Here is a 53430-nt window from a genome sequence, read left to right as displayed (position 1 = left end):
TGTCCCGCCAAGGGACGGCAAAAAGCGGCTTCGGCCGCTTTTTGTTTGCGCGAAATTCAGCCGATTTGGTTCAGCTCACAGCCTGCAGCGCGCTCCGCAATTCATCGGCATTGCCATCGGGCAGGGCGGCATCCAGCGCCGCATGCGTCGCCTCCCAGATCGGCAGGGATTTCGCCAGAACCGCGCGGCCATCCTCCGTCAGCGTCAAAAGCCGTCCGCGTTTGTCCTTCGGGTCAACGGCGCTGCCGATCCAGCCGCGTGCCTGCAGCACCTTCAGGGCCGCAGTCAGCGTCGTGCGGTCCATGGCAAGCAGGTCGCAGACGGATTTCATCGTCGCCGGCTGTGGTCGGTTGAGCGACATCATCAGTGAGAACTGTCCATTGTTCAATCCAACCGGCTTCAGCGCCGTATCGAAGGTTCGCGCCAGGGCTCGCGCTGCCCGTTGCACATGCAGGCAAAGACAGGTGTCGCGCACATGAAGCGTGGCGGAAAACGGAACCGAATCGACATTTGACAGCATGGGCATATTATGTTGATATCAACCTATTCTGTCAAGAAAGGGGAGGTTCTTATGGATGTCAGCGCATTCCCGACCAATGCCGTCCTGTCGAAAGACGAGTGGCTGAAGGCGCGGCTCGAGCTTCTGGCGCTCGAGAAGGAGGAAACGCGGCTGCGTGACAAGGTCCGCGCCGCCCGCCGCGCCTTGCCCTGGGTGAGGGTGGACAAGGACTACCTCTTCGACACACCGGAGGGCGGCAAGACCTTGTCCGATCTCTTTGCCGGACGCAGCCAGCTGCTGATCTATCACTTCATGTTCGGACCCGACTGGAGCGAAGGCTGTGTCGGCTGCTCCTTCATGGCAGACCATTTCGACGGAACGCTCGTCCATCTCAACCATCACGACGTCACGCTCGTCGCCGTCTCGCGCGGCACGTTGGGGCAAATCGAGGCGTACAAGGCCCGCATGAACTGGCAGTTTCCCTGGGTCTCGTCCTACGCCACGGATTTCAACCACGACTATCGCGTTTCCTTCACGCAAGAAGAGATGCAGGGCGAGACGATCAACTACAATTTCCGCGACATGCCCGCGAGCGAAGGCTTCGAGGAGCTTCCCGGCCTGTCCGCCTTCTACAAGAATGAGCCCGGCGAGATCTTCCATACCTATTCCACCTATGCCCGCGGCCCGGAAGAGGTGATCGGCACGCTGATGCTGCTCGACCGCGCGCCGCTCGGCCGCAACGAGGATAAGACGATGAGTTTCCTCAAGCGCCACGACGAATATGCGGCAAAGCCCGAGCAACAGGCGTCATCCTGCTGCCATTGAGGGCACGTCGCCGGGTCCGTTCAACACACACAAGAGGGAGATGGGCATGCTGCAGATCGTTTCGAAATCCCGTTCGGACACGCATGGAAAGTTCATCTGGTGCGAACTGATCACGTCAGACACGTCAGCGGCGGGCAAGTTCTACGCCTCGGTGGTCGGCTGGAATGTCCGCGAACTCGCCATGCCCGATATGCCGTCCTATTTCCTGTTCGAAATGGGCGAGGGCGACAATTGCCCCGGCATCGGCGGCATGATGCACTTCCCGCCGGAACTTGAAGGAAAGGTGCCACCCAACTGGACTGGCTATGTCGCCGTCGACGATGTCGATGAAACCGCAAGGGACTTCGTTTCGCTTGGCGGACGCATCCAGCGCGACCCGGAGGATATCCCGGGCGTCGGCCGGTTTGCTGTTGTGGCCGATCCGCATGGGGCGGTTCTCTGCATCATGACGCCGATCCCGCCGGCAAACCCGCCCCGCCAGCTCGGCCCCGCCGATCCCGGCAATCTCGGCTGGTGCGAGCTCATGGCGGGCAACGGCGAGGAGGCTTTCGAATTCTATGGAAGCGTGTTCGGTTGGGCGAAGGACCATGACATGGACATGGGCGAGAGGGGCGTCTACCGCATCTTTGCCTATGACGGCCATCCCGGCCAGGCGATCGGCGGCATGATGACGAAACCGGACACGGTGCCTGCGCCGTGTTGGTCCTATTACTTCAACGTGGAGGCGATTGACGCGGCCATCGAGCGCATCACGGCCGGCGGCGGCAGTGTCGTGTTCGGCCCCATGCAAGTGCCCGGCGGAAGCTGGATCGTCCAGGCCACGGATCCCCAGGGCGCCTTCTTCTGCCTCGTCGCTCCGAAGCGCTCTTGATCCCCCAAACCTTGATCCTGTCCTCGTCAGGCCTAATTGCATCTTCACGCATAAGGCCAGAGGACCACTCATGCATCCATTGCCCCGTCCGCTGAGCCTTGTTTTCTTTAGCATCAGCACATTCCTGGCCCTGTCCGGCATCGTCATGATCCTGACGGGTTTCAGAGGCGGCTGGCCGGTGCTCGCCCTGTTTGGGGCCGGCGCCTTCGTTTTTGCGCATATGCTCTGGCCGCAAACCTTCCACCGAAGGCGGGTGGATGCCGCAACGCTGATTTCGCGCTTTCCCGGTCCGGTCACCCTCTATTCCAGCCGCGTCCGCTATTTTTCGCTGGCCGTCGGCTGCGCAGCCTTCGCCGTCCTGCTTCTGTTTCTGCTTTTGGATGCCGACCCGGCCGATGCGCCAATGCCGGCGTTGCGACAGGTCATTCTCTGGCTGGGCGTCGGTTTCCTGTCGCTCTGCGCCTCCGTCATGATGGCGGGCGTCCTCGTCGGCCAGCGGCTGGAACTGGATGGCGAGGGCTTGACCATGGTCACGCTCGGGCGTCGCAAATTCTGGCGCTGGCAGGATGTCGAGGGCTTCAAGGCCGGCGCGATGACGCCGATCTCCGTTCACTTTCTGCCCAAGCTGGAGATGAAGATGGTCGTGTTCGACGATGTCACGCTTCCGGAAACCGCCCTGATCCGCATGAGCCGCGATGCGACCGGCCGCAATTCCGGCCTGCACGATGCCTATGGGCTGGATTACGCCCAGCTCGCCTGGCTCCTGGAAACCTGGCGCGAAACGGCGCTCACAGGCTCGCAAGTTGCTCCTGCCGCACCCGTCCGCGACGACGAATTCGTGGCCGTCTCGGCTGCTTACCCGAACGGCTGACGACCGTTCCCGGCCGTCACTCTGCCTGCGCGGTCGTCTTCAGGTAAGCGATCACGTCGTCGATCTCGGCCTGGGTCCACAGTCCGAAGAAGCGCATGCTGGTTCCCGGCACTTTCTTCTTGGGGCTCGAGAGAAAGGCCGACAGTGCCGCGTCGTCCCAGACGAGACCGGCTGCGCCTGCATCCTTCATCGCCTGCGAATACTTGTAGTCGGGAACTTGCGCTGCCGGTCGCCCGACGACGCCTTTGAGATGCGGGCCGAACCGGTTGGTCTCCCGCTCGGCCACATGACAGGCGACGCATTTCTGGTACACCCGCTTGCCGTTGCCGGCATCTGCCGCCTGCGCGGTCGAGGAAAAGGCGAGCGCAACAAGGGCGAGGGCGCAGAGCCCTGTCCTTGCCGCTTTGTGCATCCGCCCGGTCACCGCTTCAGACTGCCCAGAATGCCGCGCACGATCGCCCGGCCCACCTGGGTGGCGACGGTGCGCGTCACGCTTTTCATGGCCGCTTCGATGATCGTCTCGCGCTGGTAGCCCGAGCGGCCAACGGTTCTGCGGCCCTTCGGCTCGTCGTCGTCCTTGTTGCCGAAGCCGGGCAGGGTCCAGCCGGTGGTTTCGCCGGAGCCGGCGGGCGGCGCGGGGTCGAGTTCGTCCTGCGCCTTGCGGGCAGCGGCCGCATCGGCGGCCTGCTTTGCCCGGGCGCCCAGCATTTCGAAGGCGCTTTCGCGGTCGAGATCCTCGTCATAGACCCCGAGAACCGGGCTGCGATCCATCACCGACTGCCGCTCCGCGTCGGTCAGAGGACCGATCCGTCCCGACGGTGGGCGGACCAGCGTCCGTTCCACCATCGATGGTGCACCCTTGCCCTCGAGCGTCGAGACCAGCGCCTCGCCGGTACCGAGCTGGGTGATCGCTGTCGCGCAATCGAAGGCCGGGTTCGGCCGGAACGTGTCGGCCGCGGTCTTCACTGCCTTCTGCTCGCGCGGCGTATAGGCGCGCAGCGCATGCTGCACCCGGTTGCCGAGCTGGGCGAGAACGCTTTCCGGCACATCGAGCGGGTTCTGGGTCACGAAATAGACGCCGACGCCCTTGGAGCGGATCAGCCTCACCACCTGCTCCACGCGGTCGAGCAGAACCTTCGGCGCTTCGTCGAACAAAAGATGCGCCTCGTCGAAGAAGAACACCAGTTTCGGCTTGTCCGGATCGCCAACCTCGGGCAGTTCCTCGAACAGTTCAGACAGCAGCCACAAAAGGAAGGTCGCGTAGAGCCGCGGGTTCATCATCAGCTTGTCGGCGGCAAGGATCGAGATCTGGCCGTAACCGGAATTCGGGTTCACCCGCATGATATCGGTGATCTTCAGCGCCGGTTCGCCGAAAAAGTGCTCGGCACCCTGCTGTTCCAGCACAAGCAGCGCCCGCTGGATGGAGCCGACCGAAGCCTTGGAAATGAGGCCGAATTCCTTGGAAAGCTCCGAAGCATTCTCGGCCATGTAATTGAGGAGCGAGGTCAGGTCCTTGAGGTCGAGCAGCGGCAGCCCGGCCTTGTCGGCCAGCTTGAAGGCGATGTTGAGCACGCCTTCCTGCGGTTCGGATGCATCCATCAGACGGGCAAGCAGAAGCGGCCCCATCTCGGCGATCGTGGTGCGAACCCTATGCCCTTTGGTGCCGTAGAGATCCCAGAAGATCACCGGGAACTGCTCGAACTCGTAATCGGCAAAGCCGATCTGCTCGGCGCGTTTGGCGAGGAAATCCTTGGGCTCGCCCTTGGCGGCAACGCCGGAAAGATCGCCCTTGATGTCGGATGCAAAAACGGGAACGCCGGCCCGCGAAAAGCCCTCGGCCAGCACCTGCAGCGTCACGGTTTTGCCGGTGCCGGTCGCACCGGTCACCAGCCCGTGGCGGTTGCCGAATTTCATGTCCAGGAATTCGGCCTTGTTCAACGTGTCGTCAGGGTTGCGACTGCCGCCGATAAAGAGTTTCGCCTGATCGTCCGCATCAATATTCGCCATGCAACTATGCGCTCCCTAAACGCGTTCAATCCTCGGCTTTTATAGGATGCGCTGAAGAGCCGGGCAACGGCTGAAAATCGGCCAAGTGAAAACTGGCGCGAGAGGCGGCAGAAGAGGGGTGAATACGTGACGATGACGGACACAGCCGGACCGGCGGAAACGCGGAAACTCGATGCGCAAGGCGTGCGCGATGCGCAGAGGGGTCGCCATGCGGATGGCCCGATGGGCATTCCGGCCCGCGGCCTCAAAGACGTGTTCTGGCGCGTCTATGCCGGCGTAACCGAAGATCGCATCACGCTGATCGCCGCCGGCGTCACCTATTACCTGCTGCTGGCGCTGTTTCCCGCCGCAAGCGCGCTCGTGTCGATCTACGGTTTCGTCGCCGATCCCGTGACGATTGCCGATCGGATCGCGTTTCTGAGCACAATCATGCCCGCCGAAGGGCTGAACATCTTTCTCGATCAGGTCCGGGCGCTTTCAAGCGAACGCGGCGCTACACTGTCGATCGGCCTGATTGCCGGTCTGGCGCTGGCGCTCTGGAGCGCCAACAACGGCATGAAGGCGCTGTTCGAGGCCATGAATGTCGCTTACGGCGAGCAGGAAAAGCGCGGCATCGTCAAGCTCAACCTGATGTCGCTGCTCTTCACGCTCGGCGCGATGCTGATTGCCATCGTCATCCTGTTTGCCATGGGCGTGGTGCCGGCATTGCTCAAATATTTCTGGCTCGACCAGTGGTCGGAAATGATCATCCGCATCGCCCGCTGGCCGTTGATGATGGTCTTCGTCACGCTCGGCATCATGGCGCTCTACCGGTTCGGCCCCAGCCGCGAGCCGGCGAAGATCCAGTGGCTGACCTGGGGTGCTGCCTTTTCCACCATTTTCTGGCTTCTCGCCTCGCTCGGCGTGTCCTACTATCTGGCCAACGTCGCCGATTACAATGCCACCTATGGCACGCTCGGCGCGCTGATCGGCTTCATGGTCTGGACATGGGTATCCGTCATCATCGTGGTCGTCGGCGCCGAGATCAATGCCGAGCTCGAGCACCAGACCTCGGTCGATTCCACCACCGGCCATCCGAAGCCGATGGGGGCACGCGGCGCTGAAATGGCCGATACGGTGGGTGCTGCGGCCGAGGATTGATAAGCCGCCGGTTGCGCCAACCCGGGCTGCGTGGCACCAGTTGGAACACGCCTGTTGGCATCCGGCACGAGTCTATGTATGACCTTGACGTGAACGTCAAAACTGAGGAGATATTGATGAACGAGATGGTTACCCGCGTTGCCGACCGCGTCGGTCTTGCACCTGATGCGGCCGAAAAGGCGATCGGCATGATGCTGGGCTTCCTGCAGCGCGAGGCGGATGACGCTGCCGTGGCGCGGATGATCGAAGCCATTCCCGGCGCACCGGAACTGGTCGGCAAATTCAACGGCGAAGGTGCCGGTGGCGGCGGTCTGCTCGGCGGCCTGATGTCGAGCTTCGGCGGCGGCGGCATCATGACGCTCGGCCAGCAGCTGATGTCGCAGGGCCTCGGCATGGGCGAGATCACAGCACTCGCCAAGGAAACCATGGCTGTCGCACGCGAACACGCCGGCGACGAAACCGTCGATACGGTCATCGCATCGGTGCCGGGCCTCAGCCAGTTCGTGTGATCTGAACTTGTGAATCGAAAGCCGCTGGCCCACCGCCGGCGGCTTTTCTAAATCATCAGCTATGCTATAGGTCGGCGATGAGCGACAACATCATCAAGTTCCAGCGTCCGAAACCGGTCAAGCCGCCACGCAAGTCGCCGTTCAAGAACATGGCGCCCGGTGTGAAGCGCATGCTGTTTTGGGTCGCCATTATCGCGGGTCTGGTCCTGGCATTCCTCTATTTCCAGTTCGCCGGCAGCGCCCCTCCGGGCGTCTGAGCAAAACAACGCCGGCCGAACGTCAGCCCTTGGCGGCCAGCCAGATCACGTGCTTTGCGCCGCGCTTGCCATTGGCGCGCGTGTTCACCACGTCAGCCTGAAATCCCACTTCCTTCAGCCGCCGGGTGAAGCCCGCGTCGGGCCCTGACGACCAGACGGCGAGAACGCCGCCGGGCCGCAGCGCCGAACGTGCAGCGTAGAGACCACTCATCGTGTAGAGCCGGTCGTTCGAGGCCCGCGTCAACCCGTCCGGCCCATTGTCGACATCGAGCAGGATCGCATCGAAGGCAGTGGTGGAGGAGCGGATCAACTCGCTGACATCGCCCTCGAAAATCGTCACGCGCGGATCGTCGAGGCAGCCCTTGAAGACCGGCGCCATCGGCCCGCGCGCCCAGTCGACCACGGTCGGCACCAGCTCGGCCACGGTCACCTGCGCATCCTCGGGCAGTACTGCAAGCGCTGCCCGCAGCGTGAACCCCATGCCGAGCCCGCCGATCAGCATCGACGGCTTCGCCCTCTTGCCGATCTTCTCCTGCGCGAGTGTCGCCAGCGCTTCTTCCGAACCGCTGAGGCGGCTGTTCATCAGCTCGTTGGTGCCGAGCATGATGGAGAATTCCTGGCCGCGCTGCTTCAGACGCAGCTCACCTTCCTCGCCGGGCAGGGCGCCGGGAATGGTTGCGCGGTCGAGCTGGATCCAGGGCAGCATAAGGGGATACCTCTTGGTCGGAGCGGCTTTGCTACAGAAGCGCAAAGGACGGGTCAATCCTGCGCGCCGGGGAGTTGACTTTCCACCGTATTCGCTCCATTTCACGCGCAAAGCGCTACCCGTTCGGGTGCCGCTCTTTCAAAGGACAAACCGAGATGAACCCCGACAGTCGAAGTTCGACGTCAACAGATAGACCTGCCGCTTCGGGGCTCTGAACCGTTCATATCGGTGATGCGCTCCGGGGACCTCAATGGTCCGGAATAGGAGCCGTCATGCTGCGTATCCATGCCTATGATCACGACCGCCTTGTCGCGGCCGACGCCGTAATTGCCAGTGCAGCCGCCGATGCGACGTCTGTTGCTCCGCAGCCGCCTGTGATCTGGTACGACCTGATCAACCCGACGGCCAAGGAAGAGCGCGATGTCGGCTCCCGCCTCGGGGTTACCATTCCCACCCAGGACGAGATGGAGGATATCGAACTCTCCTCCCGGCTCTACCAGGAAGACGGCGCCGAGTTCATGACCATGACCGTGCTGACACGCCCGGATGCCGGCACGCCGCACAAGGTTCCCGTCACCTTCATCGTCAAGGGCCAGGTTCTCGTCACCGTGCGCTATTCCGAGCCGCGTCCCTTCGATGCGTTCATGGCGCGTGCCCGCAAGGGCAACGGGCTCGGCCTCCATTCGGCAACCGGCGAACTGATCATGACCGGTCTGGTGGAGGCGATCATCGACCGCATGGCGGATACCCTGGAGCGGCTCGGCAACGATATCGACCAGATCTCGCGCGATATCTTTGCGGCCAAGGCCTCCAAGGTCAACAAGAAGACGCGCGACCTGCAGGAACTGATCCGGGCGATCGGCCAGAAGGGCGAGTTCATCACCGTTGTGCGCGAAAGCCTCGTCAGCGTCTCGCGCGTCGTCGCCTATTATGCGGCTCTCGACGGTGTCGATCGCAAGCTGCCCAAGGAAATGCGCCAGCGCCTGAAACTGCTGCAGCGCGATGCCACCTCGCTTGGCGATCACTCGGCCTTCATGTCCGGCAAGATCAACTTCCTGCTCGACGCGACGCTGGGCCTGATCAATCTGGAGCAGAACCAGATCATCAAGATCTTCTCGGTTGCGTCCGTCGTGTTCCTGCCGCCGACGCTCGTCGCATCGGTCTACGGCATGAACTTCGCCAACCAGCCGGAACTGCAATGGCATTACGGCTATCAGCTGGCGCTCTGCCTGATGATCGTCTCGATGGCGCTGCCGTATCTCTACTTCCGGCGCAAGGGTTGGCTGTAATCGCAAACCAAGACGGGCGGAGCACGGTTGCTCCGCCCGTCCTTGCCTGATCTAGGCGGCAATAGGCTGTCTAGCGTTCCTGGATCTGCGGCACGAAATCCGGGAGAAGCTTGCAGGGCTCCTTGTAGGTCTCGGCTTTCTTTTCACACAGGGCTGCCACCGTCTGCGGCGTCGGCTTCTCGCCCTTGTCGATCCAGCTCAGCATGGCGGAAAACAGCGCTGCATATTGCGGCGTCGAGAGCTTGGAATGCTCCGCCTCGTCCGAAAAGTTCTGCACCAGCAGCTCGCCATTGCCAGCCTTGTCCACCGTCCGGCGATAGATCGCCTCGTGATCGACAAACACGGTCGGATCGTTCTTGGCGTGCAGGGTGATGGTCGGCGCGACGATCTGGCCGGTGAGATCGGCATCATAGGCCATCAGCCGAGCCGCTTGCGGGTCCGCCTTGAACCGCTCGACACCCTTGTTCAGCGCCGCGTCGTCGTCCGATCCCTTGTACTGAACGTTGGAATTGTCGAACGGATTCTTTCCGTCCATGCGCCGCCAGACGATGTCGGAAAACAATCCGGTCGCCCAGCTCAAATGCGCCACCAGCGTCTTTTCCGGCACCTTGGTGACGGCGAGGATATTGGCGAGGTTCTTCGCCTGCTCTGGCGACCGCTTGTCCTTCGCAAGCGAGATGCCGGTGCATTCGTCGACGCGCTGCTGCAGCTCGTCGCGCGACATCTTCACGCCCTTCGGCAGGCCCTGCCAGACCGGATACTGCACCTCGTCGGCGCGCGGATGGTTCTTGCAGTAATACTGGTAGACGGCCCGCAGATCGGCGCGGAAGTCATAGCCATGGCCGCCGCCGGCCAGCAAGCCGCTGGTCAGCACCAAGCCGTCGTAATTCTTCTGGCCGCGCCAGTCGAGTGCGTAGAGTTCAGCCGTCTTCGCCGCCACATTGCCGCCCCAGGACTGGCCGTGCAGCAGAACATGCTTCGGCTTGCCGAGCAGCCGGATGGCGATCCGGCGCACATTGTCCGTATCGGCCGCCGCCATCCGCACGCTATAACCCTCGCGGCGATAGTTGGAACCGGCCCAGGCATAGCCCTCCTGAACGGTGACCGCGAAACGCTCGAGATCCTCGACCGGATCGTCCGGCGTAGGCTTTGCGGTGCGCGGCCCGCCATGGGCATGGACAACGAGCGTGCCGTTCCAGTCCTTCGGTTTGGCGATCCAGTAATAGGCGCCGTGCAGATCCTGACCCGCAAAGCACTCGGTCCCTACAGGCATCGAACTCGGGCAGTCCTTCGGCGCCGGGTCCGCAGGCTTTTGCTGCGCGCTGGCGGGCAGGGCGGTAACAACCACCGCCGCCGCGGACATCAATATCGTTCTGAAATGCATGAAAACTCCTCCTCTTCCAGCCCGTGACAAGACCTATGGTTCTGGCTGGGAGAGGCAAGAGAAGACGTGGCCTCGGCTGCCGCGTGGGGGAGGCTCGCCGGGCAATTGGGCGGGATCCCACACAAACCACGGCGGGAGTGTGTGGGAAGCGACCCAAACGGACCATTGTCCGAGACCGAAGCCTCGGACCGGATCAGTCCCACTCGGGCGCGAGATGCACCGGCGATACGATGCGTCCGTCTGTCCGCGACAGCGCAAACACCGCTTCCATTTCCTGCGGCGAGAGCGAGAAGTCGAAGATGTCGTAATTCTCCGGCAGCCGGCTTTCCGTCGCGGTCTTCGACAGCGCGATCACGCCCTCCTGCTGCACGGCCCAGCGCAGCACGACCTGAGCGGCGGTCTTTTTGTACTTCGCGCCGATCTCCTTCAACACCTCGTCCTTCGGCACCGCGCCATCGGCCATCAGGTAATAGGCGGTCACCGACATGCCGGTCTTGCGCGCTTCCATCAGCACCTTGGTCTGGTCGAGATAGGGGTGATATTCCACCTGGTTGTTGACGATAGGCGCATCGGACAGCTTGATCGCTTCAGCCATCAGCGCGGTCGAAAAGTTGGAAACGCCGATATTCTTGACCTTGCCTGCGGTTCTCAGCTCGTTCAGCGCGCCGATCCGGTCGGCCAGCGGCATTTCGCTTTGCGGCCAGTGCAGCAGCAGAAGGTCGACATGGTCGGTCTGCAGCTTGGAAAGGCTTTCGTCCACCGAAGCGATAAAGGCATCGTGACCGACGCGGTCGACCCAGACTTTCGTGGTCAGAAAGATATCGTCGCGCGGAATGCCCGACTGGCGAATAACCTCGCCGACAGCCTGCTCGTTCTTGTAGATCTGCGCAGTGTCCACATGGCGGAAGCCGAGTTTGAGGGCTTGCGGCAGAATGCGATGAACATCCGCATCGGGCATGCGGAACGTGCCGAAACCGAGAGCTGGGATATGGGCGCCGTTGGCGTTGACGGTTTGCATCATGTGCTCCTTGGAAAAGGGGGCCCGACGGGGAGCCGGGCAAAGAAGAGGCACACTCTAGATGGGCCGTGAAATCCGGCGATCAAGCAGAGACCGGCCCATGATCACTCCACCGGATGCGACAAATCGGCTTGAAAGAAGGCCCTGGAGGCCGCGCAATCGGCCTCGTCAGGTCTCTTTGCGCGCCCGTTTCGCCCGTCTCGCGACTCGACCGAACCGCTGTTTCAGAAAGTTTGATGTCCGGTACCGCACGCCGCTTGGTCGCTCGGGATCGGCAATGTCCGATTCAGCCAGCAATTCCTCGTCGGCACTCAGCTCCCGCATCTTGACCGGCAGAAGACCTCGGCCGCTCTGTCGGTTCAACGCCTCGATGGCCGCGATGATCGACCCGTCATGCGCTGCAACCGCGTCACGCACTTCCTGCGGTTCGCGCCCAAGATGTTCGGCGATGAGATCGTCGCGGGTGCTGACGATCTTCTCGCTCAGCGTGTCCTCACCCGGCTGCGCCTCGAGGATGAGGTCGCATTCCGTATCGTAGCCCATCGAGCGGTTGTTGAGATTGGCCGAGCCGATCTTCACGATCCGGTCGTCGGCAAACATCATCTTGGCATGCACATAGATCGACGTGCGGGCTTCGTTGACAGGGTAGTAGATCCGGAAGCGATCATGAACATCGGCGTCCTTCACCATCTTCATCAGCCGGATGCGGGCGCTGTCCATCGCCTTGGCTTCCAGCCAGCCTTCGCAGCCCTCCGGATTGATCAGCACGATTTCCGGTCCGTCGGGCTCCTTCAGCCGTTCCGCCATGGCCTCTGCAATACGGCGCGAGGCGAAATACTGGCTCTCGACATAGAGCGTCTTTTTCACCGAACCGATGATCGCAAGCTTGGCCGTCTCGATCTCGACGATCTGGCTGCGCCCCTCGTATTCAGGCGCGGTGCGGGCGATGCCGATCGAGATGTCGCGAAACCCGACCTCCAGCTCGTCCGGCCAGGGATCGTTCTCCGTGGCGGCATTTTCGTCGGGCGGATCGAGCGTCTCGTCGGTTGCCAGTTTCCAGCGGCGCCGTGCGACTTCGCCGAGCGCCCGTGCGGCCTCGCCGGAAAGGCAGGTGGTGGCATCGTGCCAGGGACCTTGCGCAAATCCCATCGGCGACTTGCGCAACGGCTCGTCTTCCGAATGATCGCGACTGTCCCAGCGCCCGACGGTCATGTCGATCCCGCCGCAGAACGCCACTTCGTCGTCGATGACGAGAAGCTTCATGTGATGCGCCGACAGCGCCGGATGCGCGCCGTCGAGCTTCAGATGGATGCGCTTGTCGAACATCCATTTGAGAATATAAAACGGGGTTTCACCGCGAGTGATCGAATTGATCAGCCCGATATCCCATTTAAGGATGCGAATATCGAGCCCGTTGTTTCGCTCGGCGAGCGCGTTCAGAAACTTGCCAAGCTCGTCGGGCCATTCTTCGTTCGCGGCCTTGTCAGCCTTGCCATCCTTCTTGCCCGGCTCCAGCTGGATGCGCGTGTCGAAATCCCAGCCGATCAGGTAGATCGACTTTTTCGCCTTCGTCATCGTGCGCTTGGCGAAGCGAAAGAAATCGGCTGCATCGATGATGATGGAAAGTCTGTCCGCCTTGGCAATCCGCCAGCACGTGTCGCCTTCGTTGAGGATGCTTTGCATCGATCCAGTCGCCCCAGTCTTCGTCTTTTCGGTTATCGAGGATATAGGGCAGCGCCGCGCTGCTTCTACGGGAAATATACAAGGATCGGTCGAGTGATGCGCAGCAGCGTCATCCTGCATTTCTGCGATCGCGATGACTGCTGACCGCGATCGCAATCAGGATCAGCGGCCACAGGCACGACAGCAAAAGTCCCATGATCCTGTCGAAGCTCCAGGGAAGCCGTCGTGTCACACCCTCGGCCAACGTCATCCCGAAGAACGCGGTCGCTACCGTCAGGTACACTATGGTGGCTAGAGTCGTCATGGGTCTCGCTGGCACGGTACCGGTCATCGCGATGGGGGTCGCACGCGCCCCCGAAAGCGTTCAAACACGGATCGAGCCCGCCGTCCTCAACTTTTATGAGAGAGTGCCAGATTTCGCACTGCCGGCCCCGACGGGCGGCATCACGCTTTTAAGCGTGCATCGCTTCGATTTCGCGTGCCACCATCTCCTGCAGCCGCCAGAGATTGCGGTCGCGGATGCCGAATTCGGCCAGATGCACGACGGTATTATAGAGATACTCGGCACAGGAACCGCGATGGCCACAGGCGCGTGCCAGAACCGGCGCCACATCCTGCAGCGGCGGAAGCGGCCGGATGATCCGCGGGCTCTTGCCGCCGGCCCAGAAAGTCAGCGCCCGGATCGTCTCGCCGCCTTGCGTCCGCACGGGGAGAAAACGGAAGGTCGAAAGGCTGTCCTTGTGGCTCACCTCGCGGCGCAGCGCCTTGTCGATCTGCTCGCGCTTTTCCGAATCGGACACCCGGTAGATCACGCCGTCGCAACGCCCGCCCCGCGACAGCATCATCATCAGCCCCGGCTGGTCCGGCGAACCGCGGCCGCGTTCGATATGCAGCGAAAACGACCGATGCCAGCCATAGGCCGTCGCCCGCTGGCAGGCGATCGAATCGAAGCCCGGCTTCCAGATCAGCGAACCGTAGGCAAAGATCCACAAAGGCTCATCGCCGATATCCCCCACCAGCCGCTCGGTAATCTCGGCATAGTCGGCATCCGTCAGCGGTTCCCAGGTTGGCGGTGCGCCCGGATCCATCTCGTCACGAAAACACAGGTCGACGAGGTCCTGCGTCAACGCCATGGACGATGACTTGAGAGCCGTTGAGGTGAGGGCGCCGGATCTGGACATGGCCTCTGCGTTGTAAAAAAATGAGTGCGTAAACGGGAGGTGAGGCGCAAGACTGCAAGCCTGAAAGGCTGCTGTCAACGTTTTTGGGCCGCGTTTGTGAAGGATTTGCTGCGTTGCCGCAGAGTGGCCCCACTGTTCTGGTCGAAGGGATCACGCAACGTTTCAGACGGAAATGTTCGCGTTATTCTGCGTGAGAGGGAGTTTTCGATACATGCGCTGGTTGTTTCTCATTGTCCTTGGCCTGCTGGTGGCCGTCATTTTGTCAATCACTCTGATGCAGAACGACAGTCGTCAGCTGGGTAGCGATAACCTGTTGCAGGGAGCGCCGGGCAGTCCGCGCCAGCCATCGGACTCGCCGCTTCTTCCGGCACCCGCACCGCAGCGAGCGCCCTGACCATGAGACGGCGGCAATTCGGGGTGCCATCAATATTTGTGATGAATCATCTCGGATTGTCGCTTGACCTTGAGGGCTTCGGGGATTTCATTCACGCCAAATTTTAGCGACCCCCGCCAAGCTTTGAAGACCCGAAGGAGAATATCATGGCCGTCGACACATCCCCTCGCTCCACCACCTGGACTTACGTGGATGGTGAGTGGGTGGAAGGAAATCCGAAGCTGATCGGACCCACCTCGCACGCCATGTGGCTGGGCACGACCGTGTTCGACGGCGCCCGCTGGTTCGAAGGCATCTCGCCGGATCTCAACATGCACTGCCAGCGCGTCAACCGCTCGGCCATCAATATGGGCATGAAGCCGGTCATGGCAGCCGAGGAGATCGAGCGGCTGGCGCTCGAAGGCGTCAAGAAGTTCGACGGCAAGACCGCGATCTACATCAAGCCGATGTACTGGGCCGAACACGGCCTGCCCAACAGCGTCGTCGCAGCCGATCCGGAATCGACCCGCTTTGCGCTCTGCCTGTTCGAAGCTCCGATGCACACGGCAAAGGCCTCGTCGCTGACCGTATCGCCCTTCCGCCGCCCGAGCGCCGAAGTCGCCATGACCGCCGCCAAGACCGGTAGCCTTTATCCCAACAGCGGCCGCATGATTGTCGAGGCGCAGAGCCGCGGCTTCGACAATGCGCTCGCGCTCGACATGAACGGCAATGTCGCCGAAACCGCATCCTCGAACATCTTCATGGTCAAGGACGGCGTGGTCATGACGCCGATCGCCAACGGCACGTTCCTGGCCGGCATCACCCGGTCGCGCGTGCTGACCCTGTTGCGCGGCGCCGGCTTCGACGTGCGCGAAGTCACGCTGACGGCTGCCGATTTCGCCAATGCCGACGAAATCTTCACGTCCGGCAACTATTCCAAAATCGCCCCGGTCAACCGGTTCGAGGACCGCTCCCTGCAGGAAGGTCCTGTCGCCCGCAAGGCGCTCGAACTTTATATGGACTGGGCACGCTCGACCAAGGGCGAAGACGTCTGATTGACGAGGGACGGCACCCGATCCAGGCGCCGTCCCTCAACCATTCTTTGCAGCGTTAAAGCGCTTCGTATCCGAACACTTTCGCCAGAAATTCCACGGCGCGGCCGGCACCGGCGCCGGAAATCGTGTGTCCGAGCCCGGGCTCGATCGATGTCTCCACGTCGAAACCATGCTTCGCCAGCGTGGCAGCCGCCTGTTCGCTTTCCCAGGACGGAATGACGTCGTCGGCGGTGCCATGCACCAGAAACACCGGCATCTTCGTGGAGGGCGACAGCGGCTCGGGCGAAGACAGCCGACCCGAAAAGCCGACGACCGCACCCACGGCAAACCGTCCGTTTGCGATCGCGTCGAGCGCCATGATCGTTCCTTGCGAGAACCCCACCAGCGCGACCCGATCAAGCCTGCCGGCAAAGCCGTTGTCCGCGATGATACCGTTGATCAAGGCATCGAACCCCGGCCGTGCCGCCGCAATCCGCGCGCCGCGATTTTCCGGCGTGACGCCCGCGACACTGAACCACTGGTAGCCGGCACCAAAGCTCGAAGCCTCCGGCGCATCGGGCGAAACGAAGACGGCATCGCCAAGCGTCCCCGCCCATTCCTCCCCAAGCGGCGCCAGATTGTCGCCACTGGAGCCGACCCCGTGCAGGAGGATGACGAGAAGGTTCGGGCGGTTGGTTTCAGCCATGGAGACATACCTTTGCAGATGAGGATCAAACGTCGGAGAACACTCCGCTACGGCCCCCGGAGGAAACCGCGATACCCGTTATCTAGCGCGCCAGCCGCCAAAGGGACAGGTGCAGGGCAGCGGATGTGGGATGTTGCGATGGGCTGGAAGGTTAGAGGAGCATCAGCCCTCAGATGATCCGCACCGCAGCCGTACCGATGATGATCAGGGAGACGGCGACCATAAGCGGTTTGGTCGGCAGTCGCTTGACGATCAGCGCTCCGAACGGGGCCGCCAGCACGCCGCCGAGGATGAGGCCGAGCGCCGACGACAGTTCGGACCAGCCGAGCGTGGCGATGAAGGTCGCCGAGATCACCGTCGTTACCGCAAATTCGGTGAGGTTCGTGGAGCCGATCACCTTCTTTGGTTCATGGCCGCGGCCGAGAAGCGAACTGGTGACGATCGGCCCCCATCCGCCGCCGCCCATGGCATCGAGCACGCCGCCCGCGCCGCCCACATAGGGCACGATCCGGTCATGCATGTCGCGCCTGAAGGCCGGGCGGAAGGCCTTGTAGAGAATGTAACATCCGACCAGCATCAGATAGACCGAGACGAACGGCTCGATCGCCTTGCCATCGATACTGGACAGAAGATAGGCGCCGATCGCGCCGCCAGCCATGCCGGCCGGCGCCAGCCGTTTGACCAGCCGCCAGTCGACGTTGCGATGGTAGAGATGCGAGGCGCCGGATGCAGCCGTCGTGAAACACTCGGTCACATGCGTCATGGCGCTGGCGACTGCCGGCGGCACGCCGAAAGCAAGCAGACTAGTGGTGGTGAGAACGCCGAAAGCCATGCCGAGCGCGCCATCGATGATCTGCGCGAAAAAGCCGATTGCCACGAAGATCACGAAATCGGACGTCAGAAAGTCGAAGGTCAAGAAATCAAACACGGCAGCCCTCCCGGCAGTGTTTCATGCCCGGAAAAGTCTGCCGTGGTGGAAAAGTTCCCAAACGCTGCCGCCCGCGCGGTCGCGGATGTTACTTGCCAGGTTTTGCCCTCAGCATGTCGGCGGAGATCTCGCCACCCACTTCGGCCTTTTTGGTCTTCTTGTCGTAGGCGCAGATCGTGCTGATCCTGACCTTGGCTCCTTTGGCTTTGCCGGTGACGACCGCAAGCCCATAGGACTGGCTTCCGAACGGATCGACCACGGCCCTTCCGTTCTCGATCAGGTCTTTCGAAGCCGCCACGCAAGCCTTGCCGACGTCAGCCTGAAACGTCGTCCACGCATCGTCGGAAGCGGCCTGGGCCGTCACGGCGCTGGTTGCGCAAACGAGGAGGATCAGTGCCACAAAGTTTTTCATCGTCAATTTTCTCCGGTTTCTGCATTCGGTGCGAAAGCGATTGATTCCTCTCGCTAATGCTTGGAAAATTCAGCAATTTCTTGTCGATTGAGCGGTTGTTTTTGGAAGGTTCACCGTTGCCTCTTCCCCATCGCGCTCCTATGTTCCAGCACGACCTTCACCCACGGTGTTTGCCAAAAGGAGTATACCAATGGCTTTCGAACTTCCCGAACTTCCATACGATTACGAAGCCCTTGCACCCTTCATGTCGAAGGAAACACTGGAATACCACCACGACAAGCACCACAAGGCCTATGTTGACAACGGCAACAAGCTTGCTGCCGAAGCCGGCATGGCCGAGCTGTCGGTCGAGGACGTCGTCAAGAAGTCCTTCGGCACCAACCAGGGCCTCTTCAACAATGCTGCCCAGCATTACAACCACGTCCATTTCTGGAAGTGGATGAAGAAGGACGGCGGCGGAAACAAGCTGCCGGGCAAGCTCGAAACCGCGATCGCATCTGATCTTGGCGGCTACGACAAGTTCAAGGCTGATTTCATTGCAGCCGGCACCACGCAGTTCGGCTCCGGCTGGGCCTGGCTTTCGGTCAAGGATGGCAAGCTCGTCATCTCCAAGACCCCGAGCGGCGAAAACCCGCTGGTCCACGGCGCAGAGCCGATCCTCGGCGTCGACGTCTGGGAACATTCCTATTACATCGACTATCGCAACGCCCGCCCGAAGTATCTCGAGGCGTTCGTCGATAGCCTGATCAACTGGGATTACGTGCTGGAACGCTACGAAGCCGCGTCCAAGTAAGCGCAATCAATTGCTGATTTACCAGACACCCGGTGCCGCAAGGCGCCGGGTGTCTGCGTTTCTGATCACCCGATGTCTGATCCAGCCTGGCGATCGTCAGGCGACGCTGTCCGCCAACGCGCGATCGATCTGAAGCGCGTGAAAAACATGACTTTGCATTGGGTTTGACGGCTTCTAGAATCGAGCGCTAAATTACGAAATCGTGACTTCTTTCGGTCATGTAAGCTTGCCATCATCATTACGCGAATGCGTTGATGATGTGAGACGCAGACATCACATCGTTTTAGGGATCGGAGCCGGAAATGAAATTCAGAACTATCGCCATGACGACCGCGGCACTCTGTCTCGGCTTCACCGCTGTCCTTGCGCAGGATGCGGTGGTCGAGAAGCGCGAACAGATGATGAAGCAGGTGGCCGCCTCCACGGCAGCCATGCGCAACATCGCCAAAGGCGACAAACCCTACGACGCCGATGCCATCAAGACAGCGCTGACCACGATCAGCACCAATATGAAGGCCTTCCCGGACCAGTTCCCTGTCGGATCCGAAGCCAATTCGGAAGCATCGCCGGCGATCTGGAAGAACGAAGCCGATTTCCGCGCCAAGGCGAACAAGCTCGCCTCCGATGCCGACATGATCCTCGCTTCGATGCCGACGGATGCCGCAGGCGTCCAGAAGGCCGTTGGGACGCTCGGCGCCAATTGCGGCTCCTGCCACGAGACCTATCGCCTGAAGAAGTAGCGCATGCCTGCATGCTTGAACGGCTGTCGCAAAGGCGGCCGTTCCGTTCCGCATCAATGTCGGAGAAGGATCGGGCGATGGCCGCAAGATGGGCAAAAATCATGGGCATCGGCGTGGTCGTTGTCGCCGCCGGCGCCGTTGCCGCCTGGGCGCTGACAAAGCCCCAGCCGCATGACGCGAGCTACTGGGCGGGCGTCGGTCAGCCCGATCTTGCCAAGGGCGAGCAATTGTTCTGGGCGGGCGGCTGCGCTGGCTGTCACGCCGCAGAAGGTGCAGAAGGCGACGCCGCAAAGATCATGTCCGGCGGACTGGCGCTCAAAAGCCCGTTCGGCACCTTCCACGTCCCCAACATCTCGCCGGATCCCAAGGCCGGCATCGGTTCATGGACGCTCGCGCAATTCGGCGATGCGATGACGAGGGGCGTCGGCCCGGGTGGCGAGCATCTCTACCCGTCCTTTCCCTACGGCTCCTACGCGCGCCTGTCGGCAGCCGACGTCAATGACCTCTACGGCTACATGAAGACCCTGCCGCCCAGCAGCAATGTCGCGCCGCCGCACGAATTGGGCTTTCCGTTCAACCAGCGGCTCGCGGTCGGCGGCTGGAAACTCCTCTATTTCGACGACGGCCCACGCGTCGAACTCGCTTCCGCCGATGATAAGGTCAAACGCGGCCAGTTCCTCGTCGAAGGCCCCGGCCACTGCGGCGAGTGCCACACGCCCCGCAACGCGCTCGGCGGCTTCGAAAAAGGCCAGTGGCTGGCCGGCGGTCCCAACCCGGAGGGGCAGGGCAGCATTCCCAACATCACCCCCGGCTCCAAGGACATCGGCGCCTGGAGCGAGGAGGAAATAACCGAGTACCTCTCGACCGGCTTCACCCCCGATTTCGACAGCGTCGGCGGATCAATGGTGGAGGTGCAAAAGAACATCGCGCACCTGCCGAAAAGCGACCTGCAGGCCATCGCCGCCTATCTCAAGGCGGTGCCGGCAAGGTGAGGGCGGGTGCTTGCCGCACGACGTTGTTGTGCTATATTTATAGCACAAACGAGGTAAGCCATGACCGTTATTACCAAGATCAGGCGGCAGGGCGGGGCAGCCGTCGTGACAATTCCGCCTGCCATTCTCAAGACGATGGAACTGCAGGTCGGCGATCAGCTGTCGCTTGAAATGCACGACGGTGAACTCGTCGTAAAGCCGATCAGAAAGACCCCGCGGCGCTATAAGCTTAGCGAGTTGCTCGAAGGCGGCGAGGTCGTCTCCAGCCTGAATGCGGACATGGCCTGGGCGATGGAGGGAGACCCCGTCGGCCACGAGATTTCATGATGGTCCGCAGCAACGTCCCCAATCGCGGTGATGTTTTCTGGATCGATCCCAACCCTGTCGCGGGCCGGGAAATGAAGAACAGGCATCGGTTCGTCGTGATCACCCCGCGGGCGATCAACGCATTGGGCGTCAGCATGACGGTGCCGATCACCACCGGTGGCGCCTTGACCCGGGATGTCGGTCTGGCCGTTGCTGTCACCGGCCACGATACGACGGGGATCGCCGTCTGTAATCAGGTTCGCAGCTTCGATATACCGGCCAGAATACTGGCCAAGACCGCGAAATACATCGAGACATTGGACGAGGCGACGATGGATGACATCGTCGCTCGTGTGGTCAGCGCGATCGATCCCGCGTCGGAATAACGTGGTTGCGCTGCACTGACAGTATGGTCTGTCCCGCTCATCCGGTCAGTATGGCCGGGTCCCACCCTCACACCAACGTCTGCATATACCGCATGCCGGTCACCGGGCGTGGCTTGAAATCCATCTGTTCGTAGAACTTGTGGGCGGCGAAGTTGCCGGTGGCGGCGCTGACCGAGAGATAGCCGCAGCCTGCATTGCGGGCCATGTCGCGGGCGCGCGAGACGAGATGCTGGCCGATGCCGTGGCCACGGTGACCGTCGCGCACGAACAGGTGGTGCAGGTCCATGCCGCGGCTCCCCTCCTGGGCGCGGTAGAGCGGCACCAGAATGGCGTAGCCGATCAGGGCGTCGCCCGCATCCGCAACCAGTGCGGTGATCCAGGGCAGGTCGCCGAACAGGTCGCGCTCCAGCATTTCGGGGGTAATGTCGGCCAGATCGTTGTGATGCGCGGCAAGGGCTGCGATCATCTCTTTCAACTGCGGCAGATCATGGCGTTTGGCGCCGCGGATCGTCACCACGGCCGGGCGCGGCAGTGAGATCTCGCTGTCTTCGATCGAAATCGGGGGCATTCCGGCATTCCTTTTCGGTCTAGTCATGCCGTCAGGTGCCCTTAGAAACAACCAAGCCGCCTAACGGCGGCTTGTTGACATGATGAACTGTCGAGCCGCCCTTTACAGGTAGGCCCAAAAATACGTTGCGGCGGTGGTGGTGCACGTAATCATCATGACAACTTTTTGCGCCGGAATAAATTGCTTGTCAAGCGGGTCGACAGGTTCTTGTTCACTGCAGGTGATGGTGTATATTCCATCAACCCGGAAGGCGAACTCCATGGCCAAGGCGACGCTGATCAGCAGGACGCGGAGTTATCTGCGCGAGGACGTCTTCGCAGAGATCGTGATCTGGAGCGTCCCTTCACCTTTGCGGGGAAGTGTGCACCATTTCAAATATCGCATGGCTCTCGTGGCGTCCGGGGAATGCGTCCTGCGCTACGACAATGAAGCGGGGAAGGGTGACCATAGACACGTCCATTCGCAGGAGGAGGCGTATCTGTTCGAAAGCGTCGAAACCTTGCTTGTGGATTTTCGGTCGGATGTAGAAGGATGGCTCGATGACAACCCTTAAAGTGAAGATCCAGAATTTTGACAGTTCGCTCAGCGCGGTTCTCGATGCGGTCAAGGGGGCTGAATCAGATCCAGCTTTTCAGGCAGAGCATATCCTGTCGTTCCCCACCTGGGACACGCTTCACCGCGTGCTGGCGCCCAAAAGACTGGAGATCGTGCAGGTCCTGACGGCGCAGGCGCCGATGACGATCCGCGAGGTTGCCCGGCGGGTGGGTCGCGACTTCAAGGGCGTGCATGGAGATGTCATCACGCTTCTGAACGCAGGCGTCATCGAAAAGGCGCCCGGCGGCGTCGTGTTTCCTTACGACCGCATCCATCTGGAGTTCGATATCGCAGCCGCAGCCTGACTCGACTGACGCCTCTAACCCCTCAATGCTCCCCCTCGCAGAGCCCGTGATCCGAGAGTGAGCGGATCACGTAGCAGTCCTTGATCGCGTGGTTGCCGTCGCAGTGGGACACGATGCGCTCGAGTTCCTCCTCGAGCTTCTTCAGCTTGGCGATCTTTTCGCGCACGCCGGTAAGATGCTCCGCTGCGATCCGGTCGATATCGCCGCAGGGCTGTTGCGGATGCGAACCGAGCGCGATCAGCTCACGGATGGCGGAAATGTCGAGGCCGAGATCGCGGGCGTGGCGGATGAAGGCCAGCCGATCCAGATCGCTGCGCTCGTAGCGCCGCTGGTTCCCTTCAGATCGCGTGGCAGCCGCCAGCAATCCCATCTGCTCGTAATAGCGGATGGTTGGCACTTTGACGCCGGTTCTTTTGGAAAGATCGCCGATCGATAGCATGGCAGGCTCAAACCTCTAATGTCTGGAGGTTGAGATGGGACGCATTCACCACAGGTACAAGGATCAGCGTGTTGGCTTGAAGGGCGCCTTCAGGGAATGTTAACCCTGAACGGGGATTGTCACCGCGGTGACGGGCCATGATCGCCCAAACGGCGATCAGGAGAATTCCTGGTAGATGTCCTGAACCCAGGCCTGCTGCACGGGAGCGGTGGCGCCGCTAGTGGCAAAGGTCGAAGCGCTGTCGTCGCCGGCATCGAGGGCCCACAGGGCGCTCACCAGCGAGCTTGCAAACAGTGTGCTGCTGCCGGTCAGCGAACCGCTGGAACGGGTAGACGCAGGTGTGTCGCGCTGCTGGGTTTCGTCCTGCTTGCGATCGATGTCGACCGCCCGCTGGGGGTAGTTGTAGCCGCTGAGGCCACTATCGATCTTCATGGCACCGCCTCGATCTCGCTTGGGTTAAGTAAGAGTTAACGCCTGAAGCTTGCGCGAAGCTTGTGCCGGGAGATATCCGGCCGGTTTTGGGGCTTGACAGCGCGCATGGGACTTATTCGCGCCGCCGCGATTTCTGTCGAAAAATCAGCGATCTGACGGGAAAACCGAACGCCGCCAGGGCATATGCGCGTTTCCGCATAACCAAAACTGTTTTACACAAAAAAAGCCGCAGCACCCGATCGAGGCACTGCGGCGATTGTCATTCGAGGTGACCGATTCTGCGGCGATCCGCCCGGTCAGGCTTTCCCGGCCACCTTGATCGCGAATGCATATTCGAAGGCGATCTCTTCCAGACGCTGGAAACGACCCGACTTTCCGCCATGGCCGGCAGCCATGTTGGTCTTCAACAGGATCGGCGCCGAGCCGGTCGAGAATTCGCGCAGCTTCGCCACCCACTTGGTCGGTTCCCAGTAGGTCACCCGCGGATCGGTGAGGCCTGAAATGGCAAGGATCGGCGGATACGGTTTTGCACCCACGTTGTCATAAGGCGAGTAGGCGGCGATCCACTGGTACTCTTCCAGGCTCTCGATCGGGTTGCCCCATTCCGGCCATTCCGGCGGCGTCAGCGGCAGCGTATCGTCGAGCATCGTGTTGAGCACGTCGACGAACGGAACGGCCGCGATAATGCCCGCGAACTTTTCCGGCGCCATGTTGGCGATCGCGCCCATCAGCATACCGCCGGCCGAGCCGCCTTCGGCAATGATGTTCTCATAGGACGTAAAGCCCTCGGTAACCAGGTGGTCGGCAGCGGCGATGAAATCCTTGAACGTGTTTTCCTTGGCTTCCATCTTGCCCTCTTCGTACCAGGCAAAACCCTTGTCCTTGCCGCCGCGGATATGGGCGATGGCATAGATGAAGCCGCGATCTGCCAGTGACAGGTTGTTGGTGGAGAACGATGCGGGGATGGTCATCCCATAGGCGCCGTAGCCGTAGAGCAGGCAAGGCGCGGTGCCATCAAGCGGCGTGTCCTTGCGGTAAAGCAGCGACACCGGCACCAGCTCGCCGTCATGGGACGTGGCCATCACGCGGCGGGTCACGTAATCTGCGGCATTGTGGCCGGAGGGGATCTCCTGCGTCTTCAAAAGCGTGCGCGTCCGGCTCACCATATCGTAGTCGTAGAGCTGGGTCGGCGTCGTCATCGACGAATAGGAAAAGCGGATGACGGTGCTGTCATATTCGGCAGCGCCGGAAAGCCCCAGCGAATAGGCTTCCTCGGCAAAGGCGATCGAATGTTCCTCGCCGGTCCGCCGGTCGCGGATGATGATCTCAGGCAGACCCTGGTTGCGCTGCAGCCAGATCAGGTGCTGGTCATAGGCCATGTGCGAAATGATCAGCCGGCCCGGCTCGTGCGGTACGATCTCTTTCCAGTTTTCCTTGCCCGGTGCCGCAAACGGCGCCTCGACGATCTTGAAATCCTTGGCATCGCCGTCATTGGTGAGGATATAAAAGACATCGCCGCCTTCGGTCATCGAATACTCGATTCCCTCCTCGCGCGCCGCCACCAGCTTCGGCTCGGCGGTCAGGTCGGACGTCGGGATGAGGCGGTATTCCGAGGTTTCGTGGTCGTGGATGTCGATATAGATCACGTCGTCCAGCAGTGATCCGCCGACGCCCATGAAGAAGCCCGGATCCTTTTCCTCAAACACCAGCCGGTCATCCGACTGCGGCGTGCCGAGAATGTGGTGGAAGACCTTGGAGGGGCGGTGGTTCTCGTCCTGCAGCGTATAGAAGAAGCTCTTGCCATCAGGCGCCCAGACGCCGCCGCCGGCAGTGTTTTCCAGCACGTCCGACATGTCCTCGCCGGTCGAAAGATCGCGCACCCGCAAGGTGAAATATTCCGAACCCTTGTCGTCGTAACCCCAGATGCCCTTGGAATGATCCGTCGCATGGTCTATACCGGCCAGACGGAAATAGTCCTTACCCGTCGCTTCCTTGTCGCCGTCAAGCAGGATCGTCTGATCGCCGCCGTCGCGCGGGGTGCGGAAATACTTTGGCTGCTCGCCGCCGGTGACGAAGAGCGATCCGTAGGCAAACGGTCCGTCCTTCATCGGCACGGAGGAATCGTCTTCCTTGATGCGACCGCGCATTTCGGCAAACAGCGTCTTCTGCAATGCAGCCGTGTCGCCCATCGCCGCTTCCATATAGGCGTTCTCGCCCTCCAGATGGGTGCGGATCTCAGGATTGAGGATCGACGGATCCTTGAACATCTGCTGCCAGTTGTCGGCCCGGAACCAGGCATAGTCGTCGGTGCGGGTGATGCCATGACGGGTATCCGTCACCGGCTTCTTGGCCGCGACCGGAGGCGTGGGCAGATTTTCGAACGGCATTTTCGGGGAGGGGGCCAAGGAAGCACTCCGAAGTCATGAAAGGAGTGCCAGAGATAGGGGCGGCCGGACCATGAGGCAAGCGGGCAAGCCGCGTGAGCCTACTTCTTCTCAGGGTCGCGGGACTTGGCGAGAGGTGCGAGGTCAAGGTGCTGCTGCCAGAATATGAAGGCGACGACCGATGATAGCCTAATGCCACTCATCAGGAATACCATCGCCAGTTCGGCTGTCATCTGTTCAGTCCGCTTTGCATGATGCCGATTCCGGTCCCGACCACCTAAAGAATACGCGCCAAGATAATTCCCGCTCTGGTAGGTGGTCAACGACGAATCCGTCTTCTAGTTTCCGCCCCGTCCGAGTCACTTTGGATAGGATTCCATGACGATACTGCTGCCCGCCCGGGCATCCATGACAGGCGCTCTCCTGATTTGCGCCGCCTCCACCCTGCCTGCCCACGCGCTCGACGGCCGCATCGTTCGCCAGCTGAACGCCCTTGCACCGGAAGAAAGAGTCGAACAGCGCTGCGATCTCGAGGCGATGGATCGCCTGCGCAAGGAAGGCGATTTCCGCCCCGACAAGGTGATCGCCTACACGTTTTCAGACCCGGTCGGGAACGACAACGGCCTCAAGGCAACCGGCGCAGCGTTCCGCAGCGGCGGTGACTGGTTCAAGCTGAAATTCAAGTGCGAGACCAACGCTGAAGGGCTCAGCGTCACCGCATTCGACTACAAGGTCGGGTCCAAGATCCCGCGCGAGGAATGGGACAAGTACTACCTTTACGACTGACGGGTCGCTGACATCGCCGGGCTTTAGCCCGGCAGATGCGGAACGGTCTTCTTTTCTGGAAACAGTTCCGACAGTACGGTCATCATGATCAGCGACAGGGGCAGCGCCAGCATGGCGCCGACGGCACCCCACATCCATGTCCAGAACAGGATGGCGACGAACACGACAAAGGGATTGATCTCCCACTGCCGGCCCATGATCGCGGGGAAGATCAGGTTTTCCATCAGCAAGTGCACCGAGAAGAACACGATCGCGGGCAACAGTCCAAGGAGAAGGGTGTCATGCGTGATGATGCCACCTGCTGCAACCGCGAGGGTCATGATCGTGATCCCGAGAAACGGGATGAAGCTCGACAGGAATGCGAACAGACCCCAAAGAAGCGGCATGCTGAGGCCGCCGAAATAGGCGATTGCGATCATCACGATGCCGAGACCGAGATAGAGCACGCTCGCAGTCGCAAAATAATAGCCGAGAACCTGATCGATTGCGTTCAGCACACGGATCGCAATCAGCCTCTGGTGACGCCGCGGGAAGGCGAGGATGAGGGTACGGCGAAGTCTTAGCCTGCCGTAGAGAAACAGAAGCAGCGCCGCAAAGAAGATCATGCCCTGCACGACGGCCGGCGTCAGATTGGCGGTAACGACGCTGAGGATGTTACCGGAATTCTCCAACAGCGCCTGCATCGACATCGGACCGGTTTCAAAAGTGGCAGGCGAGATGTTCAGCCATTCCTGACGCTGCAGAAATGGCATCATCCGGTCGATCATGCGTTGCAGAAAGCTCGGACCTTCCTGGATCATCATGGCAAACGGTTCGGCCAGCGCGTTGACGACCAGAAAGACCGCGGCGAACACAGCGCTGGAGAGGATGATCGCAATGCCGAATTTGGGTACGCCCAGGCGGCCAAGCTTGTCCGCGACCAGACCGAGAATCAGTCCGACGACGACGGCAAGCGTGACAGGGATAAGCACCAGCGACATCATGTGGACGATGGCGAAGAACACGATCGCGAAAATGCCGATCACGGCCCAGGCCTTGGCGACTTCCAGCGCCTCGCGCCCCAGCACGAGGCTCTCATCGGCGTCTTCGCTCTCCAGGCCGGAAATGACGGCATCCTTGCGATGCGCAGACCGGTTGGCGGCAAAGTCGATCAGCCGTTTTTTAGGATTGGCTGCGCGCGTGCTCGTCATGGCCATGAATTGTCTGATGTCCTCGTTGTCGCGATCAACGCAAAAACAGTGTTCCGGTTCCGGAATACTGCTCAGGTTTACGATCGCAACGATCAGGAATTCAGCGCGCGTTACGCAGCAAGCGTCAGGCCGATGCCCCACGGGTCTCTGAGAGCCCAGCCCTCGGCGGTTTTGGTTGTCGCGATTTCATGCTTTTCCAGTGCGGAAAGCGCGTTCGCCAGGGCCGACTGATCGTTGAACTTCACGGTGTAATCGGAAAGCCCGGTCATGTTTTCAAGCCGGGTCGTGGCGCCGCGGCTGTTCCAAACGTTGGCAGCGATATGGTGATGATAGTCGCCAGTCGCGAAAAAGCTCGCACCGGGATACCGCGCCATGATCTTCAGGCCCAGCACGTCGCGGTAAAAGGCGTCCGCCTGCGGAATGTCGCCGACCTGAAGATGGATATGACCGAGCGCAGTACCCTCAGCCATTCCGGCAAATGCCGCCTGGGGCGCACTGTTATAAAGCTCCTGAAGGTTCAGCCGGTCGGTCGCCATCGCCACGGTGCCGTCCTGATGGTAGGTCCATTCTGTAGGCGTGCGGTCGCGGTAGATCTCGATGCCGTTGCCTTCGGGATCGGAAAGATAGAGCGCCTCGCTCACCAGATGATCCGATGCGCCTTCGAGCTGGATATTGTTATGCGCTGCATGGGCCAGCCATTGGGCAAGCTCAAGGCGGCCCGGCACCAGAAAGGCCGTGTGGAAGAGGCCGGCCGCATTGCGCGGCGCGCGGGCCACGTTGCCGCCCGTCGTCAGCGTCAGAAGCGGCACGCCGGCGACGCCCAGAACCTCACCGCTCGGCGTCTTTTCAAGCACCGAAAGCCCGATGATTGTCTGGTAGAAACCGGAGACGCGAGCAAGATCGTTGACCACCAGATGCGCCCGCCCGACATGCAGCGGGCGGCTGAGTGCAAACGGCTGCTGCTGTTCTGTCATGATCTGTCCTCCAGCTTTCAACGGGATCGAAATGACGACGCGCCATGCGCAATCTTTCCACATGTTATGCGCGCCCTCGATCGTTCACGCTAGTGAGTGGTTCGGCGATAGATTGTTCTCGATTTATTGACGCTCGGGCGGCGGCCTCTAGCCGTACAGGCTTGATTGCCGCCGTTCCCGCACCATCCGGAACCGGCTCGTGCGGCCACAGTTTTAGGCTCATGACCAAGAGTTGAAACCATCGGAAATTTATTGTGAATCGCGCAGTCTTGCCAAGCTTTCCGCTCGGCCCCATTCTTGGGACCGGTATGGAAGGTGGGTAATGAGCGATCTCTTCAAATTTGGCAGAAACTACGATTTTCACGAGATCGTCGCGGATGGGATTGTCCATGGCATCGGACTGGTCTTCGCCCTGATCGGTGCCACGGCCCTGATCTTTTACGCTACCATGTGGTCGAGCCATGGCGAGATCGTTGCCGCCTGGATTTACGGGATCGGGCTGATCCTTTGCCTGTCGATCTCGTTTACCTACAACATATGGCCGCACTCGCCAACCAAGTGGCTGCTGAGGCGGTTTGATCACTCGGCGATCTTCATCCTGATCGCCGCCACCTATACGCCATTCCTCCAGCGCGGCGCCTCCGACCCGTGGATCTTCGGGATGCTGATCGCGATCTGGGCCACAGCGATTTTCGGCATTCTGATCAAATGCTTTTTCCCCGGCCGGTTCGACCGGCTCACCATCCTTCTCTATCTGGCCATGGGCTGGAGCGGGTTGATGGTTGCCGAACCTGTCTCGGCCTATTTGCCGCCGATCTCCGCATTGCTGATCGTTATCGGCGGCCTGATCTATTCGCTCGGCGTCATCTTCCACGTGTGGGAAAGACTGCGCTTCCAGAATGCCATCTGGCACTCTTTCGTCGTCGCGGCGGCTGCCGTCCACTACAGTGCAGTCATGACCTGCTTCAGCCTGTCGGCCAGCGCCTGACCGATCGTGTCCGCAAGACGCCAGCCCGCTTTACACGCTGCGGCCGTCTGATAAAGTGGACGGGCAATCACTATAATGGACGATAGCCAGTGCCCCCTTTGATCCGCGATGCCACCGAAGCCGACCTGCCGGCGATCCTCGAGATCTATAACGACGCCGTCGCCAATACGACGGCGATCTGGAACGAGACGCTGGTCGATCTCGCCAACCGTCGCGACTGGTTTGCGGCACGCCAGGCGAGAGGATTTCCGGTTCTGGTCGCCGACGAGGACGGGGTCGTCAAAGGCTACGCTTCCTACGGCGACTGGCGCGCCTTCGAGGGCTTCCGTCATACGGTGGAGCATTCCGTCTATGTGCACCGCGAGGCCCGCGGCGAGGGTATCGGCCGTCTGCTGATGCGCGAGCTGATCACCCGCGCCGCGTCGAACGGCATTCATGTGATGATCGCCTGCGTCGAAGCGGGCAACGCCGCCTCCATCCGTCTGCATGAAAGGCTCGGTTTCCGCCTGACCGGCACGTTTTCCGAAGTCGGCATCAAATTCGGCCGCTGGCTCGATCTTGCCTGCATGGAGCTCAGGGTCGCGGGCTGACGTCCTTCGCTTTCTCGTGGCACTTCCGTCCGAGCGGCCTATATGCTGGCTGACATCGCATTCGCATCAATCGCATGACGACGAAGGATCTTTTCCATGGATATCAAGCGTGTTGGCTCGCAGGCCTCCAAGAAGCAGCCGGCAGAGTATTTCACCGGCACAGTCCGCCTCGATCCGCTGAATTCCGCACCGGCACCGGCCCGCGTTGTTGCAGCATCGGTCACGTTCGAACCCGGCGCCCGCACCAACTGGCACACCCATCCGCTCGGCCAGACGCTGGTTGTTACCTCGGGTTCCGGCCTCACCCAGACCTGGGGCGGTCCGGCCCGGGTAATCCGCGCCGGTGATGTCGTCTGGTTTTCGCCGGGCGAAAAGCACTGGCACGGCGCATCGTCGCAGACGGCCATGACCCATATTGCCATCGGGGAAGCGCTCGACGGCAAGACCGCCGACTGGATGGAGGCGGTCAGCGACGATCAATATGCGATTCCCCCGGAAACCGTCTGATCGTCATCTAACCGACGCGCAGGGTAGGCAATCCTGCGCCTCAAGCCTGAAATTTGCCAGGAGAGCCGCATGTCCGCTGCATCAGATGATACTATGACCCGTATCGCCAACGATCGTATCTCCGTTGAAATCTCCCCCCTCGGTGCGGAAATGCAGTCGCTGAAGACGGCGGATGGGCGCAACTTTCTCTGGAACGGCGACGCCGCCTTCTGGGCCGGCCGCTCGCCGATCCTCTTCCCGATCGTCGGCAAGGCGCCCTCCGATACCGTGATGATCGAAGGCAAACCCTATCCGATGGCGCAGCACGGTTTTGCCCGCCGCTCGACCTTCACGCTCGCCGCGTCCGAGGAGACCAGCTGCCGCTTCGAGCTTGCATCATCCGATACCACCCGCAGCGTCTACCCGTTCGATTTCCGCCTCGCCGTCACCCATTCGGTCGACGGTTCGAAACTCACGATTTCGGCGGAGGTGGAAAACCGCAGCGACCGGCCCATGCCCTTCGGCCTCGGTTTCCACACCGCCTTCCTCTGGCCGCTGCCGGGTGGAGAAGGCCAGGCCCATACGATCGTGCTCGACAACGGTGGCGAACCGGCGATGACGCGCCTGTCCGGCGGGCTGATCGACCCGAGCCCACTTGCCTCGCCGTTCACGTCCGGCAAGCTGACGCTGTCGCACGACATGTTCGATGAAGACGCGATGATCTTTGCAGAGGGCGCCGGAACGGGCCTGACCTATGCGGCGGAAGGCGGCCCGGAGCTGAAATTTTCGTTCGACAACCTGCCAAACCTCGCGCTCTGGCAAAAGCTCAACGGCCCTTTCCTCTGCATCGAGCCCTGGCACGGAACGGCTGCCCAGAACGGGACCAGTGCCGATCTCGAATCGCGTCCCTACACCGTCACGCTGCCCGCCGGGCAAACCGCGCAATTTGCGTTTACGGTCGAGTTGCCGGGGTAAGCCAAACGAAAACAGCGGCCCGGATGGGGCCGCTGTCAATTTCAAGTCGGTACTTTGGTGACATCCGTCCCGCTGACTAATCTGCCGGGCGGAAATTCATCGAGTGGCCGTTGATGCAGTAGCGCAGGCCGGTCGGTGGCGGGCCGTCTGGGAAGACGTGGCCGAGATGGCCGTTGCAGGTGGCGCAGCGGACTTCGGTGCGCACCATGCCGTGCGTGGTATCACGCAGTTCGGTCACCGCATCGGGGCTGACAGCCTCAAAGTAGCTCGGCCAGCCGCAGCCGCTGTCGAACTTGGTATCCGACACGAACAGATCCGTGCCGCAACCGGCGCAGCTGTAGATGCCTTTATCCCTGGCGTTCCAGTACGGCCCGGTAAAGGGACGCTCCGTGCCCGCCTGGCGCAAGATCTGATACTGCTCGGGCGTCAGCTCTTCGCGCCATTCTGCATCTGTCTTCTGGACTTTCTTGGTGATGACGTCGGACATCTGAACCATCCTTTCATTGTAAGCCATAGATAGGTGCGTTCAGCCTGTCGATAAAGGTCACGGTGCCGTGTTTCTTGCCCGTCAATGCTTGAGGGACAGACGGGTTTCCCTTAGAAACCGTGGGGCGCTGCCGCTCGGCAGGGATTTGCGAGGATACTCAACGGGAGGGGACCATGGCCGCCACCACGCCGGCATTGACCTTCGCGGCACTCATGCTGCCGTTTCTTGCAGCACTTCTTGCCCCCATGCTCTCGCGCCTGATGGGCCATCGCGCAGCGCTTGTTCTCGCACTTGCACCCGCCTTGGCCTGCCTGCATTTCCTGAGCTTCCTTCCGGAAATTGCCGCCGGAGAATCTGCCACGGGCGGCTATGTCTGGGTGCCGAGTTTCAACCTGTCCTTCTCCTGGTTTCTCGACGGCCTGTCGCTCACCTTCGCGCTGCTGATCACCGGCATCGGCACGCTGATCGTGCTGTATTCCGGCGCCTACATGAAGGGCCACCCACAGCAGGGCCGCTTCCTCGCCTTCATCCTGTTCTTCATGGGTGCCATGCTGGGATTGGTCGTCTCCGACAGTTTTCTCATGCTGTTCGTCTATTGGGAACTGACCTCGATCGCCTCCTTCCTGCTGATCGGCTTCGATCACGACCGGGCAGAGGCACGAAGGGCTGCGCTGCAGGCGCTGGTCGTCACCGGCGGCGGCGGGTTGGCGCTTCTGGCCGGCCTCGTTCTTCTCTGGAACGTCACCGGCATCACCCAGTTGTCGCTGCTTCTGCATTCGGGCCTGCCGCTCAGCGCCAGCCCCCAGTATTTCGCCATTCTTCTTCTGGTTCTCGCCGGCTGCTTTACCAAGTCGGCTCAGTTTCCGTTCCATTTCTGGCTGCCCAACGCCATGCAGGCGCCGACGCCCGTCTCGGCCTATCTGCATTCGGCAACCATGGTAAAGGCCGGCGTCTATCTCTTGATGCGGCTGCAGCCGGTTCTCGGCGATACGCCCGCCTGGGAAATCCTGCTTCCCTTCTTCGGCGGCATCACGCTGATCTCCGGCGCGCTTCTCGGGTTGAGGCAGACCGACCTCAAGATGATGCTCGCCTACACGACGATGGCCTCGCTCGGCCTCATGGTGATGCTGACCGGGTTCGGCTCCGACCATGCGATCGAGGCCGCGGTGCTTTATCTCATCGCCCATTCGCTGTTCAAAGGCGCGCTGTTCATGGTGGCCGGCGCCATCGACCACGAGACGGGCACGCGCGAGATCTCGAAACTCGGCGGCCTGCGCAAGGCGATGCCCGTCACCTTTGCAGCGGCAGCGCTTGCGGCCCTCTCCATGGCCGGCCTGCCGCTGTTCTTCGGATTTCTCGCCAAGGAAGAGATCTATCTGGCGCTCGTCGACGGCAATCCGCGAGCGATCTTCTTTCTCTGCCTCGCCGTCATCGGCAACGCGTTGATGGGAACGCTGGCGCTGGCGATCGGTTTCAAGCCTTTTCTCGGTCCAAACCGCCCGGATCTTGGGCCCGTCCATGAAGGGCCATGGGGCCTGTGGCTCGGCCCCGTCGTTCTCGCGCTGCTCGGACTTTTCGCGGGCGTTTTCTCGGGCACCGCGCACCAGTATTTTTCGACGCCCATGGCAAGCGCCGTGCTGCATGAAAACACGGTCATCGACATCTCCACCGTGCCGCATCTCGGTCTGCCGCTTCTCCTCTCGGTCCTCACCCTGATTCTTGCGGGTCTGGTCCTGTGGCAGTTGGAGACGGCACGCGGGTTGATGCGAAGACTGTTCGATGCGCTCGGTCCCGGGCCCGATCGCGGTTTCGACCATGCGGTTCAAGGCCTGATACGCCTGTCAGTCGTCTTGACCCGCATTCTCCAGCCCGGCCGGCTGGAAATCTATGTCACCGCCACCTTCATCCTTTTGGCGCTTACCCTGCTGGTGCCGCCCTTCCTGTTCAATGAATTCCCTGCCATGCCGGCGTTCCCGCAAACCGTTGCCCTGCACGAATGGGTGTTTCTCGGCATTGCCGTGATCGGTGTTGCGGCGGTCCTGCGCGCGGCCGACCGGCTGACGGCAATCGTCGCGCTCGGCATCCAGGGCTTTGCCATCGCCGTTCTCTTCCTCCTGTTTGGCGCGCCGGATCTGTCGTTCACCCAGTTCATGGTCGAGACGCTCTCGGTCGTCATCCTGGCGCTGGTCATGACGCGCCTCCGTCTGACGCCGTCCGATCACCGGCCGCTCCTCCAGCGCCTGTTCGACGGCACGATCGCGCTCGCCTGCGGCACCGGCTTTACGCTGCTGCTGCTGAAATCCGTGGAGACGCCGTTCGACAACGCGCTGACGGATTTCTTCAACGCCTATTCCAAGGTCATCGCCCACGGCGCCAACGTCGTGAATGTCATCATCGTCGACTTCCGCGGCGTCGACACGCTGGGCGAAATCGCCGTCGTCATGATCACCGGGCTCGCGGTTCTGGCGCTCGTCCGGGTCCGGGCGGTGACGAAGACGGAACTTGGGGCAGGGGGCGCGAAACGGACGGCGACCGCTATCCCCAATGGAAAGACAGCGGCCAAAGCCCCAACCACCAAAGCCCCGCAGGCCAAACCATCGACCGGGAGACCAGGCCGATGATCAAAGCCCGGACACTTCCCCCAACGTCCCTCATTCCTGTGCTTGTCACAGGAACCCAGCCCCGGCGCGTCTGCGCCGTGAATGACGCGTCTCGCGCGACCACCTCTCCCGCACCCAAGGACTTGGGTGCGCTGGATTTCTGTGACAAGCACAGAGATGAGGGGAGTGTGGAGCAACGTCGCGCTGGCAGGGCGGAGCGCAGTCGTGCTGGACGGCTGGGCCACGGGAATACGGCAAGGCTGAACCACAGGAACGAGCGGCGGGTGACAGAAAGCTTCGAACAGGTGGCCCTGCCATGAACACCATCATTCTTCGCACCGTCGCCCCGGTCGTCACTGCACTGACGCTGCTCTTTTCGGTCTTTGTTCTGTTGCGCGGCCATAACGAGCCGGGCGGCGGATTTATTGGCGGTCTGATCGCTGTGTCGGGTCTGGCGATCTACGGGATTGCATTCGGCACCGGTGCGGTGCGCCGGGCCTTGCGCTTTCATCCGATGGCAATCGCCGGGGCGGGCCTTCTGATCGCCATGCTGTCGGGCCTCGTGTCGATCTTTGCCGGCGTGCCGTTCATGACCGGGCTGTGGATCACGCCGAGCCTGTTCGGCACGGACATTCCGCTGTCGACGGTCATATCTTTCGATCTCGGCGTTTACCTCGTCGTGCTCGGCGCCATCACCTCGATCGTGCTGGCGCTGGAACAGGAACCCGGTCCTGAGTTTCCCGCTCCGGCATTGCGCGGCACGACGTCGCGGCGCGCCGAAACGGCTGCCTCCGCAAGAGAGGGCGCGCCAGATCCGGTAACGAAGAAGAAGCGCCGCAAATCGGGAGGAAAACGCTGATGGAAACGCCGCTCGCGATCCTGATCGGCCTCTTCTTTTCGGCCGCGATCTATCTCATGCTGTCGAAATTCACCGTCCGTATTCTCCTTGGCGTCGTGCTGCTCGGCAATGGCGTCAACCTGCTGCTGTTTACCGCAGGCGGCCTGACGCGTTCGGTCCCGGCGATCATTCCGGCGGGCGCAGACACGCTGTCCCATACCGCCGCCAACCCGCTGCCGCAGGCGCTGATCCTGACGGCTATCGTGATTTCGTTTTCGTTCTTCGCTTTTCTCCTCGTGCTCACCTACCGCGCTTTTCAGGATCTCGGCAGCGACAATTCCGACGAGATGCGACTGGCGGAACCCCGCGACGAACCATCGCCGCCGATGGGATATTGAGGACGTTTGATGGCATCCCCCGCAACATCCCCCGTTGATCTCGCAGCCGCCCTGGTCCTCACCCCGCCGCCGCTCGGCGACTGGCTGGTGATCCTGCCCGTCGTGCTGATGATCGGCGCCGGCGCAATTCTCCTGATGGTGCGCAAGTCCGTTCGCCTCCACGGCGGGATCGCCATTGCAGCGCTGCTTCTGCTCGTCCTCGTCAATGGAAGCCTGCTTTTGCGGGTGATCGAAAACGGCCCGGTGACGATGGTCATGGGCCGCTGGCTGCCACCGTTCGGCATCGCCTTCACGGCCGATCTGTTCGGTGCCACGATGGCACTGACGGCCTCGCTCGTGGCACTCGCCGCCGGCATCTTCGCGCTCAGGGATATCGATGGCTCCGGACGACGCTACGGTTTCTATCCCTTCCTGATGCTGCTGATGGCGGGCGTCTCGGGTGCCTTCCTCACCGGCGACATCTTCAACCTCTATGTCTGGTTCGAGGTCCTGCTGATTTCCTCGTTCGGCCTTCTGATCCTGGGATCACGACCCGAACAGATCGATGGCGCGCTCAAATACGCGGTCCTGAACCTGATCGCCACGACGCTGTTCCTGATCTCGGTCGGGTATCTCTATTCGCTGTTCGGCACGCTCAACATGGCCGATATTGCGCTGAAGGCCGGCGACCTCTCGGGCACGGCACCGCTCGTCACGCTGACGGCGCTGTTTACCTTTGCCTTTGCCATGAAGGCGGCGGCCTTTCCGCTCAACTTCTGGCTTCCCGCCTCCTATCACACGCCGCGCATCGTCGTGTCGGCGCTGTTCGGCGCGCTCCTCACCAAGGTTGGCATCTACGCGCTGATCCGCGTCACGGTCATGCTTCTGCCGGTGGAGCGAGAGGTGCTGAGCCCCGCCATCGCCACACTCGCCATTCTGACACTGATAACGGGTGCCCTGGGTGCGCTGGCGCAGAGCGATATCCGCAAACTTGCCGGCTACCTTGTCATCGCCGGCATCGGCAACATGCTGGCGGGCGTGGCGATCGGGTCTCCGGCCGCCATTTCCGGCGCCATCTTTTATGCGCTGCATTCGATGGTGGCGATGACGGCGCTCTATCTCGTGGTCGGCGAGGCGGCCCGCCGCGCAAGCCTGCTTTCCGGGGACGAAAACCAAGCAAACCGCTGGTCGCTGCATACGCTCGGCGGGCTCTACCGGTCGTCGCCGGGTTTCACGGCGGTGTCGCTTCTCGTGTTCCTCGCCGTCGCCGGCCTGCCGCCGCTGTCGGGTCTGTGGCCGAAGATCATGCTTCTGAAAGCCGCGATGGACATCAACGCATGGTGGCTTGCCGCCGCCATTCTCGTCTCTTCCTTTCTCGTCACCCTCACGCTTGGCCGGATCGTGCTTCTCGCCTACTGGCGGCAGGGGCTCGAACCGGAAGCCGGCCTTGAGCGACAGACCGCAGTTCGCGGCGACTGGCGTCTTTCGCTACCGCTTGGCGCGCTTGTTCTGCTGCTCGCCGGTTTCGGTCTGTTTCCGGAACATCTCCTGTCGCTGACGCAATCGGCCGCCGAGGGACTTGCCGGCCCGTCCGCCTATATCCGTTCGGTCTTTCCGGACGCCCTGCCGTCGGGAGGCATAAGATGACGTCATTCATCCGCGCTTGCGTCTTTGCCGTCATCTGGGTGGCGATCACGGGCAGCGCCACCATCCTCAACCTTGTGTTCGGCTTTGCCGTCGCAGCGCTCGCGCTCTGGGTCGTGCGTGGCGAGATCGACCGCGCCAGCCGTAAGATGCGGATAGGCCGGATGCTCTCGCTCCTCGTCCTGTTTATCAGGGAACTGGCGATGTCGGCCTGGAAGGTTGCGGTCCTTGTCACGAGACCGAGGCTCGACGTCAAACCCGGAATTTTCGCCTTTCCGTTGACGGTCAGCCGCGATTTCGAGATCACGCTGCTTGCCAACCTCATCACGCTCACGCCGGGCACGCTGTCGGTGGATGTCTCGGCCGACCGCAAGTTCCTCTTCGTGCACGCGCTTGACGCCTCCGATATCGACGCGACCAAGCGGGAAATCGCGGATGGCTTCGAGCGCAAGATCCTGGAGGCATTCGAATGACCGTGTCCGATCCGTCGCTGGCCGCGACGATCCTGTCTGTCTCCACCTGGATTGCCATGGCGGTCCTGTCGGTCGCGTTCCTGTTGACCATCCGGCGGGTGGTGGCGGGGCCGACGCTGCCGGACCGTGTGCTTGCCCTCGACATGCTGGTCGGCATCGTCATCGGCTTTATCGCGCTGATTGCCATCCGAACCGGCTTCAACCTCTATATCGATATTGCCATCGCGCTCGGCCTCGTCGGCTTCCTGTCGACCGTCGCCTTTGCCCGCTTCATCATGCCGCGCGTCACCGATGCCGCGAAAGATCCAGCGACATCCGGCAAGACACGCGTGCAAAGGAGGAAACGCTGATGGATCTCGTCGTCGCGCTTGTCGTCTCCGTCCTCGTCCTCGCCGGCGCCTGCTTTTCGCTGATTGCCGCAATCGGCATCAACCGGCTGCCGGATCTCTATACCCGCATGCACGCAGCCTCGAAGGCCGGCACGGTCGGTTCGGGTCTGCTGCTGCTCGCTGTCGGGGTCTATGCCGGGGATCTGCCGGTCCTTGCCCGCGCAATTGCAGGCTTTCTGTTCTTCGTCCTGACGGCCCCGGTTTCGGCGCATCTTCTGGCCGTCGCTGCCCGCCGCGCCGGCTATCCGATGAGCGAACATTCGCTCCACGATGAGATGAAAGCGCACGAAGAATCAATATAGAGGCCGCAATTCGAGCTATAAGCCCGTCATAAAGGCGTCTTTTTTCGATACACTATCAGTTATCAGGTCTTCCCCCGGCTTTACCATCAGAATTCGATCGGCATTACTAGATTTCGCAGTTGGATTTTGGGGGTCCGGATGCTAATTCAGGTGCAGTAGAACCCTGAAATTGTTCTCTTGCGGATTATTTCTCGTGTAAAACGCACAATACGTCTCAGAATTGTGTGCCTATGCGGGAATTGTCCGAAGTAAACAATGTCCGGTGGTATTTATGATCGGCTTTGCGCGCGAAACTTAGGGGTAGGTTTCAGTCTTCGGACAGTGCGCGGGCAGTGGAATGCCATCGTGGTTCTGCAGGATGCGGGTGTTGGTCGGCTCTCGCAACCGTCCGCGAATTACGAACAGGAGACGAAAATGACAGAAATCGCATTGGGCAAAGGCCCGGACCTGCTGGTGGAACTGACAGCAGATATCGTGGCTGCCTATGTGAGCAACCACGTCGTTCCGGTCGGCGACCTTTCAGGACTGATTGCCGACGTTCATACGGCACTGAGTGGCACGACATCGCCGACGCCCGTCGTGGCCGTGGTTGAAAAGCCGAAGCCGCCGGTCCCGATCAAGAAGTCCATCGAGGACGATTACCTGATCTGCCTGGAAGACGGCATGAAGTTCAAGTCGCTGAAGCGACACCTCATGACCCATTACAACATGACGCCGGAAGAATACCGCGAAAAGTGGGGCCTGCCGTCCGACTATCCGATGGTCGCTCCCGCCTATGCGGAAGCCCGCTCGCGTCTTGCAAAGGAAATGGGCCTCGGCCAGCGCCGCAAGCGCGCCAAGGCTTGATCAGCCTTTAACAGACGGCAGCAGTAATACTGCCAATCAAGAGAACCGGGCGCCTGCCCGGTTTTTTGTTGTCTAGAGATAGGAAAAAAATCATAATTAGATTCCTGATGCTTAGCTCGGATGGCGGCTGCTAGGGTGCATTTCGTATTTCCATCCGTCTCTTCCTCCGTTACCGTATGTGAATTAATTCCTAGAAGTGGAGGAGCTGTCATGCCTGCCGAACCGTCCGCCGGGGCAATACCCGTTTCGTCCAACCTCAGCGTTTCCGGCCGTTCCATCGCACGGATGGCCGCCGGCGCATCCGCGCCTTCCGGGGTAACGCTTCGAATCGGTCGAAAGCCGAAACCCACATGCCTGATCGTGTTTCAGCTCGTCTCCGAAATGGTGTTCCTCTTCGGAGACCGGGTCATGGTCCGGCGCGACCGCCGAAGGCTTGCCGCCCATTCCCGTCAGATCGCCATGTATGTCTGCCACGTGGCGCTGTCGATCTCGGTCGATGACATCGCCGCAAGCTTCGGCCGGGAGCGATCAACCGTCGCCCATGCCTGCCATCTGGTCGAGGACCGCCGCGACAACCCGGCCTTTGACGATTTCGTTTCCGCCGTCGAACGGATGGTCACCTCCGTCTTCGGTGAAGCGGATGAGGGCTGAGGCTGAAAGAGGAGACGGGTCGATGAAGGATGAAAAGAGCAAAGAGCGTCTGCGTCTTGTGCGCTTGCTGCGCCAGCTTTTGAAAAACGACGGCGCGATCTCGGATGTCGAGACGGCGCATGGTCGCGACCTCGTGCACCAGGCCGTGTCGCTCGGCCTTGCTGTCCAGCAGGATGGCCGGCTTTCGGCGTCGGCTGAGGCCATGTCCTATCTGCGCCGGGCGATGGCGGAGCGGGAGGAAGAGGGGTTTGCCGCTCAGCATGGCGAGATCGAACGGGTCGGGCTGGTGGTGGAGGGCACACGCCAGACGGTCCGCCGCAATCTCGCCGAATCGCCGCTCGGCACTGTTGCAAGGCTGAAGGACAGGGACGGGTCGGCCTTCCTGCCATCAGCCGCCGTCGAGGCGGGTGAGCGGCTGCTTGCCGATTTCACCCGCGGCCAGTTGCAGCCGAAGATCACCGCCTCGTGGGAGCCGCGCCTGTCCAGCCGCGCCGATGGCGGCCGCGGCGGACAGGCGGATGTGGCCGGCAGCGCCCTTGACGCACGACGCCGGTTTGGTGCAGCCGTGGAGGCGATGGGACCGGAACTGTCGGGCGTCGCCGTCGACGTCTGCTGCTTTTCGAAAGGGCTCGAACTGGTCGAACGGGAGCGGCAATGGCCGGCACGCTCCGCCAAGCTGATGCTGCGCACCGCGCTTCTCGCACTCGGCCGGCACTACGATCCGCCGCGGCCGGATCCCCGCCGCCGCAGCCACAGTTGGGGAGCAGACGATTACCGGCCGATCCTCTGACAACGTCAGACCGCAGCTATGGCCTGGCGCCTGCGAAACAGGTTGAGGCCGTTGATGTATTTCCGGGCCGGCTGCTCCACCCCGTAGAAGCTCACAAGCGTTGCCACAAACATCGCGGCGACAAGGATAGGCGTCGCCCACCAGGGAGCGATCTCTGCCACCTTGTAAAAGGGCTGCTTCCACAGATAGAGCGAATAGGACCAGATGCCGATCATGGCGAGCGGCTGGAACGACAGGGCGCCGAGCGCTGCCTTTGGCGCCAAATCGATCGTGTTGATGGCAAAGGCGAGAAGCAGCGTCCCGACCGTATAGCGGGCCATATCCGGCGCCGGCAGGATCCACAGCGACAGGCCCAGGATGGCGGCGACAATGGGAGCCGAAGCCGGGACGCGAACCTTGTCGATTAGCACAAACAGCGCCACCGACGCAAAGATCGAGGCCATCCGCACATCGCTCAGCCAGTACACGCTCATGGCGCCCGGTTCGGCAAGACTGGTTCGGATCGCACCGTTCGCCATTGCGGCAATGGCAATTGCCAGGCTGACGAAAGCCGCAGCCCTCGCATTGCGGATGACGATGACGACGAGAAGGGCGAGCAGAACATAACTGTGTTCCTCGACCGACAGCGACCAGACATGCCCCAGCACCGACGACGTGTGGGTCCAGGCCTCGTAATAGTTCGTGGTGAAGGTGATCGCCGCGAGATAGGCGGAAGGCTCCAGCAGGAGATGCGACGGCGCGCCAGCAAGCCCGCCAACGACGGAGACGGCGAGCATCGCCGTGGCAAACACCAGGAGCGCTGGATAGATGCGGGAGAACCGACGCTGGAAGAAGGTCGGAATGTCGGTCTTGCGGACGAGCAGAATATCGGCCATCAGCCGTCCGCTCAAGACGAAGAAGAGTTCGACGCCGAGTGAACCGAAGGGCAGAAGCCCGCCTGAGAAATGGTCGGCGATCACGAACAGGATCGCGATGCCGCGCCATCCGTCCAGGTATGCGATACGGTTTGCCTTGTCCTGCATCCTGCTGCCCTGTGGTTGCTTTTAAACAAGCGAGTAGAGCATCAGTATAACAACGAGGGTCGGCAGTCCTTCACGTCCGGGTGAGCGGGACTACTATCGCGCGACAGGGTTAATACCGGAAATCCGTGTCTTGATCAGGCGGCCTGCATGATCACCGCTTCCTGACGGATGCGCTTGACCATCGAGCGAAGGCCATTCGCGCGCTGTGCCGAAAGATGCTCCACAAGGCCAATCTTGTCGAACACCTCGATGGCATCCGTGGAGGCGATTTCAGACGCATGCTTGCCGGAATAGACCGACAGCACGATTGCGACGAGCCCGCGCACGATATGCGCATCGCTGTCGCCCTCGAACGTCATCACGGGGTCGGCGCTGTCATCGCTGCCGTGGCTGACGACCCAGACCTGGCTGGCACAGCCCTGTACCTTGTTCTCCGCAGTCTTCTTGTCGTCGGAAAGGTCGGGCATGGCCTTGCCGAGCTCGATCACATAGCGATAGCGATCCTCCCACTCTTCGAGATAGGCGAAATCGTCGATGATCTGTTCGATGCTGGCCATGGCGTGCGGTCCCGTTTGCGCCTTCATATAGGCGGTCCGGGCCTCGATTAAAGCAAAAAAATCGCCGTGAGGATGTTGGTCCTCACGGCGTCAGCAACAGGCTGATGAGAGTTAAGGCAGTCCGGCACCGGGAACCGTGGCACGAGACCCGGTGCAAGCTTTGAAATTCGTTGGAGAAGCGGTCAGAGCGTCGGGCGCTTGAGCGGCACCGGAATGTTGCGGGGGATCGTGCCGGTCGCAACCTGCTCGCCGCGGGGGGTCTCGATGCTGATGTCGGAAAGCGAACCTGATGGCATCGGGGTGGCTTCTGGGTCGGCCTTCATGGCAAGCTTCGGCTGGCCGTCGCCGAACTGCTTGTCGAGAAGCTCGTAGGCGACACGGGCACCTTCCTTGGCGCGGACACCAAGCACGGCAAGCGTGTCGGCGCCCTTTTCGCAGACTTCGGGACGTTCGCTGCAGATCGCACTGATATACTGATAGGCGCCGCTTGCGGCAGACACCGCATCGGCCACCTGGAGCGGCGAAATGTTGGCGTCATCGGAGGCCGGCTCGGCGCTGAAATAGGACAGCACCACCAGCACGGCTGCGAAGAACACACTTCCCTTGATCAGAAACCACATCGTCTTGGTCCACCTGTTTTGCCCGTTTTCGGGCGTGCCGGCTAAGCTCCAGTCGTCTGGCTTGCCTGTTCCGGTCTTGGCGTCAATCTAGCCGCGGGGAGCGAACATCGCTTTGACGGGTTCGCTCGGGTTTTCGGCAAATTCGATTAAAATGCGACCTTTCCTTGCTCGGGCGGCGGGGTGGACGGATGCTTCCGGACAATTTTAACAAACCGGATTAAGCATAAATGGGGCGGCCCGCCCACGGGCCAAGGGTTGTCGGTCCGCGGATCTGCCCCAATGGTTAATGTATCAGGAAAAATCAAACCAATTCCGACGCTTACACCCTGTTAACCACAATCAGAAAACGAGCCGTGGATGTGTGCCAAAGCCGGAAAACGGGGCCCTGGACGGGGCTGCGGAAGCCTGTCTTTATAGTTTCCTTAAGCGCACGAGCCCTATTGTGAAGCCTCGAATATGAGACTGAGTAGGTTTTGCGTGCGCGTATTGAGTGACATTGCCGAGAGGGCGGTTCTGCTGGTTGACGGGGCTGCATCCCGTTGGCTGCGACGCATCGGCGAGGGCGAAACCGTCTCTGCCGCGGCCGTCGCGTCGCTGCGCCGGCTTGCCTTTTGCGGTGGCGTCGCCTTCGTGGCCGTGCCGGCTCTTCTCTCCGTCTTTATGAAGCCGGCACTGGCTCTGCCGCTTGGCGCAACCGTCGTTTCGGCGCTCTTCCTGATTCTCGCAGCGCTTGCCTTTGCATGGCCCCGCAACGTCGCCCGGCCGGTCGCCAACGCGCCAGCCGTCGATGATATCGCCTTTCATGCCTGCCCCGGTCTCGCCCTCATCGTCGATCCGCAGGGACGGGTGGTCAAGCTTGGCGGTCGCGACCACGCCGCGTTTCCGGACAAGCTGAAAGCCGGCCTTGGCGAAATGCTGGCCGAAATCGTCCATGTGTCCGATCGTCTGGCGCTTCTTCAGGCCGTCGATACGCTGCGCCAGGGTGGCCGCAACGCAATCGTCGACATCCGTGTCGAACGTCCCTTCAGCGCCGTCGGCGGCCGGCAGTTCCTGCATATGTCGTTCGACATGTCGGCGATCCGCGACGGCGAAGGCGAACTTGTCCAGATCTTCGTCCAGGCGCTCGATCGCAGTGCCGAAGAGCGCCTGCGGGTCGAAGCCGAAAATCGCACAATCGAGGCGCAGTCGGCCCATGAGGCGAAGTCGCGCTTCCTCGCCGCCGTCAGCCACGAGCTGCGCACCCCGCTCAATGCGATCCTCGGCTTTTCCGATGTTCTGGCCGGCGAATATTTCGGCAAGCTCGCCAATGACCGCCAGCGTGAATATGTCGGCCTCATCCGCCAGTCGGGCGGCCACCTCCTGTCGGTCGTCACCACCATGCTCGACATGTCGAAGATCGAGGCTGGCCGTTACGAGCTGCTCGCCGAACCCTTCCATATCAGCGAAGCGGTCGAAGCCTGCCGTGCGATGCTCGATCACTCGGCTCGCGAAAAGGGCGTCACGCTGACAGCCCGCACCAACCGCAACCTTGCCGAAGTGGTGGCCGACCGTCGCGCGCTGCAGCAGGTCCTGATCAACCTTGCCGGCAACGCCATCAAGTTCACGCCGGCTGGCGGCGTCGTCTCGATCGATGCCACCGTTGTGGCCGGCAAGCTGGTGATCACGGTCAGCGATACCGGTATCGGCATTGCCGCAGACAAGCTAGCGACGATTGGCCAGCCGTTTACGCAGATCGAAAACGATTTGAGCCGCCAGTATGAAGGCACGGGCCTCGGCCTGTCGCTGGTCAAGGGCCTGATCGCCCTGCACGGCGGCCGCTTCACGATCGAAAGCCGTCTCGGCGAGGGGACCGTCGTCACGATCGCCCTGCCAGCCGATGGGTCCGGCATCGAAGGCGCAGCCGTGGATGACGGTGAGGAGAGGGTGGAATTTCCGCCGCGCCTTATGATAGCCAACAAGCCAGGCACGAATAAGCAGCAAGCCCACATCGCCCCCGAAATACTTACGACCATGATGGACGAAGAGGATTTTACCGATGGCCCCGCGAAAGCGAAAATCGCCTGAGAGGCGCAAACCGGCAAAACGGCCGGCGCTTGCCCTTCGCGCGGTGACCGCGACGGGGGGGCTTGTTGGTGGCGTCGTGGGCGGCGTCCTGACACGCCATCCGCGTCCTGTGTTGGGCGCGGCAGGCTTTGTCGTTCTGTTCAGTTTCGTCGCCGCCAATGCGCTCTGGTATCAGCCGGGCGGACATCCGTCGCCCTTCCTTGCCACGCGCGATCCGAAAGACCCGAACGCCATCGCCGGCTACCGGCCCTACAAGCGCATGCCGGCAGAAGACGTCACCACGTTCCGCATCGAACGGTCCGGCGATGCCAAGCCCGTCATCGAACCGGTCGAACAGCCTGCCGAGCAGACCACTGTCCAACCGGCTCCAATGCCGGCACCCATGCAGGCTCCCGCTGTCGATCCGATCACGACGCTCATCACCGCAGCACCGCCGGTCCCCGGTTCCGACGAGGATCGTGAGCTGGTTGCCGAAATCCAGCGTGAGCTGACGAAGCGCGGTCTCTATGACGGGGCCGATGACGGCGTTACCGGTCCGCGCACCCAGTCGGCCATCGTGCTGTATCAGCAGCGCATGGGGCTGCCGCAATCCGGAGAGGCCGGCAGCGATCTGCTGGCGGCGCTGAAGGCGGAACGCAAGCCCTCGACCGGCTCGCCCTCGAGCGCTGCCGTGCATGTCCCCGTACCCCAGCCATCGGTCGTTGCAAAACCCGCGGCTGACGAGACGGCCCGCGTGCAGCCAAAGCCGATGGCGCAGCCGAAGACGGTGCCTGCGAACCGGCCGGCCGAAAATATCAGTCTGAAGAGTGAAGACCCGGTGGCGGCGGCGATCCGCTCGTCCGAAACCGGAGGTTCGCGGTCGGGCCAGATCCGCATCCCGCCCGCGGATATTCCGACTGGCGGATTGCGTCCGTCGCCTGCGGTCGCGAAGTCGAACGCCGTCATGACGGCGGATATCCCGGCGCCGAAGCTCGTGCTGCAGATCCAGCGTGGGCTGCAGAACATTGCCTATTCGGATGTCGAAGTGGATGGGGTTGCCGGTGCACAGACGAAGGCGGCGATACGCCGTTTCGAAAAGCATTACCGCTTGCCGGAGACCGGTGAACCAAGCGAAGCGGTTTTGAAGAAACTGAAGGCGATCGGCGCGCTCTAAGCCTGAAGCCGCAAGCGCGCCGGGTCGGTTGTTAGAATACGGCCAGATACTTCAGCAGCGCGATGATGCCGATGATCAGAACGATAACCTGGATGATCTGCTTGATCCGTGCTTCGAGCGGCAGGCGCGCGACAAGATAAAGTACGAGGACGATCACGAGGAAGGTGATCAGAATGCTGATAAGAACGCTCAAGGCCCACTCCTTTTTGGCAAAAATGCGGTAGTGGGGTGGGAAATATGACAGCGGTGCCAAAAGGAAAGGGTTGCCAAGCCTTTACCCTCACTTTCTTTTGATTATTTTCGCTTAACGATGCCGTCCTCAGCCGCTATGACGCTGTAATGCGCCTTAAAACCCACATATTTGTCTCCGCCCTGACCCGCCGCGTCTTTGCCATGGGCGACTACGCAGCGGTCGAGAAAAAGGGTGCCGAGGAGGCTGGTGCCATCTTCATCCGCCAACGATTTCGCGATGGCACCGAAACGCTTTATGCGCCGGCACCGCAAAACTTCTTTGACGACGAGGACGATGGCGGGCGCAAGTTCGAACGGCGTCTGGTGCGGGCAGAGCCCGATACGGTGCGCGAGACGATCGATCGCGAAAAGCGCTTCGATCCGGATCTCTGGGTGGTCGAGATCGAGGTTGACGAGATCGGCGACCTGATCGAGGTCGTCAGCGCCGATGCTCGATAGGCCTTACCGGCCGCGCCCGGCGCGTCTCATGCTGGCCGATGTACGGAATGGCCGCTCGGCCTCTTCGGTCGCGTGGGGGGCAGGGGCCTCGACGGGTTGCGCAACCGGTCGCTCCGCATAGGTATAGCCGTCGGCCCGGCGCCAGGCTTCGAGCCTTCGTCCGCATTCGTCGATATCGAGAACCAGCCACATGGCCGTCGCCCGGCTTGCACCGTCAAGCTGTTCGTGTGCGAGGTGACCGTAGAACCTTTCGAGCACGAAGACGGCTTCCGCTTCGTCCATGAACAGACCCTTAAGCGTCGTCGCCAGCTGCTGGCCGGAGATATCAAGCATGATCCGTTGAGCCAGCCAGCGGCTGGCCGACAGCGCGTCTGCCAGAACGCCGGCAAACAGCGTCGCCTCGCGGGCACGGGCAAATCGGACGAGAAGGGCGGCATGCGTTTCGCTGAGCTGCCGCAGGCCCTGCCGGTCGTCGCTCTGGCGTTCCATATGGCCGGCCAGAAGCTTGATGCGGCGGCGCAGCTCCTCTTCGCGCGCAGCCCGGGCTTCCTCGGGCAGCAGAAAGTCGTCTTCGGCCTTTGGGGTTTCGACCGGCGTGTCTGCCGGGGGTTCGACCACGGTCGACATGGCCTCGATCGCGGCAGCGGGAAGCTCGCGCCGTTCGGTGATCGGCCTTGCGATCGTATCATAGCGCATGCCGACCAGCGCATCGATGACGATCGGCGACAGGCTTTCGCGCTTGGCGATCGCGCGGGCGTGGTTGACGCCCTGGCTGCGGGCGATGGTGATCAGCGCATCGTTGGAAAGGCAGGGCGAGGCAATCAGGAAGGGTGCGGCGACCGCGATCGGCTGGCTTCCGATAAAAAAGGCGACGGCCGGCGGAATGGCGGGTGATTGCGAAAGGGCTGCCACCGCATCGCGGCGGGCTTCTTCCGAAGAGGCGGCAAACAGCGGTGCGAACAGCTCGGCGAACTGTCTCAGTTCGGAGCGGGAAGGACGCGACAGGCTTTCGAAGCTCGTGACGGTGGCCATCAACACCACATCCTTTTTTCGCATGGCTTGTGGCCTCTCAAGGTCTCGAAACTCGTTGGTCACGGGCAACTCTCATCTACGCAATACATGTCCGAAACGCGTGATGCCGCCGGGGTAAACACGCGCCCCGGTGCATCTCATCTACCTGTGCCTGGGGAACTCCCCGGAGCATATTCCGCCGGATGCAGCTGTCTCTCGCGCCGCGCCCGTCGGTTTCGCCTTGGTTTACCAGATGCTAACGCTTTGAGGGTTAACGGTCAGTGAAAGCGGCTCGTTTTGGCGCACCGATGACCGCTCGAAAACGACAAAATCGTGCCGTTCGAAGACTGTGAAGTTTGAATGACGCGGTGAACAAAGATGCCGTTTTGGCGTTCATCAGCCTGATACCAGCATACGTCGATATCAACTGCCATATTAGAATTAACTCACTGTTAATCCACGTCTGGCTGTATTGGTCTGTAACCGGGCCGTAGCATCCGGTTTTATAAGCGTCGGGGCACCCTGAAAGCCCGTAAAACTGGGTAGATGGCCCGAAGGCTCGCATAACGACCGTGAGGTCGCTTTTCTAAGGTAATGTCGCTGCGCCGCGATTGGGCGCTCTGACGAGAAGGACGCGGATGTTCCTGCCGTATCAGGCAGGTCGCGTCAGCCCCGAAAGGGCAGGGTGAGATATCTTCGTCTTCATCCGTCTCGAATTCGTAAAGTCACGGAGACGAGCATGGCAGAGATCGTGATACTGAACAAATGGCGTGACCAGCATGGCCGCAAGCCGCAGATCCGCATCGGCGAGGCCGATCCCGGCGAAGTGGTGCTGTTTACCGGCGTGCGCTACGAGCGTTTCGACGACCGGATGGACCGCAAGGCCGAAAACCACGCCGTCCGCGCCGAGTAGGCCGGTACGAAACGGACCTAGAAGCGGCTTCTGCCGCGCCACTGGAACGCGCCACAATCCGCGTTCTTCAGAAACTGTGTGGCTGCCTCAGAAAAACTCGCCTGCGGCGTCAGCGCCCGCAGCACTGCATAGCCTTCGCCCGACTGGCTCTCGACAAGGATCGACTGGCTGATCCCGGTGGGCAGGCTTTTGCGCAGCATCGTCATCTGCGTCGGCGTCGCGATCACCACATCCAGCATGCCGCCCGGCGACGTTCGGTCGTTGATGCTGAACACCTCGTTGGACGCCCCGTCATAGATCCCGAGCGACCAGAACGGCAGGCCGGTATTTTCAGCCGTCAGCCTGACCGGGCCTTCCGATACGTCGAAACCGCAGACCGCGGTCTCCACGAACGGATCGTCCTTGGAAAGACCGGCCCGGTCCGCCGTTTCGGTCAGTCGGTAGAACCGTTGCGTTTCGCCTTCCTTCAGCACCCGCGTATAGGCATCGTTTTCCGAAAAATGCGGCAGTGCGAGCACGATGATCAAATGCAGCAGTGCTGCCCCGACCAGTCCCGCCGCGACAGCAAATGCCAGACCTGTGAAAAACCGCCGGATCATGGGCCGCATCCGATCTTTTCAATGAGCGGCATGGCAAGGTCGATCAGTCCGGAACTGCCCGCGGTCGGCGTGTCGAACAGGGTGAGGACGAGCCTGAAGTCCCCGCTTTGTGTGAGAGCCAGCCAGTTGCCGGACTTGGCCGTCGGCGATGCGGTGATTTCGAACTCGCCATTCGGCTGGCGCAGCGTGATGCGCGAATTGAGCGCCTGCGGCAAATCCGACGACAGCGAGGGTGCAGCAGCCCCGGGCGCCTGCGCAAACAGCGTCCAGAACCGTGCCTGCGGCGTGTGACCCCGGATCCTGTAGGAGCAGCTTGCCACAAGCCGCTCGCCTGTCATGTCGGTCGTCGCGGTAAAGGTCAGGCCTTCGGCACTGGCATAGAGAAGCTTGCCGGCATTGGCCCGGTGCGATTTGGCATAAGGGTCTGCATCGGCCGTCTGCGCCTGCGGAAACGCCTCCCAAGGCCCGATCCGGAGCACCCCGAACCCGGTCGTCGCATCAAGCGCCAGCCGGGTCGACCAGATCCCGCCGCCGAATGCGATGGCAAGTGCAACGGCGATGAGGAAGGGAATACGGAACACGGGATTGGCTTTGTGTCTTTTTGGAGCGTTCGCGAAGGGTTAGCATTGTTTGGCGGGAAGGGGGAAGGGCCTCGCGCGGCATATTGATTGCTATGACGGCATACGTTATGGTTCCGCATGATCAAAGATTTTGCAGATCGTGAGACCGAACGGATCTGGGACGGCCTGCGAAGCCGCAGGCTACCGGGAGATATTCAGTCACCCGCATTGCGGAAACTGCGTCTGCTCAATCAGGCGCGTGTGCTGTTGGATCTGAACGTGCCGCCTGGAAATCGTCTCGAGGCGCTGCGCGGGAACCGAGCAGGGCAACATTCGATACGCATCAACGATCAGTGGCGCATATGTTTCATTTGGACTGACGGAGGCCCCGAACATGTTGAAATCGTCGACTACCACAGCTGATGCTGAATGGCTGCCGAACCCGCATCCCGGCGAGATTCTTCTGGAGGATTTCTTAAAGCCGATGCAGCTTAGCCAGAACGGGCTTGCCCGTGCCGTCGGTGTTCCACCCCGGCGCATCAACGAGATCGTGCTTGGCAAGCGCTCGATCACAGCCGATACGGATCTCCGTCTGGCACGCTATTTCGGCATGTCGGAAGGCGTCTTTCTCGGCCTGCAGGCTGATTACGAGCTTCTTCGCCGCCGCCGCGAACTCGGAGATGAGCTCGAGCGGATCACCCCGCGCGCTGCCTGAGGCTAACCTAGCTAGCGCCGCACTTCCAGATTGATCGGCGTCACCTTCGCCGTCGACTGTTTCGGCTGATGCCGGGTCGATATCGAGCCCGTCACGGGACCGGCTTCCGGCACCGACGCCTTGTCACTTTGGGTAGCGGCGCCCTGGACCTTGTCACCCTGAACAGAGGTTGCCTGTCCGTCGACAGCTGGCTTGCCGGCATCGGCGACCTTGGGGCCGCCCGCTGTAAGCGGTGGAGCCTCGGACAGCGCCTTGCCGATCTGCTTGAGCGTTCTGGTGGCTTCGGCCGAAAGCGAGCGCGGTCTCTGCAGCGGCGGCAGGGCATTCTCGCCTTCCTTCGCTTTCGCAATTTCCTGGCTCTTCTTGTCGCTCTTGTGGTCGCCGTTCGGCAGTGGGTTTTCGATGCCGGGAATGGGTTTCAGCTCGATCCCCTGATGGGCGTAGTCCATCAGCACCTTGAAGGTCATCGCCGGAAGCGAGCCGCCGGTCATGTTGTTCATCGAGGTGAAGTCGTCGTTCCCGAACCACACCGCCGTCGTGTAATTGCCGGTAAAGCCGATAAACCAGGCGTCGCGATAGCTCTGCGACGTGCCGGTCTTGCCGCCGGTGACGATGCCACCATCGAGTGCCGCGCGCCGCGCCGTGCCCTGATAGGGGATCGTCGTCAGGATGCGGTTCATCGATGAGGTCGCCTGTTCGGACAGAACCCGCTTCGCCGGCACCTCGTCGCGGCCGAAATCGTAGAGAATGTTGCCGCCGTAGCCCAGAACCTGCTCGATTCCGTGGCGATGCGATTGCACGCCGCCGGCCGGCATCACCGCATAGGCGGTGGCCTGGTCGAGTACCGTTACCTCGGACGTGCCGAGCGGGATCGTCTTGTCGCTTCTGAGCGGCGTCTCGACACCAAAAGCCTTTGCGGTGTTGACGATGACGTCGGTGCCGAGCACATCCTTGGCAAGCCGGACAGGCACCGTGTTGAGCGATTGCTGCATGGCGCTCATCAGGGTGACCTTGCCCTTGTAGGAGCGACCGTAATTCTGCGGCGACCAGCCCCGCCAGGTGATCGGAGCGTCGGAGATCACCGACTCCGGCTTGTATCCGTGCTCCATCGCGGCGGAGTAGGTATAAAGCTTGAACGACGAGCCCGGTTGTCTCAGCGCCTTGGTGGCACGGTTGAACTGGCTCTCGCCATAGTCGCGGCCGCCGACCATGGCGCGCACGCCGCCGCCGTTTTCGATCATCACCATGGCGCCCTGCTTCACCTTGAAGCTGTCGCCGTATTCGCGAAGGCTGGTTTCCATCGCGGCATCGGCTGCCTGCTGCAGGCCCATGTCGATCGTGGTCCTGACCACCATCGAATGCTCGCGGATCTTGCCGGCCTTGGCCAGCCGCTGCACCTCGTCGAAGGCCCAGTCGAGGAAATAGTCTGGCGACTTGACCTCGGCGCGGTCGATCGCGGTTGCCGGCGTGCGGCGTGCTGCGATCACCTGGCCCTCCGACATCAGGCCTGACTGTACAAGGTTGGACAGAACGTCGTTGGCGCGGGCACGCGCGGCGGGCAGGTTCACATGCGGCGCATATTTCGCCGGTGCCTTGAACAGGCCGGCCAGCATCGCGCTTTCCGCAAGGCTGACTTCGGTAATGTTCTTGCCAAAATAGAATTGGCTTGCCGCGGCTGCCCCGAACGTGCCGCCGCCCATATAGGCGCGGTCGAGATAGAGCGACAGGATCTCTTTCTTCGAAAGGTTCGCCTCCAGCCACATGGCCAGAAACGCTTCCTTGATCTTGCGCTCGATCGACCGTTCGTTGGTGAGGAACAGGTTCTTCGCCAGCTGCTGGGTGAGAGTCGATCCGCCCTGGACGACGCCGCCGGCCTTGGCGTTTTCGGAAAGCGCGCGGCCGAGGCCGATGAAGTCGATCCCGTAGTGATCGAAGAAGCGGCGGTCCTCGGTCGCCAGCACCGCCTTGATCAGGTGGTCGGGCAGTTGCTCGATCGGAACCGAGCCTTCATGGATGATGCCGCGATGGCCGATGACGTTGCCGTAGCGGTCGAGAAAGGTGACGGCGAAATCGCCCCGGTTGCGCCAGTCTTCCTTGGTTTCTTCAAAGGCTGGCTGGGCAAGCGCCAGAAGCGCAACGCAACCGACCGTGCCGAGCGTCATAGCCTCGCCGGCAAGCTCGAAACCAAGCTTTTTCAAGCCTGTAACGCGGAACCGCCGGAAGAAGATGGTGATCTCTTCCCAGACTTCGCCGGCCCGGAAACCGAGGTTCCAGACAGTGGAATCGATCCAGCTGTCGATCCGCAGGAGGATGTGGCGCTTCTTGCGCGAGGAGCCGGAGCGCTCTTGCTTAACCGGTGATTTCGGATGGTCCTGCACTGGAAGTTCCTGCCCCATTTCCCCCATCGCCCGATGAGAAACGCTTGACGCCGACCCCCCGGAGGGATCAAAGGCATGAGCGTCTCACCGTTATTCAGCATTAGCTGACAAAAGGTTTATGCGCGATAGA

At 61.5% G+C, this 53430-nt stretch carries 62 protein-coding genes and 2 pseudogenes; 36 read left to right on the top strand and 28 right to left on the bottom strand.

The genetic code is table 11. The features are described 5' to 3' along the window. Positions 1 to 70: 70 nt before the first annotated feature. Positions 71 to 517 carry a MarR family winged helix-turn-helix transcriptional regulator gene (locus tag AC0JZ8_RS18415; protein WP_471893395.1) on the bottom strand — a complete coding sequence of 149 codons (447 nt, stop codon included), beginning with the start codon at positions 515 to 517 and terminating at the stop codon, positions 71 to 73. A gap of 54 nt (positions 518 to 571) precedes the next feature. On the opposite strand from AC0JZ8_RS18415, the gene AC0JZ8_RS18410 reads away from it, so the two are divergent. The 3 genes from AC0JZ8_RS18410 to AC0JZ8_RS18400 all read left to right on the top strand — a co-directional run bounded on the left by AC0JZ8_RS18410 (position 572) and on the right by AC0JZ8_RS18400 (position 3066). Beyond that, positions 572 to 1324: a DUF899 domain-containing protein gene (locus AC0JZ8_RS18410; protein WP_471893137.1), complete on the top strand. Its 753-nt coding sequence runs from the start codon at positions 572 to 574 to the stop codon at positions 1322 to 1324. Between the two features lie 46 nt (positions 1325 to 1370). After that, entirely contained in the window at positions 1371 to 2195 is an 825-nt protein-coding gene (locus AC0JZ8_RS18405) for a VOC family protein (RefSeq protein ID WP_471893136.1), read from the top strand. Positions 2196 to 2265: 70 nt separating this feature from the next. Continuing rightward, the gene (locus AC0JZ8_RS18400; protein WP_471893135.1) at positions 2266 to 3066 is read left to right on the top strand and encodes a hypothetical protein; all 801 of its coding nucleotides are present in this window, start codon (positions 2266 to 2268) and stop codon (positions 3064 to 3066) included. 16 nt (positions 3067 to 3082) lie between these two features. Here AC0JZ8_RS18400 and AC0JZ8_RS18395 read toward each other — a convergent pair whose 3' ends face one another. Next, positions 3083 to 3478 carry a c-type cytochrome gene (locus tag AC0JZ8_RS18395; protein ID WP_471893134.1) on the bottom strand — a complete coding sequence of 132 codons (396 nt, stop codon included), beginning with the start codon at positions 3476 to 3478 and terminating at the stop codon, positions 3083 to 3085. Between the two features lie 8 nt (positions 3479 to 3486). Next, complete coding sequence (locus AC0JZ8_RS18390; RefSeq protein ID WP_471893133.1) at positions 3487 to 5073, bottom strand: helicase HerA-like C-terminal domain-containing protein; 1587 nt, start codon at positions 5071 to 5073, stop codon at positions 3487 to 3489. A gap of 132 nt (positions 5074 to 5205) precedes the next feature. Here AC0JZ8_RS18390 and AC0JZ8_RS18385 point away from each other — a divergent pair, with 132 nt between their 5' ends. The 3 genes from AC0JZ8_RS18385 (at position 5206) to AC0JZ8_RS18375 (ending at position 6979) form a co-directional block, all read left to right on the top strand. Then, positions 5206 to 6213, top strand: a complete 1008-nt coding sequence (locus tag AC0JZ8_RS18385) for a YihY/virulence factor BrkB family protein (protein ID WP_471893394.1) — start codon at positions 5206 to 5208, stop codon at positions 6211 to 6213. A 116-nt stretch (positions 6214 to 6329) separates the two neighbouring features. Continuing rightward, positions 6330 to 6722 carry a hypothetical protein gene (locus tag AC0JZ8_RS18380; RefSeq protein WP_062454796.1) on the top strand — a complete coding sequence of 131 codons (393 nt, stop codon included), beginning with the start codon at positions 6330 to 6332 and terminating at the stop codon, positions 6720 to 6722. Between the two features lie 77 nt (positions 6723 to 6799). Then, positions 6800 to 6979, top strand: a complete 180-nt coding sequence (locus tag AC0JZ8_RS18375; RefSeq protein ID WP_062579592.1) for a hypothetical protein — start codon at positions 6800 to 6802, stop codon at positions 6977 to 6979. Between the two features lie 22 nt (positions 6980 to 7001). Here AC0JZ8_RS18375 and AC0JZ8_RS18370 read toward each other — a convergent pair whose 3' ends face one another. Then, positions 7002 to 7685: a spermidine synthase gene (locus AC0JZ8_RS18370; protein WP_471893132.1), complete on the bottom strand. Its 684-nt coding sequence runs from the start codon at positions 7683 to 7685 to the stop codon at positions 7002 to 7004. A gap of 272 nt (positions 7686 to 7957) precedes the next feature. Here AC0JZ8_RS18370 and AC0JZ8_RS18365 point away from each other — a divergent pair, with 272 nt between their 5' ends. After that, positions 7958 to 8974: a magnesium transporter CorA family protein gene (locus AC0JZ8_RS18365; protein WP_062453512.1), complete on the top strand. Its 1017-nt coding sequence runs from the start codon at positions 7958 to 7960 to the stop codon at positions 8972 to 8974. 70 nt (positions 8975 to 9044) lie between these two features. Here AC0JZ8_RS18365 and AC0JZ8_RS18360 read toward each other — a convergent pair whose 3' ends face one another. The 5 genes from AC0JZ8_RS18360 to AC0JZ8_RS18340 all read right to left on the bottom strand — a co-directional run bounded on the left by AC0JZ8_RS18360 (position 9045) and on the right by AC0JZ8_RS18340 (position 14240). Continuing rightward, positions 9045 to 10358, bottom strand: coding sequence for an alpha/beta hydrolase family protein (locus tag AC0JZ8_RS18360; protein WP_471893131.1), 1314 nt, complete (start codon positions 10356 to 10358; stop codon positions 9045 to 9047). Positions 10359 to 10551: 193 nt separating this feature from the next. Then, positions 10552 to 11376, bottom strand: a complete 825-nt coding sequence (locus tag AC0JZ8_RS18355) for an aldo/keto reductase (RefSeq protein WP_471893393.1) — start codon at positions 11374 to 11376, stop codon at positions 10552 to 10554. 168 nt (positions 11377 to 11544) lie between these two features. Beyond that, the gene (locus tag AC0JZ8_RS18350) at positions 11545 to 13059 is read right to left on the bottom strand and encodes a phospholipase D-like domain-containing protein (protein WP_471893130.1); all 1515 of its coding nucleotides are present in this window, start codon (positions 13057 to 13059) and stop codon (positions 11545 to 11547) included. Between the two features lie 109 nt (positions 13060 to 13168). Further along, positions 13169 to 13363 carry a hypothetical protein gene (locus tag AC0JZ8_RS18345; protein ID WP_062453509.1) on the bottom strand — a complete coding sequence of 65 codons (195 nt, stop codon included), beginning with the start codon at positions 13361 to 13363 and terminating at the stop codon, positions 13169 to 13171. Positions 13364 to 13511: 148 nt separating this feature from the next. Then, the gene (locus AC0JZ8_RS18340) at positions 13512 to 14240 is read right to left on the bottom strand and encodes a gamma-glutamylcyclotransferase (RefSeq protein ID WP_249407529.1); all 729 of its coding nucleotides are present in this window, start codon (positions 14238 to 14240) and stop codon (positions 13512 to 13514) included. A 540-nt stretch (positions 14241 to 14780) separates the two neighbouring features. On the opposite strand from AC0JZ8_RS18340, the gene AC0JZ8_RS18335 reads away from it, so the two are divergent. Then, a complete protein-coding gene (locus AC0JZ8_RS18335) occupies positions 14781 to 15668 on the top strand; it encodes a branched-chain amino acid aminotransferase (protein WP_471893129.1) in 888 nt (295 codons plus the stop codon). A 55-nt stretch (positions 15669 to 15723) separates the two neighbouring features. On the opposite strand, the gene AC0JZ8_RS18330 is transcribed toward AC0JZ8_RS18335, so the two are convergent. From AC0JZ8_RS18330 to AC0JZ8_RS18320, 3 genes are all read right to left on the bottom strand, one after another. Beyond that, entirely contained in the window at positions 15724 to 16353 is a 630-nt protein-coding gene (locus AC0JZ8_RS18330) for an alpha/beta hydrolase (RefSeq protein WP_471893128.1), read from the bottom strand. Positions 16354 to 16522: 169 nt separating this feature from the next. Then, complete coding sequence (locus AC0JZ8_RS18325; protein WP_092662451.1) at positions 16523 to 17254, bottom strand: sulfite exporter TauE/SafE family protein; 732 nt, start codon at positions 17252 to 17254, stop codon at positions 16523 to 16525. A 115-nt stretch (positions 17255 to 17369) separates the two neighbouring features. Further along, entirely contained in the window at positions 17370 to 17693 is a 324-nt protein-coding gene (locus tag AC0JZ8_RS18320) for a hypothetical protein (protein ID WP_092661625.1), read from the bottom strand. 190 nt (positions 17694 to 17883) lie between these two features. Here AC0JZ8_RS18320 and AC0JZ8_RS18315 point away from each other — a divergent pair, with 190 nt between their 5' ends. From AC0JZ8_RS18315 to mazF, 5 genes are all read left to right on the top strand, one after another. Beyond that, entirely contained in the window at positions 17884 to 18486 is a 603-nt protein-coding gene (locus AC0JZ8_RS18315) for a superoxide dismutase (RefSeq protein WP_471893127.1), read from the top strand. Between the two features lie 302 nt (positions 18487 to 18788). Next, positions 18789 to 19226 (top strand): c-type cytochrome, encoded by a 438-nt coding sequence (locus AC0JZ8_RS18310; RefSeq protein ID WP_062579617.1) that lies wholly within the window; start codon positions 18789 to 18791, stop codon positions 19224 to 19226. Positions 19227 to 19303: 77 nt separating this feature from the next. Then, the gene (locus AC0JZ8_RS18305) at positions 19304 to 20218 is read left to right on the top strand and encodes a c-type cytochrome (RefSeq protein WP_471893126.1); all 915 of its coding nucleotides are present in this window, start codon (positions 19304 to 19306) and stop codon (positions 20216 to 20218) included. A 60-nt stretch (positions 20219 to 20278) separates the two neighbouring features. Further along, positions 20279 to 20545, top strand: a complete 267-nt coding sequence (gene mazE / locus AC0JZ8_RS18300) for a type II toxin-antitoxin system antitoxin MazE (RefSeq protein WP_062579626.1) — start codon at positions 20279 to 20281, stop codon at positions 20543 to 20545. After that, on the top strand, positions 20542 to 20910 hold the full coding sequence (gene mazF / locus AC0JZ8_RS18295; RefSeq protein WP_092661631.1) for a type II toxin-antitoxin system toxin MazF: 369 nt from the start codon (positions 20542 to 20544) through the stop codon (positions 20908 to 20910). The genes mazE and mazF overlap by 4 nt, the downstream gene beginning before the upstream one ends. A 67-nt stretch (positions 20911 to 20977) precedes the next feature. Here the strand turns inward: mazF and AC0JZ8_RS18290 are convergent, their stop codons facing one another. Continuing rightward, positions 20978 to 21505, bottom strand: coding sequence for a GNAT family N-acetyltransferase (locus AC0JZ8_RS18290; RefSeq protein WP_471893125.1), 528 nt, complete (start codon positions 21503 to 21505; stop codon positions 20978 to 20980). A gap of 232 nt (positions 21506 to 21737) precedes the next feature. Here AC0JZ8_RS18290 and AC0JZ8_RS18285 point away from each other — a divergent pair, with 232 nt between their 5' ends. Beyond that, a complete protein-coding gene (locus AC0JZ8_RS18285; protein ID WP_209900207.1) occupies positions 21738 to 22031 on the top strand; it encodes a toxin-antitoxin system TumE family protein in 294 nt (97 codons plus the stop codon). Next, positions 22018 to 22377 (top strand): HVO_A0114 family putative DNA-binding protein, encoded by a 360-nt coding sequence (locus AC0JZ8_RS18280; RefSeq protein ID WP_471893124.1) that lies wholly within the window; start codon positions 22018 to 22020, stop codon positions 22375 to 22377. Before AC0JZ8_RS18285 ends, AC0JZ8_RS18280 begins: the two co-directional genes overlap by 14 nt. A 22-nt stretch (positions 22378 to 22399) precedes the next feature. On the opposite strand, the gene AC0JZ8_RS18275 is transcribed toward AC0JZ8_RS18280, so the two are convergent. From AC0JZ8_RS18275 to AC0JZ8_RS18260, 4 genes are all read right to left on the bottom strand, one after another. Continuing rightward, complete coding sequence (locus tag AC0JZ8_RS18275) at positions 22400 to 22816, bottom strand: MerR family transcriptional regulator (protein ID WP_471893123.1); 417 nt, start codon at positions 22814 to 22816, stop codon at positions 22400 to 22402. Positions 22817 to 22972: 156 nt separating this feature from the next. Further along, entirely contained in the window at positions 22973 to 23248 is a 276-nt protein-coding gene (locus tag AC0JZ8_RS18270) for a hypothetical protein (RefSeq protein ID WP_062579631.1), read from the bottom strand. Between the two features lie 296 nt (positions 23249 to 23544). Next, positions 23545 to 25635 carry a S9 family peptidase gene (locus AC0JZ8_RS18265; RefSeq protein ID WP_471893392.1) on the bottom strand — a complete coding sequence of 697 codons (2091 nt, stop codon included), beginning with the start codon at positions 25633 to 25635 and terminating at the stop codon, positions 23545 to 23547. A 98-nt stretch (positions 25636 to 25733) separates the two neighbouring features. Then, complete coding sequence (locus AC0JZ8_RS18260) at positions 25734 to 25865, bottom strand: hypothetical protein (RefSeq protein WP_471893122.1); 132 nt, start codon at positions 25863 to 25865, stop codon at positions 25734 to 25736. Positions 25866 to 26010: 145 nt separating this feature from the next. Here AC0JZ8_RS18260 and AC0JZ8_RS18255 point away from each other — a divergent pair, with 145 nt between their 5' ends. Beyond that, positions 26011 to 26418: a DUF930 domain-containing protein gene (locus AC0JZ8_RS18255; protein ID WP_082471859.1), complete on the top strand. Its 408-nt coding sequence runs from the start codon at positions 26011 to 26013 to the stop codon at positions 26416 to 26418. Positions 26419 to 26441: 23 nt separating this feature from the next. Here the strand turns inward: AC0JZ8_RS18255 and AC0JZ8_RS18250 are convergent, their stop codons facing one another. Then, positions 26442 to 27614 (bottom strand): AI-2E family transporter, encoded by a 1173-nt coding sequence (locus AC0JZ8_RS18250; RefSeq protein WP_062453493.1) that lies wholly within the window; start codon positions 27612 to 27614, stop codon positions 26442 to 26444. Positions 27615 to 27718: 104 nt separating this feature from the next. Further along, a complete protein-coding gene (locus AC0JZ8_RS18245; protein WP_062579634.1) occupies positions 27719 to 28582 on the bottom strand; it encodes a VOC family protein in 864 nt (287 codons plus the stop codon). Positions 28583 to 28904: 322 nt separating this feature from the next. Here AC0JZ8_RS18245 and trhA point away from each other — a divergent pair, with 322 nt between their 5' ends. The 4 genes from trhA to AC0JZ8_RS18225 all read left to right on the top strand — a co-directional run bounded on the left by trhA (position 28905) and on the right by AC0JZ8_RS18225 (position 31621). Further along, entirely contained in the window at positions 28905 to 29570 is a 666-nt protein-coding gene (gene trhA, locus AC0JZ8_RS18240; protein WP_062453491.1) for a PAQR family membrane homeostasis protein TrhA, read from the top strand. A gap of 89 nt (positions 29571 to 29659) precedes the next feature. Beyond that, the gene (locus AC0JZ8_RS18235; protein ID WP_062579636.1) at positions 29660 to 30160 is read left to right on the top strand and encodes a GNAT family N-acetyltransferase; all 501 of its coding nucleotides are present in this window, start codon (positions 29660 to 29662) and stop codon (positions 30158 to 30160) included. A 96-nt stretch (positions 30161 to 30256) separates the two neighbouring features. Further along, positions 30257 to 30667, top strand: a complete 411-nt coding sequence (locus tag AC0JZ8_RS18230) for a (R)-mandelonitrile lyase (protein WP_471893121.1) — start codon at positions 30257 to 30259, stop codon at positions 30665 to 30667. 69 nt (positions 30668 to 30736) lie between these two features. Next, positions 30737 to 31621, top strand: coding sequence for an aldose 1-epimerase family protein (locus tag AC0JZ8_RS18225; protein WP_471893120.1), 885 nt, complete (start codon positions 30737 to 30739; stop codon positions 31619 to 31621). Positions 31622 to 31697: 76 nt separating this feature from the next. Here the strand turns inward: AC0JZ8_RS18225 and msrB are convergent, their stop codons facing one another. After that, a complete protein-coding gene (msrB, locus tag AC0JZ8_RS18220) occupies positions 31698 to 32108 on the bottom strand; it encodes a peptide-methionine (R)-S-oxide reductase MsrB (RefSeq protein ID WP_113165218.1) in 411 nt (136 codons plus the stop codon). Between the two features lie 173 nt (positions 32109 to 32281). Between msrB and AC0JZ8_RS18215 the strand changes: the two genes are divergently transcribed. The 10 genes and pseudogenes from AC0JZ8_RS18215 to AC0JZ8_RS18170 all read left to right on the top strand — a co-directional run bounded on the left by AC0JZ8_RS18215 (position 32282) and on the right by AC0JZ8_RS18170 (position 41018). Next, positions 32282 to 34729, top strand: a complete 2448-nt coding sequence (locus AC0JZ8_RS18215) for a putative monovalent cation/H+ antiporter subunit A (protein ID WP_471893119.1) — start codon at positions 32282 to 32284, stop codon at positions 34727 to 34729. A 295-nt stretch (positions 34730 to 35024) separates the two neighbouring features. Beyond that, positions 35025 to 35432: pseudogene (locus AC0JZ8_RS18210) on the top strand (Na+/H+ antiporter subunit B); the annotation flags it as partial. A gap of 134 nt (positions 35433 to 35566) precedes the next feature. Then, complete coding sequence (locus tag AC0JZ8_RS18205) at positions 35567 to 35944, top strand: Na+/H+ antiporter subunit C (protein WP_062453487.1); 378 nt, start codon at positions 35567 to 35569, stop codon at positions 35942 to 35944. A gap of 9 nt (positions 35945 to 35953) precedes the next feature. Continuing rightward, positions 35954 to 37570 carry a Na+/H+ antiporter subunit D gene (locus AC0JZ8_RS18200; RefSeq protein ID WP_113111222.1) on the top strand — a complete coding sequence of 539 codons (1617 nt, stop codon included), beginning with the start codon at positions 35954 to 35956 and terminating at the stop codon, positions 37568 to 37570. Further along, positions 37567 to 38040: a Na+/H+ antiporter subunit E gene (locus tag AC0JZ8_RS18195; protein ID WP_062453485.1), complete on the top strand. Its 474-nt coding sequence runs from the start codon at positions 37567 to 37569 to the stop codon at positions 38038 to 38040. Before AC0JZ8_RS18200 ends, AC0JZ8_RS18195 begins: the two co-directional genes overlap by 4 nt. 56 nt (positions 38041 to 38096) lie before the next feature. Then, a complete protein-coding gene (locus AC0JZ8_RS18190) occupies positions 38097 to 38390 on the top strand; it encodes a cation:proton antiporter (RefSeq protein WP_425503217.1) in 294 nt (97 codons plus the stop codon). Continuing rightward, complete coding sequence (gene mnhG / locus AC0JZ8_RS18185; RefSeq protein WP_175487268.1) at positions 38387 to 38731, top strand: monovalent cation/H(+) antiporter subunit G; 345 nt, start codon at positions 38387 to 38389, stop codon at positions 38729 to 38731. The genes AC0JZ8_RS18190 and mnhG overlap by 4 nt, the downstream gene beginning before the upstream one ends. Before the next feature lie 414 nt (positions 38732 to 39145). Next, positions 39146 to 39577 (top strand): Ros/MucR family transcriptional regulator, encoded by a 432-nt coding sequence (locus tag AC0JZ8_RS18180; protein ID WP_471893118.1) that lies wholly within the window; start codon positions 39146 to 39148, stop codon positions 39575 to 39577. Positions 39578 to 39787: 210 nt separating this feature from the next. Next, entirely contained in the window at positions 39788 to 40228 is a 441-nt protein-coding gene (locus tag AC0JZ8_RS18175; RefSeq protein WP_471893117.1) for a helix-turn-helix domain-containing protein, read from the top strand. A gap of 22 nt (positions 40229 to 40250) precedes the next feature. Then, complete coding sequence (locus AC0JZ8_RS18170; protein ID WP_471893116.1) at positions 40251 to 41018, top strand: DUF6456 domain-containing protein; 768 nt, start codon at positions 40251 to 40253, stop codon at positions 41016 to 41018. Positions 41019 to 41023: 5 nt separating this feature from the next. On the opposite strand, the gene AC0JZ8_RS18165 is transcribed toward AC0JZ8_RS18170, so the two are convergent. The 3 genes from AC0JZ8_RS18165 to AC0JZ8_RS18155 form a co-directional block, all read right to left on the bottom strand. Beyond that, entirely contained in the window at positions 41024 to 42040 is a 1017-nt protein-coding gene (locus tag AC0JZ8_RS18165; protein WP_471893115.1) for an acyltransferase family protein, read from the bottom strand. A gap of 134 nt (positions 42041 to 42174) precedes the next feature. Beyond that, the gene (locus AC0JZ8_RS18160) at positions 42175 to 42597 is read right to left on the bottom strand and encodes a SufE family protein (protein ID WP_062453480.1); all 423 of its coding nucleotides are present in this window, start codon (positions 42595 to 42597) and stop codon (positions 42175 to 42177) included. A gap of 182 nt (positions 42598 to 42779) precedes the next feature. Continuing rightward, positions 42780 to 43217, bottom strand: coding sequence for a DUF5330 domain-containing protein (locus AC0JZ8_RS18155; protein WP_092661655.1), 438 nt, complete (start codon positions 43215 to 43217; stop codon positions 42780 to 42782). Positions 43218 to 43673: 456 nt separating this feature from the next. On the opposite strand from AC0JZ8_RS18155, the gene AC0JZ8_RS18150 reads away from it, so the two are divergent. Beyond that, positions 43674 to 45281 carry a sensor histidine kinase gene (locus AC0JZ8_RS18150; protein ID WP_471893114.1) on the top strand — a complete coding sequence of 536 codons (1608 nt, stop codon included), beginning with the start codon at positions 43674 to 43676 and terminating at the stop codon, positions 45279 to 45281. Next, complete coding sequence (locus AC0JZ8_RS18145) at positions 45253 to 46434, top strand: peptidoglycan-binding domain-containing protein (protein WP_471893113.1); 1182 nt, start codon at positions 45253 to 45255, stop codon at positions 46432 to 46434. The genes AC0JZ8_RS18150 and AC0JZ8_RS18145 overlap by 29 nt, the downstream gene beginning before the upstream one ends. A gap of 31 nt (positions 46435 to 46465) precedes the next feature. Here the strand turns inward: AC0JZ8_RS18145 and AC0JZ8_RS18140 are convergent, their stop codons facing one another. Then, on the bottom strand, positions 46466 to 46627 hold the full coding sequence (locus AC0JZ8_RS18140) for a Thivi_2564 family membrane protein (protein ID WP_092662461.1): 162 nt from the start codon (positions 46625 to 46627) through the stop codon (positions 46466 to 46468). A 146-nt stretch (positions 46628 to 46773) separates the two neighbouring features. Here AC0JZ8_RS18140 and AC0JZ8_RS18135 point away from each other — a divergent pair, with 146 nt between their 5' ends. Continuing rightward, a complete protein-coding gene (locus AC0JZ8_RS18135) occupies positions 46774 to 47124 on the top strand; it encodes a DUF1491 family protein (protein WP_092661659.1) in 351 nt (116 codons plus the stop codon). 3 nt (positions 47125 to 47127) lie between these two features. Here the strand turns inward: AC0JZ8_RS18135 and AC0JZ8_RS18130 are convergent, their stop codons facing one another. Beyond that, positions 47128 to 48219: a DUF2336 domain-containing protein gene (locus AC0JZ8_RS18130; RefSeq protein ID WP_200943537.1), complete on the bottom strand. Its 1092-nt coding sequence runs from the start codon at positions 48217 to 48219 to the stop codon at positions 47128 to 47130. Positions 48220 to 48874: 655 nt separating this feature from the next. Between AC0JZ8_RS18130 and AC0JZ8_RS18125 the strand changes: the two genes are divergently transcribed. Continuing rightward, positions 48875 to 49048: a hypothetical protein gene (locus tag AC0JZ8_RS18125; protein ID WP_156461810.1), complete on the top strand. Its 174-nt coding sequence runs from the start codon at positions 48875 to 48877 to the stop codon at positions 49046 to 49048. 17 nt (positions 49049 to 49065) lie between these two features. Here the strand turns inward: AC0JZ8_RS18125 and AC0JZ8_RS18120 are convergent, their stop codons facing one another. Next, the gene (locus AC0JZ8_RS18120; protein ID WP_174195850.1) at positions 49066 to 49647 is read right to left on the bottom strand and encodes a DUF1254 domain-containing protein; all 582 of its coding nucleotides are present in this window, start codon (positions 49645 to 49647) and stop codon (positions 49066 to 49068) included. Next, positions 49644 to 50228 carry a DUF1214 domain-containing protein gene (locus AC0JZ8_RS18115; protein ID WP_325261395.1) on the bottom strand — a complete coding sequence of 195 codons (585 nt, stop codon included), beginning with the start codon at positions 50226 to 50228 and terminating at the stop codon, positions 49644 to 49646. Before AC0JZ8_RS18115 ends, AC0JZ8_RS18120 begins: the two co-directional genes overlap by 4 nt. 117 nt (positions 50229 to 50345) lie before the next feature. On the opposite strand from AC0JZ8_RS18115, the gene AC0JZ8_RS18110 reads away from it, so the two are divergent. Together AC0JZ8_RS18110 and AC0JZ8_RS18105 are read left to right on the top strand one after the other, a co-directional pair. Beyond that, positions 50346 to 50630, top strand: coding sequence for a type II toxin-antitoxin system RelE/ParE family toxin (locus tag AC0JZ8_RS18110; protein ID WP_113111216.1), 285 nt, complete (start codon positions 50346 to 50348; stop codon positions 50628 to 50630). Continuing rightward, on the top strand, positions 50602 to 50922 hold the full coding sequence (locus AC0JZ8_RS18105; RefSeq protein WP_184654777.1) for a HigA family addiction module antitoxin: 321 nt from the start codon (positions 50602 to 50604) through the stop codon (positions 50920 to 50922). The genes AC0JZ8_RS18110 and AC0JZ8_RS18105 overlap by 29 nt, the downstream gene beginning before the upstream one ends. A 197-nt stretch (positions 50923 to 51119) precedes the next feature. Here the strand turns inward: AC0JZ8_RS18105 and AC0JZ8_RS18100 are convergent. Continuing rightward, positions 51120 to 53327, bottom strand: a pseudogene (locus tag AC0JZ8_RS18100) (transglycosylase domain-containing protein); the annotation flags it as partial. Positions 53328 to 53430: the final 103 nt, after the last annotated feature.

Source organism: Velazquezella soli (genome assembly GCF_977018685.1).
The sequence above is the reverse complement of the archived record's forward strand: the minus strand, read 5'-3'. Positions and strand labels throughout refer to the sequence as shown.

Bases quoted from the DNA above. Each gene is read 5' to 3' on its own strand.
- AC0JZ8_RS18350 (WP_471893130.1), bottom strand. From the start codon at position 13,059: ATGCAAAGCATCCTCAACGAAGGCGACACGTGCTGGCGGATTGCCAAG.
- AC0JZ8_RS18120 (WP_174195850.1), bottom strand. From the start codon at position 49,647: ATGATCCGGCGGTTTTTCACAGGTCTGGCATTTGCTGTCGCGGCGGGA.
- msrB (WP_113165218.1), bottom strand. From the start codon at position 32,108: ATGTCCGACGTCATCACCAAGAAAGTCCAGAAGACAGATGCAGAATGG.
- AC0JZ8_RS18200 (WP_113111222.1), top strand. From the start codon at position 35,954: ATGGCATCCCCCGCAACATCCCCCGTTGATCTCGCAGCCGCCCTGGTC.
- AC0JZ8_RS18160 (WP_062453480.1), bottom strand. From the start codon at position 42,597: ATGGCCAGCATCGAACAGATCATCGACGATTTCGCCTATCTCGAAGAG.
- AC0JZ8_RS18365 (WP_062453512.1), top strand. From the start codon at position 7,958: ATGCTGCGTATCCATGCCTATGATCACGACCGCCTTGTCGCGGCCGAC.
- AC0JZ8_RS18385 (WP_471893394.1), top strand. From the start codon at position 5,206: ATGACGGACACAGCCGGACCGGCGGAAACGCGGAAACTCGATGCGCAA.
- AC0JZ8_RS18395 (WP_471893134.1), bottom strand. From the start codon at position 3,478: ATGCACAAAGCGGCAAGGACAGGGCTCTGCGCCCTCGCCCTTGTTGCG.
- AC0JZ8_RS18245 (WP_062579634.1), bottom strand. From the start codon at position 28,582: ATGACAGAACAGCAGCAGCCGTTTGCACTCAGCCGCCCGCTGCATGTC.
- AC0JZ8_RS18110 (WP_113111216.1), top strand. From the start codon at position 50,346: ATGATCAAAGATTTTGCAGATCGTGAGACCGAACGGATCTGGGACGGC.
- AC0JZ8_RS18265 (WP_471893392.1), bottom strand. From the start codon at position 25,635: ATGCCGTTCGAAAATCTGCCCACGCCTCCGGTCGCGGCCAAGAAGCCG.
- AC0JZ8_RS18370 (WP_471893132.1), bottom strand. From the start codon at position 7,685: ATGCTGCCCTGGATCCAGCTCGACCGCGCAACCATTCCCGGCGCCCTG.
- AC0JZ8_RS18105 (WP_184654777.1), top strand. From the start codon at position 50,602: ATGTTGAAATCGTCGACTACCACAGCTGATGCTGAATGGCTGCCGAAC.
- AC0JZ8_RS18400 (WP_471893135.1), top strand. From the start codon at position 2,266: ATGCATCCATTGCCCCGTCCGCTGAGCCTTGTTTTCTTTAGCATCAGC.
- AC0JZ8_RS18270 (WP_062579631.1), bottom strand. From the start codon at position 23,248: ATGAAGATCGATAGTGGCCTCAGCGGCTACAACTACCCCCAGCGGGCG.
- AC0JZ8_RS18125 (WP_156461810.1), top strand. From the start codon at position 48,875: ATGGCAGAGATCGTGATACTGAACAAATGGCGTGACCAGCATGGCCGC.
- AC0JZ8_RS18155 (WP_092661655.1), bottom strand. From the start codon at position 43,217: ATGTGGTTTCTGATCAAGGGAAGTGTGTTCTTCGCAGCCGTGCTGGTG.
- AC0JZ8_RS18275 (WP_471893123.1), bottom strand. From the start codon at position 22,816: ATGCTATCGATCGGCGATCTTTCCAAAAGAACCGGCGTCAAAGTGCCA.
- AC0JZ8_RS18195 (WP_062453485.1), top strand. From the start codon at position 37,567: ATGACGTCATTCATCCGCGCTTGCGTCTTTGCCGTCATCTGGGTGGCG.
- mazE (WP_062579626.1), top strand. From the start codon at position 20,279: ATGACCGTTATTACCAAGATCAGGCGGCAGGGCGGGGCAGCCGTCGTG.
- AC0JZ8_RS18375 (WP_062579592.1), top strand. From the start codon at position 6,800: ATGAGCGACAACATCATCAAGTTCCAGCGTCCGAAACCGGTCAAGCCG.
- AC0JZ8_RS18180 (WP_471893118.1), top strand. From the start codon at position 39,146: ATGACAGAAATCGCATTGGGCAAAGGCCCGGACCTGCTGGTGGAACTG.
- AC0JZ8_RS18405 (WP_471893136.1), top strand. From the start codon at position 1,371: ATGCTGCAGATCGTTTCGAAATCCCGTTCGGACACGCATGGAAAGTTC.
- AC0JZ8_RS18175 (WP_471893117.1), top strand. From the start codon at position 39,788: ATGCCTGCCGAACCGTCCGCCGGGGCAATACCCGTTTCGTCCAACCTC.
- AC0JZ8_RS18280 (WP_471893124.1), top strand. From the start codon at position 22,018: ATGACAACCCTTAAAGTGAAGATCCAGAATTTTGACAGTTCGCTCAGC.
- AC0JZ8_RS18215 (WP_471893119.1), top strand. From the start codon at position 32,282: ATGGCCGCCACCACGCCGGCATTGACCTTCGCGGCACTCATGCTGCCG.
- AC0JZ8_RS18135 (WP_092661659.1), top strand. From the start codon at position 46,774: ATGCGCCTTAAAACCCACATATTTGTCTCCGCCCTGACCCGCCGCGTC.
- AC0JZ8_RS18250 (WP_062453493.1), bottom strand. From the start codon at position 27,614: ATGGCCATGACGAGCACGCGCGCAGCCAATCCTAAAAAACGGCTGATC.
- AC0JZ8_RS18290 (WP_471893125.1), bottom strand. From the start codon at position 21,505: ATGACTAGACCGAAAAGGAATGCCGGAATGCCCCCGATTTCGATCGAA.
- AC0JZ8_RS18410 (WP_471893137.1), top strand. From the start codon at position 572: ATGGATGTCAGCGCATTCCCGACCAATGCCGTCCTGTCGAAAGACGAG.
- AC0JZ8_RS18345 (WP_062453509.1), bottom strand. From the start codon at position 13,363: ATGACGACTCTAGCCACCATAGTGTACCTGACGGTAGCGACCGCGTTC.
- AC0JZ8_RS18340 (WP_249407529.1), bottom strand. From the start codon at position 14,240: ATGTCCAGATCCGGCGCCCTCACCTCAACGGCTCTCAAGTCATCGTCC.
- AC0JZ8_RS18355 (WP_471893393.1), bottom strand. From the start codon at position 11,376: ATGCAAACCGTCAACGCCAACGGCGCCCATATCCCAGCTCTCGGTTTC.
- AC0JZ8_RS18285 (WP_209900207.1), top strand. From the start codon at position 21,738: ATGGCCAAGGCGACGCTGATCAGCAGGACGCGGAGTTATCTGCGCGAG.
- AC0JZ8_RS18145 (WP_471893113.1), top strand. From the start codon at position 45,253: ATGGCCCCGCGAAAGCGAAAATCGCCTGAGAGGCGCAAACCGGCAAAA.
- AC0JZ8_RS18225 (WP_471893120.1), top strand. From the start codon at position 30,737: ATGTCCGCTGCATCAGATGATACTATGACCCGTATCGCCAACGATCGT.
- AC0JZ8_RS18320 (WP_092661625.1), bottom strand. From the start codon at position 17,693: ATGAAAAACTTTGTGGCACTGATCCTCCTCGTTTGCGCAACCAGCGCC.
- AC0JZ8_RS18190 (WP_425503217.1), top strand. From the start codon at position 38,097: ATGGCGGTCCTGTCGGTCGCGTTCCTGTTGACCATCCGGCGGGTGGTG.
- AC0JZ8_RS18335 (WP_471893129.1), top strand. From the start codon at position 14,781: ATGGCCGTCGACACATCCCCTCGCTCCACCACCTGGACTTACGTGGAT.
- mazF (WP_092661631.1), top strand. From the start codon at position 20,542: ATGATGGTCCGCAGCAACGTCCCCAATCGCGGTGATGTTTTCTGGATC.
- AC0JZ8_RS18305 (WP_471893126.1), top strand. From the start codon at position 19,304: ATGGCCGCAAGATGGGCAAAAATCATGGGCATCGGCGTGGTCGTTGTC.
- AC0JZ8_RS18150 (WP_471893114.1), top strand. From the start codon at position 43,674: ATGAGACTGAGTAGGTTTTGCGTGCGCGTATTGAGTGACATTGCCGAG.
- AC0JZ8_RS18230 (WP_471893121.1), top strand. From the start codon at position 30,257: ATGGATATCAAGCGTGTTGGCTCGCAGGCCTCCAAGAAGCAGCCGGCA.
- AC0JZ8_RS18165 (WP_471893115.1), bottom strand. From the start codon at position 42,040: ATGCAGGACAAGGCAAACCGTATCGCATACCTGGACGGATGGCGCGGC.
- AC0JZ8_RS18330 (WP_471893128.1), bottom strand. From the start codon at position 16,353: ATGGCTGAAACCAACCGCCCGAACCTTCTCGTCATCCTCCTGCACGGG.
- AC0JZ8_RS18255 (WP_082471859.1), top strand. From the start codon at position 26,011: ATGACGATACTGCTGCCCGCCCGGGCATCCATGACAGGCGCTCTCCTG.
- AC0JZ8_RS18360 (WP_471893131.1), bottom strand. From the start codon at position 10,358: ATGCATTTCAGAACGATATTGATGTCCGCGGCGGCGGTGGTTGTTACC.
- trhA (WP_062453491.1), top strand. From the start codon at position 28,905: ATGAGCGATCTCTTCAAATTTGGCAGAAACTACGATTTTCACGAGATC.
- AC0JZ8_RS18390 (WP_471893133.1), bottom strand. From the start codon at position 5,073: ATGGCGAATATTGATGCGGACGATCAGGCGAAACTCTTTATCGGCGGC.
- AC0JZ8_RS18260 (WP_471893122.1), bottom strand. From the start codon at position 25,865: ATGACAGCCGAACTGGCGATGGTATTCCTGATGAGTGGCATTAGGCTA.
- AC0JZ8_RS18170 (WP_471893116.1), top strand. From the start codon at position 40,251: ATGAAGGATGAAAAGAGCAAAGAGCGTCTGCGTCTTGTGCGCTTGCTG.
- AC0JZ8_RS18380 (WP_062454796.1), top strand. From the start codon at position 6,330: ATGAACGAGATGGTTACCCGCGTTGCCGACCGCGTCGGTCTTGCACCT.
- AC0JZ8_RS18310 (WP_062579617.1), top strand. From the start codon at position 18,789: ATGAAATTCAGAACTATCGCCATGACGACCGCGGCACTCTGTCTCGGC.
- AC0JZ8_RS18315 (WP_471893127.1), top strand. From the start codon at position 17,884: ATGGCTTTCGAACTTCCCGAACTTCCATACGATTACGAAGCCCTTGCA.
- AC0JZ8_RS18205 (WP_062453487.1), top strand. From the start codon at position 35,567: ATGGAAACGCCGCTCGCGATCCTGATCGGCCTCTTCTTTTCGGCCGCG.